The sequence below is a fragment of the Kibdelosporangium persicum genome, from assembly GCF_013280595.1.
GTDB classification, from domain to species: domain Bacteria; phylum Actinomycetota; class Actinomycetes; order Mycobacteriales; family Pseudonocardiaceae; genus Kibdelosporangium; species Kibdelosporangium persicum.
In genome coordinates this window covers 1-56,642 of record NZ_JAAATY010000016.1, presented here as the reverse complement: position 1 = coordinate 56,642, position 56,642 = coordinate 1, and the positions used below count along the sequence as shown (strand labels likewise).

Here is a 56,642-nt window from a genome sequence, read left to right as displayed (position 1 = left end):
TCGACCTGGCAGGCGAACTGGAGCTGGAAGACCTCGACGCCGTGCTGGACCTGCCGGTCGTCTACGCCTCCGCGCGGGCGGGCCGTGCGTCGCTGACACAGCCAGCCGACGGTGGCCTGCCGGACAGCGAGAACCTTGACCCGTTGTTCGACGTGTTGCTGCGGCACATCCCGTCGCCGACCGGCGACCCCGAAGCGCCGTTGCAGGCGCTCGTCACCAACCTCGACGCGTCCAGCTTCCTCGGCCGGATCGCGCTGTGCCGCATCCACGCGGGCCGGTTGCGCAAGGGCCAGACCGTCGCGTGGTGCCGCGCGGACGGCTCGGTCGCCAACGTCCGGATCGCCGAGCTGCTGATCACCGAGGCCCTTGACCGGGTGCCCGGCGAGGAGGCCGCGGCCGGTGACCTCGTGGCCATCTCCGGCATCCCGGAGATCACCATCGGCGACACCCTCGCCGACGTGGACAACCCGGTGCCGCTGCCCCGGATCACCGTCGACGAGCCCGCCATCGCGATGACCATCGGTGTGAACACCTCGCCGCTGGCCGGCCGCAACGGCGGCACCAAGCTCACCGCCAGGGTGCTCAAGGCCCGGCTGGACGCCGAGCTCGTCGGCAACGTGAGCGTGAAGGTCCTGCCGACCGAGCGCCCGGACACCTGGGAGGTCCAGGGCCGTGGCGAGCTCGCGCTGGCGATCCTCGTCGAGACGATGCGCCGGGAGGGCTTCGAGCTGACCGTCGGCAAGCCGCAGGTGGTCACCCGCACGATCGACGGCAAACTGTGCGAGCCGTTCGAACGCCTGACGATCGACGCCCCCGAGGAGCACCTCGGCTCGATCACGCAGCTGCTCGCGTCACGCAAGGGCAAGATGGAGCACATGGGCGGGCACGGCACCGGCCGCATCCGCCTGGAGTACGTGGTCCCGGCCCGTGGCCTGATCGGTTTCCGCACCGAGTTCCTCACCGAGACGCGCGGCACCGGCATCGCCAACCACGTCTTCGAGGGCTACTTCCCGTGGGTGGGCGAACTGCGCACGCGGCACAGCGGTTCCCTGGTCGCCGACCGGACCGGCCCGATCACCGCGTACGCGATGATCCAGCTCGCCGACCGCGGCACGTTCTTCGTCGAGCCCGGCCAGGACGCCTACGAGGGCATGGTCGTGGGGGAGAACCCGCGCGCCGAGGACCTGGACGTCAACGTGGCGCGGGAGAAGAAGCTGACCAACATGCGGTCGTCCACCGGTGACGAGCTCGAGCGCCTCGCACGGCCCCGGAAGCTGGGCCTGGAGGAGGCGCTGGAGTTCTGTGCCAGCGACGAGTGCGTCGAGGTGGCGCCGAACGCGATCCGCGTCCGCAAGCTGATCCTGGACTCCACTCAGCGGGCCCGGGCTCGGTCCCGCGCCAAGACCCAGGGCTGACCCCACCGTCGTGTCCACCTTTCCGGCATCGTGAAAGCCACGTTCCGACACCGCGAAACCACGTTCCGGAAGGGTGAAGACCACCGGCCCGGAGCGTGACGGGAATCTCGGGGTGCCGGAAAGGTCAACTCGGGGTGCCGGAAAGGTCGACACGGGGTGCCGGAATGGTGGACACGGGCTCGGGAATCCTGTGAATTGCTCCGGTTCCGGCCACGGGACGCCGCCCGGACTGGAAAACTCGGGTGCGTGGGTTCTTGGACAATGGCATCCTCCGCGCCAAGGGGGTGTCGAGCCGTGCGAATGGCTGCCGCGGTTGTCGCCGCGCTGGTGATGCTCACTGCCTGCTCGAACACGCCTCCGCCGCCTGTGGTGGGCACGGTTCCGCCGGTTCCGTCGGCGTCCGCGGCCAAACCCGGTGAGATCGTCGTCGGGGTCGACAGCATCGCGGGCGGTTACAACCCGCATGTGCTGGCGGATCAGTCCACAATCACCACTGCGCTCTCCACGATGCTGCTGCCGAGCGTGTTCCGGACCGCGCCGGACGGCAGCCCGCAGCTCGATCGCACGCTCATGGTGTCCGCCGACGTCACCAGGACCGAGCCCTACACCGTCACCTACCGCCTCAGGGGTGACGCTGCCTGGTCGGACGGTGCTCCGATCGCCGCGGAGGACTTCCTCTACCTGCGCGAGCAGATGCGGGACGAACCCGGCGGCGTCGACTCGGCCGGTTACCGCCTCATCACCGACATCAAGTCCGAGGAGAGCGGCAAGGTCGTCCAGGTCACCTTCGCCGCCCCTTACCCCGGCTGGCGGTCCCTCTTCACCAGCCTGCTGCCCGCGCACCTGCTCAAGGACGCCCCCGGCGGCTGGGACCAGGTTCTGGAGAGCACCTTCCCGGCCACGGCCGGGCCGTTCTCCATCAAGCAGCTCGACGCCCCTCGCGGCGAGATCGTGCTCGAACGCAACGAGCGGTACTGGGAGCGGCCCGCGGTCGCCGACCGGGTGATCCTGCGGCGTGCCGACCCCGCCGGGCTGAGCGACGCCCTGCGGACCGGGCACGACCAGCTGGTCGTCGCCCGGACCGACGCCGGCGGCGTGGCCATGCTCCAGGCTCTGGGCGACAAGGTCACGGTCAAGGCCGCGCCGCGCCCGGCCGTCGTCAGCCTGTTCCTCAGGCCGGCCGGGACCGACCTGGCCGATGACCGGGTCCGCACCGCGCTGGTCAACCTGCTCGACCGGGACGAGGTGATCAGGGTCGGCACGGGCGGCGGGCCGAGCGTGCGGGCCGACGCGCTGGTGCTCGCGCCGTCCCAGGCGGGATACGGCCCAACTGGCCCGCTGGCGCACGATCCGGCCGCGGCGCAGTCCCTGCTCACCCAGGCCGGTTACTCGCTCGTATCGGGCGTCTGGACGCGCGAAGGGCGCCCTCTGGTGGTCACGCTGGGCGCGCCGGCCGACAAGGAGCCGTACGTCCTCGTCGCCAAGGAGGTGCAGCGGCAGCTCGTCGCCGCGGGCGTCCAGGTCAAACTCGTCACCCCGGCCGGTGACCAGCTGATGCGGTCGAGCGGGACGGAGGCGGGCCCGAACATCCTGATCGCGCCGCGCCCGGTCGGCGACAGCCCGGCCGCCGTGATGGCCTCCGTGTACGGCTGCCCGGTCCGGTCGACCGACGCGACCCAGGCGCCGCCGGGCAACCTGGCCGGGTTCTGCGACCAGAGCCTCCAGCCGACGATCGACGCCGCCCTGAACGGGTCCATGGCGCTGGCCGAGGCCATCGGCATCGTGGAGCCACGGCTGTGGCGCCAAGCGGTGGCCGTCCCGTTGTTCCAGTCGGCCGATTCGGTCGCCGCCCGTGCGGAGCTGTCGACCGGTGACCTGACCGCTCCGCTGAACGCGCCGTTCGCGTCCGCGGTCAGCTGGCAACGCAAGCAGAACTAGCTCTGCGTGCTTGCCCGGGGACGGAATAGTACCGGCCGGTAACGGATGGGTTGCCGAGTGCTATCGACGTGTCACCCTTTGGTCACGATCGGAGCGGCATGGGTGACCGGCGACCATTTGGGTTCCTAGCGTTCCACGGCAGTGCGCGGCCCACGGCAGTTGGGCGCGTCTAAGAGTCATGGGTGCTCTTCAAGCGACAGATCGGCTTGTGGAGATGACCCTGTGCTAGGAGGGCACGTGTCAATGAGGAGATCAAAGGCAGTCTCCGCGATTGCGCTGTTCGCCGCGGCGAGCATGGTGCTCGGCGCATGCAGCGCCGGGACCGACAACTCGGGTGGCAGCGGGGCCAACCAGCAGAACGCGAAGCCGGGTGAGCTCGGCGGCGAGGACAAGATCTACAAGCGTCCCACGGTCCCGGACATGGGTGAAGTCACCACGGTGACCGAGGAGAACTTCCAGGACTACAACAACCTGCTCGGCGTCACCAACAGCGCGGCCAACCTCGCCGCGACCGTGGCCATCCAGCCGTCGCCGTACATCGGTGTCTTCGAGAACGGCCGGTTCGAGCAGCAGATCGACGGCGACCTGATGGAGTCCGTGAAGGTCACCTCGAAGAGCCCGCAGACGATCGAGTACAAGTTCCAGAAGGCTGCCGTCTGGGAGGATGGCGCCCCGATCAGCTGCAAGGACATCTACCTGCAGTTCCTGGTCCGTGGCAAGGAGACCGGCAAGAAGTTCGACTCGTCGACCGCCGGGTACGAGAACATCAAGGAAGTCAAGTGCTCCGATGATCTCAAGACCGCCACGGTGATCTTCGAGACGCCGTTCGCCGACTACCGCGGCCTGTTCTCCTACACGGGCAACCAGAGCCTGCTGCCGGCGCACATCTGGGAGAAGGCCGCCGGTGTCGCCGACATCACCAAGCTGACCCGCACCAGCCCCGAGCTGGTGACCGACGCGGCCGTGAAGGCGTACACCGAGAACTGGCTGGGCTACAAGAAGGAGACCGCCCTCTCCGGCGGCCCGTTCACCATCGAGAGCACGGACCTGCGTGACGTGCTCGTGCTGGTGCGCAACCCGAAGTACTGGGGCCCGAAGACCGGCCCGTCGAAGCTGACGATCCGGACCAACACCAACGCCCAGTCCGCGTCGCAGCAGCTGCAGAACAAGGAAGTCCAGTCGATCGACGTCCAGGCTGACGGCCCGACGGCCATCCAGCTCAAGGCCGTCCCGACGGTCAAGCTGCTCGCCCAGGGTGGCCAGACCTACGAGCACATCGACTTCAACATGTCGCGGCCGATCTTCAAGGACAACCCCGAGCTGCGTAAGGCCGTCGCGACCTGCATCGACCGCAACGCGATCATCGACAACCTGATCAAGGACATCGACCCGAACGCCAAGCCGCTCGGCAACTTCATGTTCATGCCCAACGAGGTCGGCTACGAGGACCACTACCAGGGCATCGGCGAGGGCAAGGTCGCGGACGCCAAGAAGCTGATGGAGGACGCCGGCTGGCAGCTCGGCTCCGACGGCATCTACGCCAAGGGCGGCACCCGTGCCGAGTTCACCCTGGGTTACAAGACCGTGGACCGCAGGCACAAGACCTGGCAGCTGGTCAGCCAGAAGTGCAAGGAAGCCGGCATCCAGATCAACAGCGGCCAGAAGGACAAGTTCAACGACGACGACCTGACCGCGAGCGCGTTCGACGCGGCGCTGTTCGCCTGGGTCGGCGGCCTGAGCAAGTCCAGCTCCACGGAGAACTACCTCTCCAAGGACAAGGGCGGCACCGCCAACTACAACCTGTACTCCAACGCCGAGGTCGACCGCCTGTTCAACGAGGCGAACACCAACCTCGACTTCGAGGCACGGGTCAAGCAGCTCAACGAGGCCGACAAGCTGATGGCCGCCGACATGCACTCGATCCCGCTGTTCCAGCTGCCGGACTTCGCCGCGACCGACGCCAGCATCGGCGTGATGGGAGCGGACGGCAAGGTCGGCGACATCTCCTACCTGAACTTCCAGGGTGGGCAGACGTGGAACGCCTGGGCCTGGGTCAAGAGGTAGACCGTCATCTGATTTGCTCCAACCGGGCGTGATGGGGGCCGGTGCCACGAGCACCGGCCCCCGCTCGCGTGGAGTTCATGGCTACCCTGGCCACCGCTGGGAGCCAGGCCCTAGGAGTAAGCGAAGTGTTCCGTTACATCGTGCGGCGGATCCTGATCACGATCCCGCTGCTGATCGTCGGCTCTTTTCTGGTGTTCGCCCTCGTGCAGGGCATGGGCGATCCACTCGGTGAGTGGAAGCTGCAGAAGCCGCGCGAACCAGACGAGATCGCGCTCGCCTACGAGCGGATCGGCTACAACGATCCGTTCCTGGAGCGCTACGTCAACTGGGTGGGTGGGTTCGTCCAGGGTGACTGGGGAACCACCATCATCCCCGGATCGGGCGTCAAGGACGTCCAGGACGAGGTCTTCCACGGCCTGTGGACCACCTTCCGCCTGGTGATCGGGGCGGAGATCCTGGCCCTGCTGATCGGCATGGCGGTGGGCGTGATCGGTGCCGTCCGCCAGTACTCGATCTTCGACTACACGGCGACCGGCGTGGCGTTCGCGCTGTTCTCGATGCCGGTGTTCTGCATCGGCCTGATCCTCAAGAGCGCCGCGATCCCGTTCAACAACTTCCTCGAGTCCATCGGCATGGACAGATGGATCACCACCGCCGGGCCACCACCCGGCGGCTTCAGCGGCAGCTTCGGCCACCAGATCACCCAGTACATCGGCACGTTCCTGCTGCCGACGCTGGCCCTGCTGGCGATCCAGTTCGCGCTCTACAGCCGGTTCCAGCGAGCCTCCATGCTGGACGTGCTCGGCCAGGACTACGTGCGCACCGCGCAGGCCAAGGGCCTGTCGTCCGGCCGGGTGATCTTCCGGCACGCGTTCCGCAACGGCCTGATCCCGGTGCTCACCGTCTTCGCGGTGAACTTCGGCAGCGTGATGGGCGGCGCCGTGATCACCGAGACGGTGTTCAACTGGTCGGGCATGGGCAGACTGCTGATCCGCAGCATCTATGAGAAAGAGGTCTTCATGGTGCTCGGCGTGGTCATGGTCACGGCGGTCATCGTGGTGATCGCCAACCTGATCGCGGACATCCTGTACGCCCGCTTGGACCCGAGGATCCGTCTTGGCTGACCACACCACCACTACGACAGCGGGCGGCGCGTCCGCGGCCGCGGCAGGCCTGGACATCGCCAAGCCGCGCAAGCAATGGCAGGTGGTCCTGCGCCGGTTCTTCCGGCACAAGGCCGCGATCGTCGGCATGATCGTCTTCGGGCTGCTCGTGCTGTTCGCCGTGCTGGGCCCGATGCTGTGGAAGTACGACGCGTCGGAGCTCAACCTCGGCCGCTACCAGCCGCCGAGCGCCGACCACCCGTTCGGCACCGGCCAGATCGGTGACGACCTGTTCGCGAAGGTGCTCAGCGGCACCGGGTTCTCGATGCAGATCGCGCTGGTCGCCGCGGTGATCAACACGGCCGTCGGGGTCGTGCTCGGCGCTCTCGCCGGGTACTACCGCAGCTGGGTGGACAGCGCGGTCTCCCGGCTGACCGACCTCGTCCTGGTCATCCCGACCTTCCTGGTCGCCGCGGTGCTGTCGCGCAGCACGTTCTCCACCGCGGAACTCGAGCAGGGCGGCGGGTCGAGCAACTGGCTCCAGGTGGCCATCATCCTCGGCCTGACCAACTGGATGATCACCGCGCGGACCGTGCGCGGCATGGTGCTCTCGTTGCGGGAAAAGGAGTTCGTCGAGGCCGCGCGGGCGCTCGGCGGCGGTCCCGGCCGGGTCATCTTCAAGCACATCCTGCCCAACACGATGGACGTGGTGATCGTCAACGCCACGATCAGCATGGCGCAGGCGGTGCTGCTGGAGTCGGCGCTGTCGTTCGTCGGACTGGGCGTGAAGTACCCGGACACCTCGCTCGGCCTGCTGATCAGCGAGAACCAGAACGAGTTGCTCGTGCACCCGTGGCTGTTCTACTTCCCGTTCATCTTCATCGTGCTGATCTCGCTGTCGGTGAACTTCATCGGTGACGGCCTTCGGGACGCGTTCGACCCACGGCAGAAGAGGGTGCGGGCATGAGTGAATTCTCGGACTTCGGCGACACGGCGCTGAAAGGCGCCCGCCCGCACGAGGAGCCGACCGGCAAGCTGCTGGAGGTCACCGACCTGTCGGTGGACTTCAACACCGAGGACGGCGCCGTGCACGCGGTGCGCAACGTGACGTTCTCGTTGGGGCAGCGCGAGGTTCTCGGCATCGTGGGCGAGTCCGGCTCCGGCAAGTCGGTGTCGTCCTTGGCGATCATGGGGCTGCTGCCCAAGACCGCCAAGGTGTCCGGCTCGATCAGGTTCCAGGGTGACGAGCTGGCCGGGCTGCCGTACAAGGAGATGCGCCGCTACCGGGGCAACCGGATCGCGATGATCTTCCAGGACCCGATGACGTCGCTCAACCCGGTGTTCACCGTCGGCTACCAACTGGCGGAGGCATACCGGGCGCACCACGAGGTGTCCAAGGCGGCCGCGTGGTCCAAGGCCGTGGAAACCCTTGCCCTGGTCGGCATTCCGCAGCCGGACCGGCGGGCCAAGCAGTATCCGCACGAGTTCTCCGGCGGTATGCGCCAGCGCGCGGTGATCGGCATGTCGATCATCAACGACCCCGAGCTGATCATCGCGGACGAGCCGACCACCGCGCTCGACGTGACCGTGCAGGCGCAGATCCTGGAGACGCTGCTCAACATCCGGGACGAGACCAACGCCGCGATCATCATGATCACCCACGACCTCGGTGTCGTGGCCGGCATGGTCGACCGCGTGCAGGTGATGTACGGCGGCACGATCGTGGAGACCGGAGGCGTGCACGACGTCTTCGAAACGCCGCGGATGCCGTACACCGTCGGCCTGCTCGGCTCGATCCCCAACCCGACCCTGCTGGGCAGGCGGCTGACCCCGATCAAGGGTGCGCCGCCGTCGCTGATGAACCTGCCGAGCGGGTGCGTGTTCTCGCCGCGGTGCCCACTCGTGATCGACGAGTGCCACGAAGGCGAGCCGCCGTTGATCCAGACCGGGAGCAACCACAGCGCACGCTGCATCCGGTGGGAGCACCTCGCCGGGATCGAGGACCCGCGCAAGCTCTTCGCCACCGAGGAGATCGGTGTCGTGGAGAATCCGGCCGCGCTCGTCGCGGAGGCACCGGATCTCGTGCAGGTCGAGGATCTGGCCGAGGTCGAGAAGCGGCTGGACGAGCAGCGGGCGGAGGAATCGTGACCACACAGGTGCAGCAGGAGAAGGCCAAGGCGGGCACCGCGCCCATGCTCGAGGTGACCGATCTGGTCAAGACCTTCCCGGTGCGTGGCGGCGGCATCATCCCGCGCACGATCGGGCAGGTGCACGCCGTGTCGGGCGTCAGCTTCACGCTGGCGGCCGGGGAAACCCTCGGCCTGGTCGGCGAATCCGGCTGTGGCAAGTCCACGACCGGCCGTGCCGTGCTGCAACTGCACCAGCCCACGTCGGGTTCGGTGAAGTTCGACGGCAAGGAGCTGACCACGCTCGGCCAGCGGGGAATGCGGGCGGTCCGCAAGGACATGCAGATCGTGTTCCAGGACCCGTACGCGTCGTTGAACCCGCGCTGGCAGATCAACGACATCGTGTCGGAACCGTTCAACATCCACGGTTTCCAGGGGTCCGCGGCCGACCGCCAGCAGCGGGTGGACGAGCTGCTCGAACTCGTCGGCCTCAACCCGGAGCACCGCAACCGGTACGGGCACGAGTTCTCCGGCGGTCAGCGGCAACGCATCGGCATCGCCCGTGCGCTGGCGCTCAACCCGCGCATGGTCGTGCTGGACGAGCCGGTGTCCGCATTGGACGTCTCGGTCCAGGCCGGTGTGGTGAACCTGCTGGAGGAACTCCAGGAGCGCTTCAACCTGGCGTACCTGTTCGTGGCGCACGACCTGTCCGTGGTGCGGCACATCTCCCACCGGGTGGCCGTGATGTACCTGGGCAAGATCGTGGAGATCGGGCCGAGGGAGGACATCTACACGCGTCCGACCCACCCGTACACGCAGGCGCTGCTGTCGGCCGTGCCGGTGCCCGACCCGCGCCAGGAGCGGGAACGGCAGCGGATCGTGCTCACCGGTGACGTGCCGAGCCCGGTCAACCCGCCGTCGGGCTGCCGGTTCCGGACCCGCTGCTGGAAGGCGCAGGACATCTGCGCGACCGAGGAGCCGCCGCTGGTGCCGCACGGTTCCGGTGGACTGTCCTCGGCGTGCCACTTCGCCGAGGAACGTCAGGTGCTGTGACCACGGCCGAGGCCTGATTCCCTAGGCTGAGGGCGTGATGTTGACTGCTCCACCGAGCTTGCTGCTGGTGCACGCCCATCCGGACGACGAGAGTCTCTGGACGGGCGGCACCATTGCCCGATACGCGGCCAACGGCGCCCATGTCACCCTCGTGACCTGCACGTTGGGCGAGGAGGGCGAGATCATCCCGGACGGTCTCGCCCTGCTCACCGCCGGCGAGGCCGACCAGCTCGGCGGCTACCGCAACGGCGAGCTGCGGGCGGCGTGCGCGGCGTTGGGTGTCGTGGATCACCGGTATCTCGGCGGGATAGGCCGGTGGCGCGACTCCGGGATGGTGGGCGTGCCGTCCAACGAGCACCCCCGGGCGTTCATCAACGGTGACTTCACCGAGCAGGCCACGCAGCTGCTGGAGATCCTGCGTGAGGTCAAACCGGACGTCGTCGTCACGTACGGACCGGACGGCGGCTACGGGCACCCGGACCACATCCGTGCCCACGAGATCACGACCGTCGCGTGTGCCCAGGCCGACGTGCGCCGGGTCTTCCACGTCGTGACGTCCCAGAACGCCACCGAGGCGGGCATCGCGGAGCTGGCCGCGGTGGCCGACCTGCCGCACCGCCTGCCGGAACCCGGTGAACTACCGGTCACCCCGGACGACGAGATCACCACGGTGATCCCGATCGCGGACCACCTCGACGCGAAACTCCGTGCGTTGCGGGCACACCAGACCCAGGTCACGGTCTGGCAGGACGACTCCGGCTCGTCGTGCTACGCGTTGTCGAACGACATCGCGCAGCCGATCGTCGACCACGAGTACTACATCCTGGCCAGCGGCCCGCCGGACGAGGCGGAGAACGACCTGTTCGGAGGCCTCGGATGAGCGTCCGGAACGGGTTCCGGCTGGCCGGCCTGCTGTTGGTCAGCGCGGCGCTCGCGGCCGTCGAACTGCTCTACCTGCCGTTGCGGTTCGACGGCGCCATCCTGCCGATGGCCGGCGGGCTGCCGTTCCCGATCTCGGCCGTCGTGGCGGCGGTGACGTTGCCGAGGCTGGTCAAGCGGGCGAGCCGGGTGTCGCCCCGGCTGCTTGTTGCCGGTTCACCGCTGTGGATCTGGCTGCTGTGCGTGCTGGCCTCGGCGTTTCCCGGCCCGGGCGGCGATGTCGTGCTGGTCGGCGACTGGCGGGCGTTGCTGCTGCTCGGCTGTGGCGCGTTGGCGGGCGCCGTCTCGCTCGGCGGGATGCTGGGCAGACAAACTCCTCCGCCCACGGGCAAACTGACGCACTGACGGCGTGTTCACGCCGTTTCCTGCCTTGTCGGACAAGCTGGTCACGCTGCTCGGTGGAAGGCTGAGGTATGCAGATCACCGTTCTCGGCAGCTGCGGCGCCTGGCCTGAGCCCGGCCGTGCCTGCAGTGGTTTCCTGGTGGAACACGACGGCTTCCGGCTGGTGCTGGACCTGGGCTTCGGCGTGGCTTCGCGGTTGTTCGAGGTGTGCCCGCCGGGGGCCGTGGACGCGGTCGTCGTGACGCACGAACACCCGGACCACTGCGTGGACCTGAACGCGTTGCTGCGCGCCAAGTTCTACGGTGCGCCCAACCGGATTCCGTTGTACTGCACGATGGGTGTCGTGCGGCGGATGAGCGTGATCGAGGCGAATCCGCCGTTGTCCGCGGTGTTCGACATCTTCGAGCTGCCCGGCGGCTACCAGGTCGGGCCGTTCGAGCTGACCGGGGTGCCGTTGCCGCACCACGTCCCGAACTCCGGCGTCCGACTGTCCACAGGTGACAGTGTGCTGGCGTACACAGGGGACACCGGGCCCGATCCCGCGCTGGCCGAGCTGGCGAAGGACGCGGACCTGTTCATCGCCGAGGCGACGTTGCTCGAACCGCAGGAGGGCCCGCGCACGCTGCTGACCGCGCGGGAGGCCGGGATGTGGGCCAAACGGGCCGGGGTGCGCAAGCTGCTGCTGACCCATTTCTGGCCGGGAAGCGACCGGACGGCGGCGGTTTCGTCGGCCTACGCCGAGTTTTCCGGAGATATAGCTGCGGCCACCGAGGGCATGGCCTTACGCTGCTGAGCCGTGGCAGAGGCGATCACCGACCAGCATGTGGCCGCGGTCCTGCGCGTGTTCGTGCGCAGGTGCGAGCCGATGCTGACCCGGCTGCGTGACGACGGTGAACCGGTTGAGGACGACCTCGACGGCGACGACCCCGAGGTGGACAGGTCCATTCTGGACAAGGTCAGGACCACGGTGGCCGGCAGGGTCGCGAGCATCAGGCGGCCCGGCATGAAGGGCTGGGGGCAGCTGCCGATCGACGAGCGGGTGGACTGGTGGATCAGCCGGGTCGGCCGGTTCACGTCCCTGCTCGCCTCGGTCACCGGGCTGGCCGGCGTGTGGGGCGACCGGTTGCCGTTGCAGGACATGCTCGGCTCGGCCAGTCAGGGCCTGCTGTTGTGCGCCATCGCCGCTGAGCGCGGGGTCGACGACATCGGCGTGAAGGTCCGCCTGCTGGGCGCGGTGCTGTTCGACCGGGACATCGACCCGGTGACCGCACGCGGCAAGGGTGACGCCGCGGCCGACGAGGAGCTGGTGGCCAAGCTGGCGCCTGAGGAGGAGGAACCGGTCGAAGAGCCGGTGAAGGGCAAGCGGTTCGGTGTCAAGGCGGGCTTCAAGTGGCTGTGGCGCCAGGCCCGGATCCTCTTCGCGATCACCGGCGAGCTGGAGAAACGTCCCCAGGGACGGCTCTACCACAAGGCACTCGGGATGCTGCCGGTCGTCGGCATGGCCGGGGACTACCTCGGCGAGCGCTCCGCGTTGAAACGTGCCGCCAAGCACGGCACGAGGTGGCTTGCTCAGCAGGGGATCCAGTAGCGGTAGCGGTGGTGTTCGGCGCAGCCGAAGCCCTCGTACAGCCGGATCGCCGCCGTGTTGTGCTCGGCGACCTGCAGTGCCTGGCGTTTCGCGCCCTTGGCGTCCGCCCACGCGTACAGCGTTTTCAACAGGCCGACGGCAAGGCCCTGGCGGCGATGTGACGGGCGCACGGCCAACCGTGCGACGTGCAGGAGGTCGCCGACGACCGCGCCGCGCACGGCAGCGACGACCTGACCGTCACGTTCGAGCACGCCGTAACCGACTCCGGAGATGGACGACAGGACGTGCCGCTGGGCTGACGAAGGCTCCTGGGAGCCCGCGGTGAGCTCCCACCAACCAGGCGACGGCGCGTCGTCGACACGCGCGCCCTCGTGCGCTCCAGGGGACAAAGGTCCGATCATCACCAAGGACTCCGCCCCGCCCGGGTGGTCGAGGTTGACGACCCAGCCCTGTCCGGCGATCTCGGCGTCCACCCGCGAGCCCAGCACCACGTGCGCGGTCGGCCGGATGCCGTTGCGTTCGGCGAACCCGGCGGCCCGGCGCAACGCCAGCGGCAGGTCGATGCCAGGGTCGCCGCAGGTCAGCGTGCTGTTCGCGCGTCCGGTGAACCCGCCTGCGGCCCGCATCCGCCAGTCGCCGAGGCGCTCGTCGACCACCGCGGGCCAGGCCTGGGCGCACTCGTGTTCGAGTCGGGTGACGGTGTCCATGACCCGATTCTGGGGTGATCGGCCCGGCCGACTTGCTGAGATCCTGGTCACCCTCTGACACCGGCTACTCGTCCGCCGGGTGGACGGGGGATACTGGCCCTATCGCGTACTTCCCGAACGCGCGTGACCACGGTTTTCAGAAGGAGCAGAGCACCGTGACCTATGTCATCGCCGAGCCCTGCGTCGACTTGCTCGACAAGGCGTGCATCGAGGAGTGCCCGGTCGACTGTATTTACGAAGGCGACCGGATGCTCTACATCCACCCTGACGAGTGCGTCGACTGCGGTGCCTGCGAGCCGGTCTGCCCGGTGGAGGCCATCTACTACGAGGACGACGTCCCCGACCAGTGGAAGGACTACACCAAGGCCAACGTCGACTTCTTCGACGAGCTCGGTTCGCCCGGCGGGGCGTCCAAGGTCGGCAAGGTCTCGGCCGACCCGCAGTGGATCAAGGACCTGGCGCCGCGCGAGCCGGAGCATTGATCAAGGGTTTGCCGGACTTCCCGTGGGACTCGCTGGCCGGTCCCGCGGCCCAGGCCCGTGCGCACCCGGACGGGGTGGTCGACCTCTCGGTGGGCACCCCCGTCGACCCGGTGCCCGACAAGATCAGGGCGGCGCTGGCGTCAGTGTCCGACCGTGCCGGTTATCCCACCACACACGGCACGCCTGAGCTGCGGCAAGCGGCGGTCGAGGCGCTCGGCCGCCGGTACGGCGTCGGCGGTGTCGCCGCGGACGGCGTGCTGCCGACGATCGGGTCGAAGGAACTGGTCGCCTGGCTGCCGACGCTGCTCGGGGTCGCCCCGGGATCGGTGATCGTCATCCCCCCGCTGGCGTACCCGACCTACGAGGTCGGGGCACTGCTGGCCGGGGCGTCCGTCGTGCGCACGGACGGCCTGACGGCCCTCGGGCCGCGGAAACCGGCGATCATCTGGCTCAACTCGCCGTCCAACCCGACCGGCCGCGTCCTGCCCGTGGAACACCTCCGCAAGGTCGTCACGTGGGCCCGTGAACGCGGCGCGATCGTGGTGTCCGACGAGTGCTACATGTCCCTGGGCTGGGACGTCACGCCGGTGTCGGTGCTGCACCACTCGGTCAACGAAGGCAGCCTGGACAACGTCCTCGCGGTGCACTCGCTGTCGAAGTCGTCCAGCCTGGCCGGTTATCGCGCGGGGTTCGTGACCGGTGATCCGGTGCTGGTGGCCTCGCTGCTGGAGGTCCGCAAGCACGCCGGGATGATGGTGCCGCGGCCCGTGCAGGAGGCCATGACGGCGGCGCTGTCCGACGACTCGCACGTGGAGGCGCAGAAGGAGCGCTACCGGGCACGCCGCTCGGTGCTCCGGGAGGCCTTGACGGCCGCGGGCTTCACGATCGACCACTCCGAGGCCGGCCTGTACCTGTGGGCCACCCGGGGCGAGGACGCCTGGCAGACGGTGTCGTGGCTCGCGGAGCGCGGGATTCTGGTCGCCCCGGGGACCTTCTACGGGCCGACAGGGGCCAAGCACGTCCGGATCGCGTTGACGGCGACCGACGAGCGCGTCGCGGCGGCTGCTTCCCGGCTGACCGGCTGACCTGTGTTGCAGGTCAGGGCCCGGCTTCGCAGGAAGCCGGGCCCTGACCGTCAGGACGGCCGGTTGTCCGTTTCGACCTTCGCGTACAGGATGTCGCGCGCCTGTTCCGCGGCGCGGGCGATGCTCTCGCCGACGAAGTCCATGAAGCGGGCGATGTTCTCCAGGCGGACGGCGGCCGGGGTGCCCGGGCCGAGGATGCCGACGCCTTCCCGTGCGGTCTCGGCCAGCAGCGCGTTGGATCGGGCGCTGGCGACCATCGACTGGTACCAGACGTCGTTGTCGGCGAAGTAGCGTTCGCGGCGGCGTTCGTCGCGTTCCCGGCGGACGAGCCCCTGGTTCTCCAGGCCCGCGATCGCCTTCGAGATCGCCGCCGGGCTGACGTGGAGGCGCTGGACGAGTTCGGCCGCCGTGAGACTGCCCGCGTCGGTGGTGAAGAGGCAGGTCAGCACCCGGGCCATCATCTTCGGCAGGCCCGACTGCATGAGCAGTGTCGTGAACGTCTCCTCGTATTCGAGGACGGCCTCGGCGTCGCGTCCGTGCGCCTGCGGCGCCGTTTGCGGCCCTCGGGGCGTGGCCTGCCTGCGCCGGTGCGTGCGGCGTTCGGTGGCCCGGTGGGCCAGGTCGGCGCGGTAGGCGGTGGGGCCGCCGTTGCGCATCACCTCACGCGTGATCGTCGACGTGGGACGGTCGAGACCTCGGGCGATCTCCGCGTAGGCGAGGCCGTCGGCCAGGCCCAGCGCGATCTGCCGGCGTTCCTGCTGGGTGAGCCTGCCTCCGGGCATCACGTCTCCTTCGTGCTCGATGGGTCCACCGTAGTGCGCGGTGTCCGTCTATTGCAACGGGTCGAGTCCGCTTGCGTTGCGTTGAAATCAGAGCCATTGCAATGATTATGTGTTCTTGACGTGCATAAATACTGATCATAAGCAACAAACTAGTTGCCCAAACTGTGAACGCAACGTAGCGTTTCCGGTGTCAGAAACAAGCGGCTCAGTCAGGAGAACACGATGCGGAAGTTCGACACCCCGGCCCCGATCGCCACCGTTCTGGACATCCCCGCCGGGCAGGTCCGGTTCATCGCCGCCGACCGGACGGACACCACGGTCGAGGTCCTGCCCGCGGACGCCTCGAAGGGCCGCGACGTGAAGGTGGCGGAGCAGACCAAGGTCGACTACGCCGACGGCGTCCTGCGGATCGAGGCCTCGGCGAAGAACCAGATCCTCGGCCCGTCCGGGGCCATCGAGGTCACCGTCCAGCTGCCGGCCGGTTCCCGCGTCGAGGCGAAGGCGGCCAGCGCCGAACTCCGCGGCGTCGGACGGCTGGGCGACGTCACCTTCGAGGGCTCGCACGGCGCGATCAAGCTCGACGAGGCAGCAAGCGTGCGCCTCGCGACCCATGCAGGCGACGTCTCAGTCGGCCGCCTCAACGGCCCCGCCGAGATCAGCACCGGCAAGGGCGACATCCGGATCGACGAGGCCGTACGCGGCACGGTCGTGGTGACCACGCAGGCCGGTGACGTGTCGGTCGGCGCCGCCGCGGGGGTTTCCGCCGCACTGGACGCAGGCACGACCCTCGGCCGGGTGCACAACTCGCTCAAGAACACCGGGGCCGCCGACCTGACCATCCACGCGACCACCGCCCACGGCGACATCACTGCCCGCAGCCTCTGACCGACCACGACATCTGGGGAGACGAAAACAATGAGCAGCACCGAGAACTACCAGGCCGCGGAACAACTCCTGCGCCGTCCGGCCCGCCCCGGCGAACTCGTCACCGGCGACAAGGTCAGGCCACAGTGGATCGACGGCGGCGCCCGCTTCTGGTACGCGGTGAACGACGGCGAGCGGAACCGGTTCGTGCTGGTCGACCCGGCGGCGGGCACCCGCCAGCCCGACTTCGACCCCACCGCGCTCGCGGACGCGCCCCTGGGCAGTCCGCTGGAGGTGCTCTCGCCTGACCAGAAGGTCGCGGTGTCCCGGCGAGGACACGACCTGTGGGCCCGTTCGCTTTCCGACGGTCGTGAGTGGGCGTTGACCACCGACGGAGAACCCGGTTACGGGTACGGCTACGGCCCGGACTGCACGAGCAACGCCACGTTGCTGCGCAAGATCGGTCTGCCGCACCTGCCGCCTGCGGTCGCGTGGTCACCTGACTCCACGAAGGTGCTGGCGCACCGGACCGATGAGCGCGAGGTCCGTCAGACCCATCTGGTGCAGGCCAGGCCCGCCGACGGCAGCGCTCCGGCGCTACACACCCAGCGGTACGCGTACCCCGGCGACGAACACATGCCGCTGGCCGAGCTGGTCGTCCTGGACGTGACCACAGGCACGGTGGTCCGCGCGCAGACCGAGCCGCTGCTCATGCCGCAGCTGTCGCCAATCATGATCAAGTGGGCGTGGTGGGCTCCGGACGGCTCGGCGGTCTACTACCTCGCCCGGCCCCGCGACCTGCGCACGCTGACTCTGTACCGACTCGACCCGGCGACGGGCGAGGTCACCACTGTGCTCAGCGAGACCGGGAGCACCCGCGTCGAGCCCAACCAGTGGATGTACGAGCCCCCGATCGTGCGGGTGCTCAGCGACGAGGTGCTGTGGTACTCGCAGCGGGACGGCTGGGGCCACCTGTACCGGTACGACCTGCGCACCGGCGAGCTACTCGGGCAGGTCACGTCCGGGCAGTGGGCGGTGCGGCAGATCCTGCACGTCGACGAGGCCGAGCGGGTGGTGTACTTCACCGCCTCCGGGCTGGTCGCCGCCGATCCCTACCGGCGCACGGTGTGCCGGGTCAGTCTGGACGGCACCGGGTTCGCCAAGGTCACCGACGACGACCTGGACCACGTCGTCACCTTGCCGGACTCCATGGCGTACTTCGTCGACTCGGCGTCCACTGTGGACACGTCGCCGGTGGCGACGGTCCGCGACTGGTCCGGGCGAGTGCTGGTCGACCTCGAACGCGCTGACATCAGCAAGCTCGTCGCCACCGGCTGGACCGCGCCGGAACGGTTCTGCGTCAAGGCCGCTGACGGCGTGACGGACATCTACGGCGTGCTGTACCGGCCGCGCGGCTTCGACCCCGCCGGGCGCTACCCGGTCGTGGACAACGTCTACCCCGGCCCGCAGGTCAACCGGGTCGAGCCGGGCTTCGACCCCGGCGGCATGGGGATGGACGCGGAACCCCTGGCGGCGTTGGGTTTTGTGGTGGTGGCACTGGACGGCCGGGGCACCCCGGGCCGCAGCAAGGCCTTCCATGACGCCTCATACGGCCATCTGGCCGACGCGGGCTGCCTGGCCGACCACGTCGCGGCGCTGCGGCAGCTGGCCGAGACCCGGCCGTGGATGGACCTGGACCGTGTGGGCGTGTTCGGCCACTCCGGCGGCGGATTCGCGGCGGCGCGGGCGATGCTGGACTTCCCCGAGACGTACAAGGCCGGAGTGGCTCTCTCGGGCTCACACGACGCCCGCTGCTTCAACCTGGGCTTCGTGGAGAGCTACGACGGTGCGGACAACCCTGGGGCCTGGGCCCGTTCCTCCAATGTGGACATCGCGGATCGGTTGACCGGCAAGTTGTTGCTCGTCCACGGCGAGCTGGACGACCAGGTCCACCCACAGCACTCGCTGCGGCTCGCCGACCGGCTCCTGGCCGCCGACAAGGACTTCGAGCTGTTCATCGTGCCCGGAGCGGAGCACACGCTCATCGACTGCATCGCTCAGGTCCGCAAGCGCTGCTGGGACTTCCTGGTGCGCGAGCTGATGGGCACGCAGCCGCCCGCATACCGCCCTGCCCCCATCCCGATCGGCCCCGAGTTGCTCGCCGAGATGTTCGCCTGACTCGAAACTCAGTCCGCCCGGCACATCCCCGCCGGGCGGACTTCGGCTAGCCGGCGGGCCACGGGTCGGCGACCGCGTGCAGCAGCCGGCCGATCGCCGACAGATCGCCGACGACGGCCACGCTGCCGTCGGCGCACGCGGTGGCGAGTGCGGCCGGATCAGTCAGCAGTGCGCTGAGCGTCTTGGGGTCCGCACGGAGCGAAACGTCCGCCGTCGCAGGTTCGCCGGGCCGCACGTCCACCTCCCCGGCCGCCATCCGGACCGTCCACACTCGACCGTCGAGCTCGAGACGGCAGGTCGTGGGCGGTGCCGCGGGGTCGGGACGAGCGGCCCGGCGCAGGAAGATCAGCACCGACGTGGCGCTGAGCGCGGTCGGCGGCGGGGGTTGCGGGGCGTCGATTCCCCAGTCGCCCAGCGCCACCAGGACCGGCTCCAACGCCCGGCCCCGTTCGGTCAGTTCGTAGACCCGCGGGCCGTTCGCCGGTGCCTCGGCACGACGGACCACCCCGTTCTGTTCGAGTTCCCGGAGCCGGTCCGCCAGCAGGTTCGAGCTGACGTGTGGCAGGGCGTGCCGTAGCTCGGAAAAACGTTGAGGCGTCAGCAACAGCTCGCGGACCACCAACAGTGCCCAGCGCTCGCCGACGACGTCGAGCGCCCGGGCGATCCCGCAGGAGTCCCGATAGCTACGGCTGGTTGGCATGACCACCCCTTCCCAGTCTGATAGGAAAATACCACAGCAGTTAGTTGTTTTTTAAAACCTCATGTGGCTATGGTTTGCAACCAACAGCTACCTGGAGGGCACACATGAGTGGATTGCTGCTGGCGGACAAGAACGCCGTGATCTACGGCGGCGGAGGTGCGATCGGCGGCGCTGTCGCACGGGTCTTCGCCCGTGAAGGCGCGCGGGTCTTCATCGCCGGACGGACCCAGGCGAAACTCGACGCCGTGGAGCGGGAGATCGCCGCCACAGGCGGGAAGGTCGAGACCGCGGTCGTCGACGTTTTCGATCAGCAGGCGGTCGACCAGCACGCCGCCGAGGTCGCGGCGACGGCAGGCAGCATCGACATCGCCCTCAACGCGGTGAGTGTCATGCACGACCAGGGGACTTCGCTGGCGGACCTCACGCTGGAGGAGTTCATCCGGCCGATCGACGGCTTCCTGCGGACGCTGTTCATCACCAGCAAGGCCGTGGCCCGGCACATGGGCCGGGAGCGGCCTGGCGTCATCCTGACCCTGTCCGAGCCGGGCGCGAAACTGGCTGTCGGCGGCATCCTGGGGCACGCCGTGAGCGCGGCAGGCAAGGAGGCCTTCTCGCGCGTGCTGGCAGCGGAGCTGGCCCCCGGCAACATCCGGGTCGTCGGCATCCGTCCGCACGCCGTCGTCGACGCACCGGCTGCGGGTTCCTACACCAAGGACCTCTTCGAGCAGACCGCGGCCGCGGGCGGGCAGTCGGTCCAGGAGTTCCTCGAAGGCGGGCTGGCGCAGGGGACACTGCTGAAACGGCTGCCCACGCTCGCCGAGATCGCGGAGACGGCCGCGTTCCTGGCTTCGGACCGGGCCGGAGTCGTCACCGGGACGATCGCCAACCTGTCCGGCGGAGCCCTGGTCGACTGAGTTCCGTGCCTAGGTGGCCTTGCGGTGGAACTCGGGGGCGAAGGCCGCGACCGCGTCCCATTTCTCGCGCCACTGTGACCGGTAGGCGAGACGGCGGGCGTGTTCACGTTCGACCAGGCGGCCGGCGACGAAGGTGACCTCGGGGTCCTCGTGGTCGGCGAGCAGGCGGCGGATCGTCTCCTCCGCCACGGCCGCGTCCTGGTGTTCACCGAGGACTTCCTGGAACGCCTTGGTCGCCTTGATCAGGTTCTTCACCGGCTCCCGGCCCGCGGCGCCGACCAGTTCGGCGGCGTAGCGTAACCGCTTGCCCTTGATCCGCAGGGCGTGCAGGTCGTCGTCCGGCGGGTCCTCGCCGAGGGCCTCGACTGCCTTGAAGAGCTTGCGGTACGGCTTGTAGATCACGCTGACCACGGCCGGAGTGCTGCCGTCCGTCCCGACGGGAGCCTCCGCCGAGGGCGCCGAAGCGGTGGCGGCGGCTAACGCGGTCAGCAGGTCGGAGTAACGCTGGGTGCGCATCGCCGCCAGCATGCGGCGGCGGGCCGCCCGGCGTTGCTTGATCAGGCCGCCGAGCAGGCGTTCGACGGCCGCCCGCTCGGTGTCCTCGAAGCCCGCGGCCTCCGTGCGCAGCCGGTCGAGCTGGACGTCCAGGTCACGGACCGGACCGAGGACGTTGCCGAGCCACTTGAGCTCCAGTTGCAGCGGTGACGCCGCGTCCCCCAGTCCGGCGCCGTCCGCGTTGACCGCCGCGCGGAGGCGCCGGATGGTGACGCGCATCTGGTGCAGGTCTTCCGGGTCCACGCCGGATTTGGTGCCCGCCTCGTGCGCGAGCAGCGCACGCAGCTGACTGTCCAGGCGCACACGGACGTGCACGGCTGGCGGGTCCTTGCGGCGGGCGGTGATCGGCTCAGGCGTCAGCCCGAGATCCACCGGCGTGAGGGAAGTGGTCATCTGATGAATCTTAGGTGAACGAAGGGCGTCTTTCGGTGGTCAATCGTTGGCGTGCAGCGCCGCGTTGAGGGCGACGCCCGACCCGCTGCGCTCGACGACCTCGACCGTTCCGGTGCTGGAGTTGCGGCGGAACAGCAGGTTGCCGGCGCCCGAGAGATCACGGGCCTTGACCAGCCGGCCGTCGGGCAGCGTGACCTTCGTGCCCGCGGTCACGTACAGGCCCGCCTCGACGACACAGTCGTCACCCAGCGAGATGCCGATGCCGGCGTTCGCGCCGAGCAGGCAACGCTCGCCGATGGTGATCGTCTCCTTGCCGCCGCCGGACAGCGTGCCCATGATCGACGCGCCGCCGCCGACGTCCGAGCCGTCGCCGACGACGACACCCTGCGAGATCCGGCCCTCGATCATCGACGAGCCGAGCGTGCCCGCGTTGAAGTTGACGAAGCCCTCGTGCATCACGGTCGTGCCGCTCGCCAGGTGCGCGCCCAGCCGCACGCGGTCCGCGTCGGCGATCCGGACCCCGCTCGGCACGACGTAGTCGACCATGCGCGGGAACTTGTCGATGCCGTGCACCGTCACCGCACCACGAGCCCGCAGCGCCAGTCGCGTCTCGGCGAAGTTCTCCACCGGGCACGGTCCGTGGTTGGTCCACACGACATTGGCCAGCAGCCCGAAAACGCCGTCGAGGTTCAGGCTGTTCGGCGTCGCGAGCCGGGCGGACAGCAGGTGCAGCCGCAAGTAGACGTCGTACGCGTCGACAGGCTGCTCGGCCAGCGCGGTGATGCCGGTCCGCACGGCGATGACCTCGACACCGCGGGCGTCGTCCGGCCCGAGCATCGCCGAGATCCCCTCGCCGAGTTCCCCGGCTGCCTCCATTTCGGACAACCGCTGGGTGCCGGGCGCGGGCGCGTCCCCCAGTTTCGGCTTGGGGAACCAGCAGTCCAGCACGGTGCCATCAGTGGTGACTGTCGCAAGGCCGACGCCGTAGGCGCCGCTCGACTCGGGGTTCACGCTCACGTGCCAAAGGTAACCAACGCCGGCTCAGTTCTCGACGAACGGGTTGCGGATCGTCAGCGAGCCGAAGGTCTGACCGTCCTGAAGGTCCTCCGACAGCAACGTCGTCGCGCCACATCGGAGGGCGGCTTCGACGACCAGCGCATCCCACCAGGAGAGCTGATACCGCTCGCACAGCACGCTCGCCGAGACGAGTAACTGGGCGTCTGTGGTCGTGGCGCACCACTCGCCGTAGACCGAGACGATCTCTCGAGCGCGATCATGCGGCAGGTCGAGCTTGCGAATGGCAACCGAATAGAACTCCTGCAGGACTTGTGTGCTCAGTGCACCTGTGTCGGTGTCCCACAGTTCGGTCAATGCGGCCTTCGCGATCTTGTTCTTGACCGGGTCCCGTCCATCGTGGGCGTAGACGAGGACGTTGGTGTCGATGAAGACCAGTTCGGGGATTGCGCCTGTCACTCGGTGGTTCCCTCGGCTTCTTTGCGCTGTGCCCAGCGGTCGTTGATCTCCTCGCGGGTCCACGTCAACTTCTCACCTTCGCCGGGGCGTCGGCGGCTGCTGATCTCGTCCATCATGGCGAGGGCGCGTTGTTTGGCTGCTTCGTAGCGGGCTGCTTCCTCAGCCATCTTGATGACCTGCTGCGAGAGCAAGGCGCTGACCGAGGTTCCGCGTTTCGCGGCCAGCACCTTCGCCCGGTCGATGACTTCCTCGTCTAACTGCACGGTGATGTTTCGCTTCATAACGCCAGGTTATCACGTGGGTTTCACGTGGTCCACGTGAAACCCACGTGCCGTACCGTGCCGGTGTGCGCGTTGAACTGGACCTTGCCGCCGACCCGGTGGATCTGACCGCTGTCCTCGTCGACATCCCGAGCGTCTCGGAGAACGAGGCCGAACTGGCGGACGCGGTGGAGCGAGCGCTGCGGAAGCTCGACCACCTCGAAATCACGCGTTCGGGCAACACGGTCCTGGCGCGCACGAACCTCGGCCGCGCCCAGCGAGTGGTGTTCGCGGGACACATCGACACCGTGCCGATCAACGACAACCTGCCGTCCCGCCGGGAAGGCGAGATCCTGCACGGGTGCGGCACGGTGGACATGAAGGGCGGCGACGCGGTCATGCTGCACCTCGCCGCCACGCTCACGGATCCCAGGCACGACCTCACCTTCGTGTTCTACGACTGCGAGGAGATCGACGCCGCCCGCAACGGCCTCGGCCGCGTCGAGCGTGAGCTCACGGAGTGGCTGAAGGGCGACGTGGCGGTGGTCTGTGAGCCCTCGAACGGCGTGATCGAAGCCGGTTGCCAAGGCACGATGCGGATTCAGGTCCGTACAACGGGCCAGCGTGCGCACACGGCCCGAGCGTGGATGGGGGTCAACGCGATCCACGCACTCGGGGAAGCGCTCAGGAGGCTCGAGGCGTACGAGCCGAGGACCGTGGAGATCGACGGGTGCACGTACCGCGAAGGCCTGCAGGCCGTGAAGATCGAAGGCGGGGTCTCGGGCAACGTCGTGCCGGACGAGGCCGTGCTCACGGTCAACCACCGGTTCGCGCCCGACCGCGGCGCGCACGAGGCCGAGCAGCACCTGCGTGAGGTGTTCGACGGGTTCGACGTGAAAGTGGTGGACCTGGCGGCGGGCGCGCTGCCTGGCCTGCAGGCGCCCGCCGCCAGGGAACTGGTCGAGGCCGCCGGGGGACGGCCGGTCGCCAAACTGGGCTGGACGGACGTCGCCCGGTTCGCCGCGCTCGGCATGCCGGCGGTCAACTTCGGTCCCGGCGACCCGACACTGGCGCACACCCGCCAGGAGCATGTGCACGTCCAGCAGATCCGGGACTGTGCCGCGGTGCTGACCCGGTGGCTCACCCGGTGATCCTTCCCGGGCCGGGCGGGCTGATCACCGTTTTTCCGGTGGTCATGTGGACGAGCCGCGCAAGTCACCGGTTGGGCGGGTGAGCGCAACTAGACTTGCGCCGGTGACGACGAACGAGGATCGCCCCAGGGAGAAGCAGCGGGGCCCAGTGACCTTGCGCCGTGGGCGCAGCGAGGAACCGACCACCACAGACCAGCGTTTGCTCGATTCGCGTGGCCCGTCGGCGTGGGTGCACACCGACCCGTGGCGTGTCATGCGGATCCAGGCGGAGTTCGTGGAGGGCTTCGGCGCGCTCGCCGAGGTACCCCGCGCGGTGACCGTGTTCGGATCCGCCCGCACCCCTCGTGACCACCCCGAATACGAGCTGGGCCGGAAGATCGGCGCCGCGCTCGCCGAGGCCGGTTTCGCGGCCCTCACCGGTGGCGGGCCGGGCACGATGGAAGCGGTGAACCGGGGTGCGTCCGAAGCGGGCGGCCTGTCGATCGGGCTGGGCATCGAGCTGCCGTTCGAGCAGGGCCTCAACCCGTGGGTCGACCTCGGCGTGAACTTCCGCTACTTCTTCGTCCGCAAGACGATGTTCATCAAGTACGCGCAGGCCTTCATCTGCCTGCCGGGCGGCTTCGGCACCCTCGACGAGCTGTTCGAGGCGTTGACGCTGGTGCAGACGAAGAAGGTCACCAAGTTCCCGATCGTGCTGTTCGGCAGCGAGTACTGGGGCGGACTGCACGCCTGGCTGCAGGACGTGGTGTTCAAGACCGGCAAGGTCGGCGAGCGTGACCTGGCGCTGATCCACGTGACCGACGACGTCGACGACGCGATCAGGGTCGTCGAGGACGCCTACCGCGCATGGGAGGAAGTCCACTAGTGCGTGTCTGCGTTTTCTGCGGCTCGCAGCCGGGCCGCAGGCCCTTGTACGCCTCCGCTGCCGCCGACCTGGGACGACTGCTGGCCAAACGCGGCATCACCCTGGTCTACGGCGGCGCGTCCGTCGGCACGATGGGCGTGATCGCCGACGCGGCGCTCGAGGCGGGCGGCGAGGTGATCGGCGTGATCCCGGTGAGCATGATGGATCGCGAACTCGCGCATGAGGGCCTGACCGAGCTGCATGTGGTCGGCAGCATGCACGAGCGCAAGGCGCTGATGGCCGAGCTGTCGGACGGGTTCCTGGCGATGCCCGGCGGGGCGGGGACGCTGGACGAGCTCTTCGAGATCTGGACGTGGGCCCAGATCGGTATCCACAGCAAACCCATTGGGATCGTGGATATCGACGGGTTCTATCAGCCGCTGGTGCGGATGGTCGAGCACATGGTGGCCGAGGGTTTCATCCGGTCCGGATATCGCGAGTTCATCACGGTCGACCCGGACCCGGTCAAGATCCTGGACACGTTCGCGAACAGCGCCACTTGACCACCCACCCCACTTGACCACCCACGCCACCCCGTGTCCACCATTCCAGCACCCCGTGTCGCACGTTGCGGCATGTCGTGTCCGCCTTTCCGGCACCATGAAATTTTCTCGGGCATGGCGTGTGGCGGCGGCTGACTTCCGCCGGGGATTTCACTGTGCCGGAAGGTGCGTTTCGCGGTGCTGGAACGTGTGTTTCGGGGTGCTGGAAGGTGTGTTTCGGGGTGCTGGAACGTGTGTTTCGGGGTGCTGGAACGTGTGTTTCGGGGTGCTGGAATGGTGGACACGGCGAGGGCCCGGCGGAGCCGGGCCCTGGCGTTCCGGTCACATGTCGCGGTCGTCAGCCTGCGAGTTCCCGCAAGGTGCTGAGTGATGGTGCGAAGGCATAAACGGTCCCCTCTGTGCGCACGAACTGTGCGAAGTGCAGTTTCCTGCCGCTGGGCAGGGTGTCCAGTTTCAGGGTGACGTCGCTGTCCACGCCGATCACCGGGTCGGTTCCGGTTTCGGCCTGGAGGAAGTCCCTGTTGTTGATCCAGGCCTGCTGCAGGAACTCGAACTGGAAGGCGAGATCCGACATGTAGGCGATGAAGACCAGCCCGCGGTCCGCGTCCGGGCCGTGGCCCTGGCCCGCGGCCGGGTCGAAAGGCTGGCCGTACGGGATTCCGCGGCGGATGATCCGGCGGACGTCGGCCGGTGCGAAGTCGCCGCCGATCCCGTCGCGCGGGTTGGTCTTCCGGATGTGGGCGAAGTGCGGTGTGGTGTGGCCTTCGCCGTCCTCCACGTAGCTGATCAGGTTGTCGTCCGGCGCGCCCGGTTTGGTCGGTGGTTCGGCGTTCGGGTTGTGCGCCACCGACGCGCCCGAACGCCACCTGCCGACCGCCCGGGCGGCCAGCCATTCAGTGCCGGTGCCGGGCGGCAGTTCGACCCCCTCCTTGTCGAGCTGCCTGCGCGCGGCACCGGCCTGCGCCCACCACGCCGGCACGTCCTGTGCGAGCCGGCGGACCACCTGGAACGACCCGTTGCGGGTCCATTCCGGCAGCTGGGGCGCGTCCCCGGTCAGTTTCGGGTGCCCGAGCACGAACTCGCCGGCCGGCAGGATCCGGGTGCCCGGCTTGCCGTCGACGTGGATCGGGTCTCGTGGGTCGGGCCGGTCGAAGTCACGGACGCCGGGCTGGCTGATGCCGTCCTTGAACCCGAAGTGCTCGTGTCCCCTGCGTTCGCCCGGCAGGGTCGCGCCGACCTGCTCGAACGTGACGGTCAGGCCCGCGCGGGCGGCGGCCACCCGCAGTTCCGAGGCGCGGACTTCGAGTTTCGCCTGGTCGTCGGACGCGATCGTGAGCACGGCGTGCACCGGTTGGTCGGCGCGACCGAACAGCCATTCCTCAGGTGCGCTGTCGCCCTGGTCTCCGTTGATCTCCGCACGGGCGAACGCGCCCTGTACGAACGCCTGTACGCCGTCAGGTTCCTGGTCGGGTAACGGCTCGGTGCCCATCAGGAATTTCAGGCCCGGGTACGTCAGGCTGACGTTCATCCACGTCGCGCTCAGCCCGGCCGGGTCCGTGCCCGCGAGGGTGTGCCTCGCCGTGCTGTATTCGGCGTTGAACGCGGCGACCTGGCGGGTCGTCGAGATCTGCGGGATGAGCCGGCGCAGCCATTTTCGGACGGGTTCCGGATCGTCCGGGAAGCGCAACATCAGGACGGTTTCGTGATCTTTCCGGAAACCGGCGAGAATGTCGCCCTGGATATCGTCCGAATAGCGGAGCGGCAGTTTTCGGGCAGCCGCGTCCGCACCGTGGTCACTCATGAATCCCCCTGGATTCCCCCGGTGGCGGTGGACGGCTCCCCATTCGCCGTCCCCTACTTCCAGTGAGCCCGAGCCGGGCAGCGGCTTCAAGTCAGTTCACTCGAACGGCCGAATAACAGGCCAATTGGCTCTCAATTGACGTACACAGGGGCGCGAGTGGGACGTGTGATTCGTCCGATCTTGTGATCACCATTCACAAGATTGGCTCAGTGGGCTGTGGTATAGGCAGGTCAGGCCGCGTCCGGCAGCTTGTGGTAAACGTCCACGTATTCCTGGCCGGACAGTTCCATGATCGAATACATGATCTCGTCGGTCACCGCGCGGCGAATGGCCGGTGAGGCCGCCATGCCGTCATACCGGGAGAAGTCCAGCGGTTTGCCGATCCGGATCGTCACCCGGCTCGGCCGGGGGAACCGCTGACCCGGCGGCTGGATCCGTTCGGTGCCGATCACGGCCATCGGCACGACGGGCGCGTTGCAGGACAGCGCGAGCTGCCCGACACCGGTGTGGCCACGGTGCAGCCGCAGGTCGCGCGAGCGTGTGCCCTCCGGGTAGATCCCGAACACGTTGCCGTTCGCCAGCACATTGCCGGCCACCTCCAGCGCCGCCACCCCGGCACGCGCCTGACCACGCTGCACGGGCACCTGGCCGATGGCACGCATGAAGGCCGCCCGGACCCGCTTGTACGGCGAACGGCCGAGGAAGTACTCCTCCTTGGCCAGGAAGTTCACCTGCCTGGGCACGACCAGCGGGATCAGGATGCTGTCGAACACCGAGAGGTGGTTGCTCGCCAGGATGACCGCGCCCTTGGCCGGGATGTTCTCCAGGCCTTCGACCTTCGGGCGGAACAGCACCTTCGCGATGAAGGCACAGACAGCACGCAGCGCGCGGTAGAACAAGGAGGGCCTCCTGCGGTGGGGGATACGTCCACTGTAAGAGGCGGAGTGTCAAAACGGTGGTTTCGAGGGCTTGGTCGCGCTGGTTATTTACGCCACGCAACACGCCCGACATCGCCCTGAGCCACGACGGCGGCCGAGGCCGGTCACGCGCCGTGAGGCGGCCTGCCCACCCCGCATGGCACGATCAGACAGTGCGACCCCTCAAGTTCGGCACCCGTGAGGTGGCCCAGGACCGCGCGTTGGTGATGGCCATCGTCAACCGCACCAGGGATTCCTTCTACGACCGCGGTGCCACGTTCAGCGACGATGCCGCGATGGCGGCGGTCGCGGCAGCGGTGGCGGACGGCGCGGACATCGTGGACATCGGCGGTGTGCGGGCGGGGGCACACGGCGAGATCGTGGACACCGCGGAGGAACTGCGCCGGATCGTCCCGTTCGTCGCGGCTGTGCGTGAGAAGTTCCCCGACGTGGTGATCAGCATCGACACCTGGCGGCACGAGGTCGCCCAGGCCGCCTGCGAGGCCGGTGCCGACCTGCTCAACGACACGTGGGCGGGCGCCGATCCGCGGCTGGCCGAGGTCGCGGCCGAGTACCGGGTCGGGATCGTGTGTTCGCACACCGGGGGAGTGCCGCCGCGCACGGACCCGCACCGGGTGCGGTACCTCGACGTGGTCGCGGAGGTCGCCGACGAACTCGTGCGGCGCGCGAACCGGATGGTCGAGCTCGGTGTGCCCGTGGAAGGCGTGCTGATCGACCCGACGCACGACTTCGGCAAGAACACGTGGCACGGCCTGGAGTTGTTGCGGCGCCTGGACGAACTGGTCGCCACCGGCTGGCCGGTGCTGATGGCGCTGTCCAACAAGGACTTCGTCGGGGAGACGCTCGGCGTCGAACTGTCCGACCGGGTGGACGGGACCCTGGCCGCCACCTCGGTCGCGGCATGGACCGGCGCCCGCGTCTTTCGTGCCCACCAGGTGCGGCAGACCAGGAAGGTGCTCGAAATGGTCGCCAGCATCGCGGGCACCCGGCCGCCTGCCCGAGTCCTGCGGGCGCTCGCGTGAACCCAGCCGCACGGGCGTGGTTCGAGTCGAGGACCTGGCAGGAGCCACAGTGGACAGTGGACGAGCTGTCCGGGCGCGACCGCACGGTCAGTGTGGTGTTGCCCGCGTTGAACGAGGAAGCGACCGTCGGCGACGTCGTGCGGACGGTCCGGCCGTTGCTCGGTGTCCTGGTGGACGAGATCGTGGTGATGGATTCCGGGTCCACCGACCGGACCGCGGAGGTGGCCACCGCGGCGGGAGCGAGGGTGGTGCGGCGGGAGGACGTCGTGCCGGAGGTCGAACCGTTGCCTGGCAAGGGCGAGGTGTTGTGGCGCTCGCTGGCCGCGACCTCCGGTGACCTGATCGTCTTCCTGGACGCCGACCTGGTGGACCCCGATCCGGCGTTCGTCCCCGCGCTGCTCGGACCGCTGCTGACCGAGGACGTCCACCTGGTCAAGGGCTTCTACCGGCGGCCGCTCAGGCTGGAGACCGAGGACTACGGCACCGGCGGCGGCCGGGTGACCGAACTGCTGGCCCGGCCGTTGCTGAACGCCCTCAGGCCGGAGCTTTCCGGGCTGGTCCAGCCTCTTGGCGGGGAATACGCGGCGACGCGGGAGCTGCTGGAGTCGGTGTCGTTCGCGGCGGGGTACGCGGTGGAGATCGGTATGCTGCTGGACGCGCATTCCGCGTTCGGCCTGGACGCGATCGCGCAGGTCAACCTGGGTGTCCGTAAGCACAGGAACCGGAACCTGCTGCAGCTCGGCGTGATGGCCAGTCAGATCCTCGGCGCGATGCTGCGGCGCTGCTCCGTCGACAGCGCGACTGAGCTGACGCAGTTCGTGCAGGTCGCGGGAAAGTGGCTGCCCGACACCAAGGCGATCGAGGTGGCGGACCGCCCGCCGATGCGGTCAGTCCGCGCGTAGCACCATCTCGACTTCCATGATCGACTCGTCTCGTGGCAGCGGGCCGCGCCTGCCTGTCCGGACGAACCCGAGCTTGGCGTAGAAGCGTTCAGCCGCCGGGTTCTTCTCGCCGACCCACAGCGTGACGGTCTTCCCCTGCGCCCACTCCAGGACCGCGCCGACGGTCTCGGCGGCCAGGCCTGTGCCTCGGGCACGCGGGTCCGTCCAGATCCTGATCAGTTCGACCTCGTCGCCCTCAAGGGGGAATGCCGAGGCGATCGCCTGCACCTCGCCGTTCCGGCTGCCCAGGAAGACCACCGAGGTGGTCAGCCTCCGGCGCCAGTCCGCTTCGGTGCTGTCGACCTCGTCCCGCAACGTCGACCCGAACGCGTCCGGCGCGTCCGCCAACGCGGCCAGCCGGATGTCACGGAACGCCGCCCAGTCGTCCGGCGACGCCTGCCGGACCTCGTTCATCCGGCCAGCACGGCCGAGTAGTCCACAATAGACTCACGGACCTGGTCGAGCGTGACGTGCAGCTTCTCCAGCATGCCCATATCGAAGCCTGACGCACGCCATTTGTCGAACGAGATACCGAACCCCAGCCGTTCCCACAGCTCGGCGTTGCGTTTCTCGTGGGCGCCGAACGGTTCGAGCAGCACGGCCGGGGTCGCCGACCACAACGAGTCCAGCAGGGTGCCGCCGCCGGGCTTGCTCACGGTCGCGACCACGGAACGTGTCAACGAGAACGAGCCGTGATGTCCCTGGCCGCGGGTGAACGTCGCCGTGCCGTCGACGATCTGGCCGAACGGCGGGTAGCCGTCGTCCAGCCACGGGTGCCACTCCGGGTCGATCATGAAGTGCCGGATGCCGGGATCGGACGACACATCACGCTGTTCGTAGGCGACGACGTCCAGGCAAAAACCATGAGCCCGCAACTCGGACGCGCGTTCCCGGTACGTGCCCATGCCCCAGCCGCCGCCGTGCACGAGAAGCCGTCTGTCGCGTGATTCCCACGGGATCGGCGCCTCGCGTGTCACCGGGATGCTGAACGGCAGTGTGCCGCGATCGGCGTTGGCGAGCCAGATCTCCCGTGGCGCCAACGTGGTACGAACCTTCTGGAACGAAGGTGAGACAACGGAATCCACGTGGCACACGTCGACGTCGACGGCGCCGTACTGTTCCAGGATCGGCAACCAGAACCCGGAGAACACCACGAACCGGCGCACATCCCGGGCACGCCACGACTCCAGCATCGCCGCCTGGGCGTCCGGCGGGACGGCGACCGAGGCGTCCCTGGCCACCCGCTGCCCGGCCAGCGCCACCCGGAAGTCGCGGTGGAACGCCCACTTCATCTTCGTCGTGGTCGCCAGGGTCTCCGCGGGCAGCATGCGTTCCAGCACCGACACGGTGACCTCGGCCCCGCGTTCGCGCAGCCGGTCGGCCAGCACCAGACCGGGTACGTGCACGCCAAGGGCCACACCGGAAGTCAGGATCTCGATCACAGCCGCGCCGCCGCGTCGGTCAGGCCACGGGTGATCAGCCGGTGCATGGTCTCGTCGGAGTTCCCCCGCGGCACGGACTCGACGAGCATGATCAGGTACAGGTACACCTTGGCGAACGCCAGCCGGAACGCCACCGATTCGGTGAACCGCAGCGGCCCGTACCCGGCGAGGAACGCCTTGTCCTGCCGGATGTCCCCGAACAGCGCCAGCGACACGAACTCGGCGACCGGGTCGCCCCAGAACGCGCGCTCGCCGTCGATCAGGCCGGTGATCCGGTCCTCGTCGATCAGGATGTTGCCGTCCCAGAGGTCGAAGTGCACCAGCACCGGCTGCGTGACGTCGTCGAAGTACTCGGAGTCCAGCGCGGCCACGATCCTGGCGGCCGGAACGGGCAGTTCGACCGAGTACCGCGCGGCATCGTCGAGCACGGCCATGACCATCGCGCGGAACGCGTCCCGCCAGGACGACTGGAGCCCCATCTGCGGATAGCCGAAGCCGGTGCCGGTGATCCGGTGCAGCCCGGCGACGATCCCGCCGAGCTGCCCGCGCAGCTTCGCCTTCTTGTCGTCGGCAGGCTTGCGCGGATACCACGGGTTGCCGGGGATCTCGGTCATCAACAGGAAGTCCTGCTCCGCGTGGATCAGTTCGGGCACGGGCAACCCAGCAGCCTCGCGGTAGAACATCGCCTCGGTGCCCATCAGGCCACGCTCGTAGGTCAACGAAGGCGAAGCCGGATCGGGCGCGACCTTGAGGATGTACCCAGCGTCGGCCGTACGGATGCGGTACGCCGTGTTGTACGTGCCTTCGGCCAACTGCTCTCGGATCCGGACCTGCTCAGGATCGACGCCACACGTCTTCAGCACGTTGTCCAGCTCGTCGGACGACAACACCCGCTTGGTCACGAAACCTCCGAAACTAGGGAAACCCGCCAGGGCAACGCGTCGCACACGGCCAGCACCCGTTTCTTGGACCAGCCGACACCGTCCCCGCTCAGGTGGGCGAAGAGTTCGCCGGAATCCGTGCGCCGGGCCCGGATGCCCAAGTCGCCCGCCTGCCCGGTGTCCTTGGGTCCGGCGGCGTCGACCACGGCGCCGGTCGCTTCGCCGAACCGCAGCGCCTGCGGGCGGGCGTCGGGGACGTACTCGATGAACGGGCTCGGCGGGCCCAGTGCGTCGACCAGGATGTGTTGCTGGGCACCGAGGACCACGTCACGGACCGCGGCGACGTACTCACCGGTCAGCGATTCGGGCGGTCGTGGCAATGGGATGTAGGCGGGAACTGTGCACGGTCCCGGCAGCCTGCGCCATTCCGTGCGGTTCCGGCGGCTGAACAGCGTGTTGACCATGACGCTCTCACCAGGTCCGAGATACGGCAGCATCGCGGACGTGAACCCGGCGAGCAGTGAGACGAACATGGTTCCGCGGTGCCTGCGGGAGAACCGCTCCACTTCGGTCGCTTCGCCGGCGTCGAGAATCCGCTGCCGGAAGGCGAAGTCCCCGGCCGGTGTGGTGGAGGGTGCGGCGAACGGGCCGGTGAACCGTCCCCACCACGCCTCCGCTGCCTGCCGGCCGTCGGCCACCAGACGTGCCTGGTCCTCGGCGTACTGCCAGAACTGGGCCGGGGGAGCGGGCAACGGGCCCCGGTACAACGCGGCAAGCTCGTCGAGCAACACCCACAACGTCACCGGGTCGGCCATCATGTGATGGATGTGCAGGCACAGCATGTGCTGGTCGGCGGCGACACGCTTGAGCCGCACCCGTAGCGGGCTCAGCCGCGACGATTCGACGGGGACGTGCAGCAACTCGGTGTCGTCGAAGGTTTCCAGGTCAACCGAGACGTGCGGACGGATGACCTGCATGCCGTCCTCGACCCGGGTGCGTAGCAGGTCGTGCCGTGCGACCAGGTCCCGCACCGCCTGCTCAAGCCGCCGGACGTCCAGCGGGCCGCGGATGTCCACGACGGCGTTCATGGTGAACCACGGCCCGAGCGCGAAACCGGGCCGTGCGGCGTCCAAGGTGTACGCGAACCGTTGCCAGATCGCGGTCGGTTTGATCATCGGACCAGAGCTCCCCGAGCGGCCGCGTGGATCGCGGCCATCAACGCGATTCGCTGCCCGGGCTCGTCGTCGGCGGTGAACAACCGGTCCAGTTGCGCGTCGTAGTAGGAAACCGGTCCGAAGGCACGGACTTCCGTCTTCGAGCCCTTGATCACCAGGTTCAACGGCAACGGCGCCACGATCGGCCGGAGCAGGTTACGCAGCCGCACGGACGCGTGGTCGAAGAAGAACTCCACCTCGGCGACGTGTCTGGCACCGACGAAACACTCCAAAGTGGCCTCCTTGCCGTCGTCCCACCGCAACGTGGCCAGGAACGACGTGTCAGTGCCGTGTGGACCGTCGAATGAGGACTCGCCGTCGCCCGCGGCACCGGCCAGGCCGACGGTCGACTGCACGGCCTGAAGCCAGTAGCTCGCCGAGTCGAAGAAGATCCCGCCGCCCAGTTCCGGACGGGTGCGGTAGCTGCCTTCGGCCGGCGTCAGGAACTGGATCCGGGTGTTGATCCGGCGCAGCGGACCGAACTCGCCGGTGCCGATCATCTGCCGGACCGCCGCCTGCCACGGGTGACCGGCCGTCGGGATCGCCTCGGCGACCTGCACGCCGTTGGCCCGTGCGGTGCTGCTGATCTCCGCGTACTGCTCGGCCGTCAGGCACAGTGGCTTCTCGACGATGACGTGCTTTCCCCGTGCTGCGGCACGGACGGCCCACTCGTGGTGGGCGGAGTTGTGGAGCGACACGTACACCACTGTGACATCCGGATCACCCAACAACGATTCGTAGTCGTCGTGTACGCGAGGGATGCCGTTCCTGGCAGCGAATTCACGGGCACGAACGACATCGCTTGCCGCCACCGCGCGGACATGGACGTCGTCCCGGCGGCTCGCGGGCGCGAGTATCGCGCGCTCGGCGATCTTCGTCGCCCCGATCAGGCCGATGTCAAGCCGCATGGGCGACTCCTCTGACCGACATCCCGGCAGCCGCGACGGCGTCCAGCAAGTGCTGCCGTAAGGCATCAGGATGCTGCGAAATCAAGGCGAAGTAGACTCGCCCGCCTGGTGCCGTCAAGGTGCTGCCGTTGAGGACAAGCACACCTTCACGTTCCCCGCCGGTGTAACGCGTCAGCGCCCCGCACAGGTCCGCGATGCCGCCACCAGCCGGGACGTTCAGCTCCAGCTGCGTGAAATGCGCGGCCAGGCCGTGTGTGGCGGCGCGTTCGTTCAGCACCAGCGAGAGCAACCCCAAGGAATGTCGGGCGTTGATCTCCAGCAGCGGCACGAGCGTGCCGTCCCGCAGCATCATGGAATCGACACCGGCCGGGCCGTGGTATCCCGCCTGGGCCAACGCCTCCGCGACCGAGGCGACGACGTCGTGGTAACCCCTGTCCGCCAGGAACTCGACGAAGTCCGATGTGGCCGGTGACGAACCCATGTGCCGCAAGCCCCGATTGGTCATCACCTGGATGCCGCGGTGGTGCCACGTGCCGTCCGGCGAGATCCGGACGTGCGCGGAGAAATCCCGCCGCACGTCGTACTTCTCCTGGACCACCAACTCGATCCGCTTGCCCTGCCTGGTCAGGGTCCGCTCGATCGCCCGCAGCACGCCCGGCGATTCCACGACCAGGGCGGCCCGACCGGAAACCCCGTACGGGTCCTTGACGACGGCCGATCTGTGACGCGAGACGACCTCGGACAGCTCGGCGACAGACCGGACAACCGTCCCCGTGCCGGGCAGATCGAGGTCGGCAGCCAGTGCGTTCGACCAGGTCTTCGAGTTCACCTGGGCCACGACAGCGGTGTCAGGCAACGAATCCGACAGGTGTGCGGTCGCCGGGAGAACCGCATACGGCTCGACGTCGTAGCCAGTGACCAAGTCCCGGGAGACGTTCCGTTCGAAAGGCTCGTGCGGACCGTCGACGGCGACGTGCTCGAACGTGATCCCGGCGGCCGCCAGTCCGTCCCGGACCGCGCCTGCCATGGGCCTCCGGGTGATCAGCCGGTCGTCCGGCGAGCAGAACCCCGCGAGGAGTTCGTCCATCGTGGCGACGGCGTCGTCGGAACCGGCACGGCTGATGGCGGGAAGCGTGGCGAGATCGGCGGGACGCCACCATTTCTCCGCGTCGAACGTGCCCAGCCTGGCTGAACTCATCCGGCCGCCACACGGTTCATCGAGCCGATGAACGCGGCGAACTGGCCGACCGACCGCAGGTGGTCGAGTTCCAGCGTCTCGTAGTCCAGTTCGATGTCGAACGCGTCCTCGATGCCCAGCAGGAACGAGATCGTCTGCAACGAGTCGAGCCCGTACTCCTCGACCAGGTCCGCGTCCGAGCGGATCTCGGCGGGCGTGATGCCGGACGCCAGCACGCCCGCGAGCACGGTCTTGATGGTGGACTCGGTGTCGGACATGGCTTTCACACTCCGTTCAGGTAGAGCAGGATGCACTTCGAGCAGACCGGCATCATGCCGTTGGCCGAGAGGATCCTGCGGATCTCGCGGAAGTCGGGGCCCTGCCACAGGTCCGCGACCGGGGTGTCGTACAGGTTGCCGACGACGAACTCCGGGAAGAACTTGCACGAGCTCACGGCGCCGTCCGCGTGCACCTCCATCCGGTTGGACACCGCGAGGCACTTGTTGCGGTGCTGTGCCGGCCGGGACGTGCCGCGGATGAAGTCCTCGACCTCGTCGGCCTCCAGCTGAGGCTGGTAGCGCACGCGGACCCGCCACGGCCTGCTCGCCAGTCGTGCCATGGACTCCCGCAGCACCGGGATCTGCTCCTCCGGCAGCTGATAGGTGTACGAGTGCCAGGTCGGTTGCTTGGTCTTGGTGTCGGGGTGCAGCCAGGCGAACGACTCCTCGTAGACCTTGTCCATCGCCTGCGCGACTTCCGGGCTGATGAACCACGGGAACTGGAAGTAGACCGTGTTGACGCCGAGTTCCTCGGCCCATTCCATGAACTCGTACATCTTGGACACGGTCACGTGCGAGACCATGCACGACAACGAGACCTCGCCGTCGAACTCGCCCTTGGCCTTCAGGTCCAGCATCAGCCGGATGTTCTCCATGGTGCGCCGGAACGTGCCCTTGCCGCGCAGGGCCTCGTGGTCCTCGCCGAGCCCGTCCAGGCTGACCAGCAGGTTGAGGTTCTCGCCGATCCGCAGCAGGTCGTCCAGCTTGCGCTTGAACAGCAGGCCGTTCGTGCACATGTTGACCGTGCGCGGATATTTTTCGAGCAACCGGGCGACTTCGTCGAACCTGGTGTGCATCAACGGTTCGCCGCCCCAGAGGAAGGTCTTCGACCGTACCGGTGCCGTCGTGCGCAGGATCTGCTCGACGATCTCGACGTCCAGTTCGGTGCGTTGCCGCTCGATGCTGAAGTCGCGGAAGAAGCCCTGCTCGTTCCACTGGTAGCAGTGCGTGCACCGGAGATTGCACTTGTACGTCAGTTGCAGGCTGACTTCCTGTGGCAGTGGCGCGGCGTACCCGGGGTCCGCCAACAGGTTCCTGCGGGCCCGTGACCGGATCGCCACGGTGTGCTTGATGTCAGCGAACTCCTTGGCGTTCAACGTCCGTGTGGTGGTCGGGTGCATTCGATCCTCCTCCTTGCGTTGTGGCCAGTTCAGGTACGTCGCGCACCAGCAGGACACTCGCCGCGGTGCAGACACCGCCCACGGCGAGCACCACCACCAGACCTGTCGCGGTGCCGAACCAGGACCCCAGTGCTCCCGCGGCGAAACCGGCGACGAGCGAGCCGAGCGGGATCGTCGACGACGCCAGCGTCCGGGCGGTCGCGTGCACGCCTGACTGTTCGCCCGGTGGTGTCAGCGACTGCCGGATGCTGGTCGTCAGCACGTTCCAGACCGGCAGCCAGAAGGCCGAGCAGACGCGGATGGCCACCAGGAACACCACTGGTGCGGCGAACAACGTGACCGGCACGGCAAGCCACAGCAGACCTTCGAACGCGCTGGCCAGCAGTGCCGCCCGGACGCCGATCCGGCCGGCGATCCGTTGGGTCAGCAAGGCACCGAGCAACGCGCCGACCGCGCCCGCCGCGAGCAGCAGACCGCCGCCCAAACTCGACAGACCCAGCGCCCGGTACGCGAAAAGCAGCAGAACCGCGTCGACGATGCCGGTCCCGAAGCCACGCACCGCCGTACCGCAGACCACCTGCCGCAACGGCGGCCGGCTCCAGACAAAGGCCAGGCCCACGCGGATTCTGGCCGCGATCGACGGAGGTGATTCCAGCCGTGGCGGCAGGTCCTCGACGACTCCGACCCGGGTCCGGCCGAAGGCGGAGAACAGGAACGGCAACGCGTTCACGGCGATCGCGGTGATCCCGCCGAGCAGGTTCATCACCGCGCCGGCCAGCGCCGGACCGATCAGCTTGGAGAGGCTGTCCGAGCCCTGCAACCGGGAGTTGGCCGCGAACAGTTGTCCTGGCGCGACCAGAGTGGGCAGATAGGACTGACTGGCGATGTCCACGAAGACGGTCGCGACTCCGGCCAGTGCGACGACCACGACCATCTGCGTGACGCTCAGCCAACCGGCCAGTGCGGCCAGCGGGATGCTGAGGAACGCCACGAACCGCACCAGTTCGCCGGTGATCATCACGTGCCTGCGTCTGCGCCCGGCCAACAGCGCGCCGGCGACCATGCCGAACGCCGGATACGCCAGCCAACCGGCCGCCGAGACGAGTCCCACCTGGGCGCTGGACGCGTTCAGCACGAGGATCGCGGCACTCGGCACGGCGAAGCCGGTCAGCCGGTCGCCGACGAAGCTCATCGTCTGACTGCCCCAGAACCACCGGAACCCGGCAGGCAGGACGGTTGCCGTTGGCGTCGTGCGCATCGTCCCCCTCGGCCGTGTGAGCCCATGGCGAGGCCACAGTGCACGGAACTGTCGGTGATTCCCCGGATGCGGTGCGTTCCCGTCACCACTCAACTGACGGATGTTCATTCAAGCAAGGAAACAAGTGTGACTGTGATCCACGTCACTTGTATTGTCGCTGGTCAGAGGCATGGCTGGCGAGAAAACGCCACCGCGCGGAGCATTCTTTCGGCGGCCGGCGAGTCGTGGTAGGTGTTCGGTTCGTGGCGGGCACGTTCAGGCGGCGGTCGGCCGGAGCGGAACTCCGGCGCTGTGGTCATAACCCGTCAATGCGAAATAACCGGCGCCGGCCGGAGAATCCGGGGGAAATCCATGCCTGCCCCGGTATTCACCGGTTCGTTCGGCGGCGCCGGACCGCGTTTGGCCACCCGGCGATCAGTGCCGAATCGGTGATGGCCGGACCGGGAAGAACAACGGTGGACGCGATGTGCGAAGCGGGCGCGATGCCCGTGTCGATCTGGCCGACCGCCACGAGGCGGCGAACCGCGACCGTCCCAAGGGCGTCAGGTCAATGGGTTGGCAGGCTACGTATCGATCAGGGATCTCCCTGAAACTGCGACAAAATGCTGGGCGGTGTGACTTCGAACCCGTAGACTCGCTACGTATGAAGCCGGATGTGCTGCGGGGACACCTCGACGCGTTGCTGCTCGCCACACTCGACGGCAGGCGGCTGCACGGTTACGCCATCATCGAAGCACTTCAGCTGCGTAGTGGCGGCGCGCTGGACCTTCCGACCGGCACGGTCTACCCGGCGCTGCGTCGTCTGGAGCGAGCCGGATACGTCACCAGTGAGTGGAGCACTGTGTCCGGCCGTCAGCGCCGTACCTACCATCTGACGAAGGCCGGGCAACGCGCGCTCGTTCAGGAACGGAACGCATGGCGTGAGTTCACGGCGGCGATCGAGGGCGTACTCGGGGAGGGACCATGGCCCGCGCAAGCGTGATCGACGACTATGTCGCTGATCTGGATGCGCGGCTGCCCGGCGGCCGGAAAGTCAAGACCGACCTGCTGACCGAGGCGCGCGACAGCCTTGAGGACGCGGCCGAGTGCTACCGGCGGGCAGGCTTCGCCGAGCACGACGCGCAACGCAAGGCGGTCGAGGACTTCGGGCCCGTCGCCGTGATCGCCCGGGACTACCAGGGCGAACTCGCGGTGGCGTACGGCGCCCGTACGCTCCGCTCGATCCTCTTCGTGCTCCCCGCGACGCACATGCTGTGGGAAGGTGCGCGGCTGATCTGGTTAGGCGGGTGGGAAAACGCTCCCGGCGGCAACCCGCCGCCGCAGTGGTACATGCCGTTCGCGCAGATCAGCGACAGCATGACGTGGGCCGTGTCGATCGCGACCGCGCTCGCGTTGCTCATCGCGCGGCTGTGGTCCCGCCGCACCGCTGACAACCGGTTGATCGCCCGGTGCGCCGCCGGTGTCGCGATGGTCGCGGCCAGCGCCGCGCTGTCGGCCAACGTCGCGCTGGGCGTCGCGTCGATGTTCGTCAACCCGGCGTTGATGTTCCATACACCGGTTCTGCTGCTCGCGAGCGTGTTCGCGGTGCTCGTGCTCGCCCGCCTGACGGTGATGGCGCGAAAGGCCGTCCGGTTCGCGGTCTAGTGGCAAGATTGCGTGGTGACCACCGCGCTGTTCTACCTCGTCGTCATGGTCTTCGTGGCGGCTGTGGTGTTCCTGCTCGCCTCGGTGCTGTTCGGCCGCGGTGAGGAACTGCCGCCGCTGCCGCCCGGCGCGTCGCCGACGCGGCTGCCCGCCGAGGACATCACCGCGGAGGACGTGAGCAGAGTCCGGTTCCAGATGGTCCTGCGGGGTTACAAGATGTCCGAGGTGGACTGGGTGTTGCAGCGCCTTGGCAAGGAGGTCGGCGACCTGCGGTCCCGGGTCGCCGAACTGGAGGAGCAGGTCGCGGGCAAGGCGGCCGCCCAGTGACCGGCCTGGTGCGCTGCGCGTGGGGCGACTCGACACCGGATTACGTGGCGTACCACGACGAGGAGTGGGGCACGCCGTTACGCGGCGAAGCCGCCATGTACGAACGGCTGTGCCTGGAGTCCTTTCAGTCCGGGTTGTCCTGGATCACGATTCTGCGCAAACGGGAGAACTTCCGCGCCGCGTTCGCCGGGTTCGACCCGAAGCTGGTCGCCGAATTCGGCAAGGACGACGTGGCCAGGCTGATGGGGGACGCGGGCATCGTACGCAACCGCGCCAAGATCGACGCCGCGGTCCGCAACGCGGGCGCGGTGCTGTCGCTCGACGTCCCGCTCGACGAGCTGTTGTGGTCGTTCCGGCCCGCCCGGCACAAGCGGCCCCGCACGATGGCCGACGTGCCCGCGGTCACCGACGAGTCGAAGGCCATGGCCAAGGAGCTCAAACGCCGTGGGTTCGTGTTCCTCGGACCGACCACGTGCTACGCGCTGATGCAGGCCACCGGGATCGTCGACGACCATATCGCCACCTGTTGGCGGGCCCGATGAAAATGCCGGGCCATTTCCCGTCACGCACGGCACGATTGCGTGACCATCTCGTTACCAAAACGGGGGAAATTGGCCCGGCGTGTCGCACCACGGCGTGTCGCCGGTCGAAGTCGTTGTTGTCGCATGCGGACCGCCCACCTGGAAACTGTCACGGCAGGTCGGTGAGTGGTGACCAAACGACACGCAAAAGATCGGTTCGATTTCGTCGCGGTGAGTGGATAGGAGAGAATGGCGTTAGCCGAGGCTGGTGGACCCGGCCTGCGGTGGGCAGGCTATGACGGAGGGAGCACGCTATGGCGGCCATGAAGCCCCGGACCGGTGACGGTCCCCTCGAGGTGACTAAGGAGGGTCGGGGCATCGTGATGCGCGTCCCACTGGAGGGTGGTGGACGCCTGGTGGTGGAGATGACACCGGACGAGGCCAGCGCCCTGGGCGACGCGTTGAAGGCCGCCGCGGGCTGACACCGAGTTTCCCAGGCGGGCCCCGGTATCCGCGAGGAGTGGAGCCGGGGCCGCGTCACGTCTTGAAGCGAGCCGCAGGAGGTCTTGAGTGCGCACGCCCGTGCCGCGGTTACCCAGTCCGATGCCCGAGATCGAGGTGGCGTCGTCCCCTCGCCGTGGTGTCCCGATCGTCGTGCTCGCGTACGGCGGTGACTCGCCCGTGCTGGGCCCGGGTGGTTCCGACCTGAGCGACGTGTGGGCGTCGACCGTCGGGCTGACCGGCAAGGCGGGCGAAGTGCACGTCGCGGCGGGCCACGGCGCCGGTATCCGCTGGGTCGCCGGAGTCGGCGACGGCACGGCGGCGGAGTGGCGCAAGGCCGGAGCGGCGTTGGTCCGTGCGGTCGAGGCGCGGGCCGAGGCCGACTCGGACGCGGGTCGCCGAGTCGTCCGGTCCCTGCAGCTCACACTGCCGCCGGACACCACGTCGGAGCAGATCTCCGCACTGGTGCTGGGGGTGTCGCTGGGCGGCTACCGGTACAAGGTGTCGTCGGTCGAGAAGCCGCGCTTGAAGTCCCTGCGCCTGGTCACGGACGCCGACCTGCAGCCGGTAGTGGACCGCGCGCTCGCGGTCGCCCTCGGCACGACGGCGACACGTGACATGGGCAACACTCCGTCGAACGTGAAGGACCCGGCCTGGCTGGCGTCGGCCGCTGTCCAGCTGGCCGCGCAGCTGCCCGGCCTCTCGGTGGAAGTCCGGGACGAGAAGTGGATCGCCGCCGAGGGTTTCGGCGGCCTGCTGGCGGTCGGCGGCGGCTCGGTGAGCCCGCCGCGGTTCGTCGAACTGTCGTGGCGCCCCGCCAAGCCAGTTGGACCGCACCTGGTCTACGTGGGCAAGGGCATCACGTTCGACACCGGCGGCATCTCGCTCAAACCGGCCGACGGCATGCACCTGATGCGAACCGACATGTGCGGTGGCGCCTCGGTGATCGCGGCCCTCGTGACGATCGCCCGCCTGGGACTGCCCGTTCGAGTCACCGGCCTGGTACCGCTGGCGGAGAACCACGTGTCAGGGTCGTCGTACCGGCCCGGCGACATCGTCCGGCACTACGACGGCCAGACGACAGAGGTGACCAACACGGACGCCGAAGGCCGGATGGTCCTCGCCGACGCGCTCGGTTACGCGGTCCGTCGCCTGAAGCCCGGCCTGATTGTCGACGTCGCCACGCTGACGGGAGCGATGAAGGTCAGCCTCGGCGTGCGTACCGGCGGCCTCTTCGCCTCGGACGACGCACTCGCGTCGCGAATCATCGAGGCGGGAACCCGCAGCGGCGAGTCCTGGTGGCGGATGCCGTTGCTGGCGGACCTGGAGGACGAGGTCGTCAGCGAGATCGCCGACTGGCGCCAGTGCCCGCCCGGCCCCGGCGGCATCACGGCAGCGCTGTTCCTGCGGAAGTTCACCGGCGGCCTTCCCTGGGCCCACCTGGACATCGCGGGCCCGGCCCGAGCCGAGAAGACCTACGACGAAGTCGTGCCCGGCGCGACCGGCTTCTCGACACGGACTCTGGTGGAACTGGCGGCCTCCTACGCCTCCTGAACCGAGGCGAAGTCGCGGAACGCCCGCACAGCCGGCGTCAGCTGGTCTTGTGCGGGCCACACCAGCGCGACAACCCTGCTTGCCTGAGGGCTGAGCGAGATCTCGACCAGCCCGGGCATCGGCAGCTCCGCCACCGGCAGGATCGCGACCCCGAGCCCTGACGCGACCAAGCCGCGCACGGTGTCGGATTCCTGTCCCTCAAAGGCCATCCGCGGCACGAACCCGGCCGCGGCGCACAGCTCGTCGGTCAGCTGACGCACACCGAACCCGTGCTCAAGCCCGACGAACTCCTCATCGGCCAGCTCGGCGACCCGGACCCGGGACCGCCCAGCCAGCCGGTGCGACTCGGGCAGCACGAGCTTGAGTTCCTGCCGTTGCACGGGCGCCCACGCCAGATCGGGCTCGTCCGGGGGCGGACCGAAGAACGCCAGGTCGACCTCGCCGGACCGCAGCCGGGTGATGATCTCCGCCCGCGACGCCTGGCTCAGTCCGAATCGGACACGAGGATGCCGGAACCGGAAGGCCCGCAGCAGTTCGGGCACCAGTGACCGGCCGAGCATGTGCAGGAAACCCAGCTCCACCCGGCCGTTGTCCGGGTCGATCTCTTCGACGACCCGGCGGGTCCCGGCCTCCAGCGCGCCCATCGCGGCCGTCGCCGCCGAGGCGAGCAGGTGCCCGGCCCGGGTGAGCCGGACACCGCGACCGTCCCGGACGACCACCGGAGCGCCGACTTCGGCGGCCAGCGCGGCCAGCCATCGGCTCACGGTCGGCTGAGGCACGCCGAGCGACTCCGCCGTCCTGGTCACGTTCCCCGTGGACGCGAGCAGGCGCAGCATCGCCAGCCGCGGCGCGATCGACGCGGCGAGAGAGTCATGCGCTGACGTATCGATGACCTCATGATGCCGTATTGGACGTATGGATCGGGGCTGCCTAACGTCACAACGCGTGGACAGGCTGACCATCGGTATCGCGGCGGGCGGGCTCGCGAGTTTCGCGTTGCTCTACGCCCCGCAGCCGGTGCTGCCGCACCTCGCGCACGAGTTCCAGGTCACGCCGGGGCAGGCCTCGCTGGTGATCGGGATCGCCACCGGCGCGTTGGCCGTCGCGGTGATCCCGCTTTCCCTACTGTCCGAAGTGGTCGGCCGGCGCCCGCTGATCCTGTCCTCGGTGATCGTCGCCGCCGTGATCGGCCTGTGCCTGCCGTACGTCGGTGACTTTCCCTTGCTTGTCGCGTTGCGAGCGGTGCAAGGCGTTGCCATCGCGGGCTTTCCGGCCGTCGCCATGGCGTACCTGGCCGAACAGGGCAGGTTGAAGGCCATCGGCATGCTGGTCGCGGGCAACTCGTTCGGCGGCATGGTGGGCCGGCTGATCGCCGGCCAGGTCGGCACGTACCGCGAGGGCACCGGACTCGTGGCCGTCTGCGCCGCGGCGGCCACCGTCGTGCTCATCTGGGCGTTGCCCAAGCGAACCGAAGCCGTGACAAGGACCACAGGCGGCCTGAAGGACGCGGTCACCCGGCCGCTGTTGTGGGCCCTCTACGCCGTCGCTTTCCTGGGCATGGGCTCGTTCGTGGCGCTGTACAACTCGGTCGGGTTCCGGCTCGCCTCGCCACCGCTGGAGCTCAGTCCGCAGGTCGCGTCGCTGGTCTTCGTCGCGTACGCGGTCGGCGGCTTCGCCTCGGCCACGACCGGCCGCCACCCGAACCGCCGGACGGTCCTCTTTGGAATGCTCGGCGTCACGGCCGTCGGCGTGATCCTCACGATTCCCACGCACATCGTGCCCATCGCCATCGGGTTCGTGCTGCTCACGGCGGGCTGGTTCGCGGCGCACGCGGCCGCGGGCGCGTGGGTGAACACCGTCGCGCCGAGCAAGGGCCCGGCGTCCGGGCTCTACACCGGCGCGTACTACGCCGGGGCGTGCATCGGCGGCACCGCCGGGACGATGGTCTACGCGGCGTTGGGCTGGAGCGCGCTGATCGCGGTCTCGCTGTCCTGGCTGTCGGTGGGCGCGCTGGGAGTATTGCTGACGTTCCGCCGGAACACCCGGTCCAGTGCGAAGAACTTGAGCAGGAAGACCGGCGCGCCACTGGCCAGGTAGGCGATCACCAGACCGAACGCGTGCCAGCCGCGGTCGTCGATCAGCGGGGCGAGCAGCCAGTCCACCGCCGTCGTGATCCCGATGGACAGCGCGCCGCCCGCGGCCGTCACCACGACGTAGGCGACGATCTCGGCCCGCCTGCCCGCACGGCCCCTGTTGCCCCACGCCCACTGCCGGATCAGCAGGAAGTGCGGGACCGCGCCGACCAGGAACGCGACCGTGCTCGCGGTCATGGCGTCGGCTTCCCACGCCCAGTACAGCGCGAGCAAAACCACCTGGCTGATGGCCGTCGCCAGCAGCGATGCCATCGTGTACCGGGTGAAAACGCGTGTCACGCCTACATATTTACCCGTATTCACTGAGGATCGCCTCAGTGAACGACGGACCTGTAGACATCGACAGTTTGCTGAGCGACCGTCGTCCACGCGAACTCCCGCTCCGCGCGCTGCCTGCCCGCCTCGCCCATCGCCGCCGCGCGTGCCGGGTCACCGACCAGCTCGTTGACCTTTTCCGCCAGGCCGGAGCGGAAATCTTCGACGTTGTGGTCGTCGTAGTGCACGAGCAGTCCGGTCTGCCCGTCGGCCACCACTTCCGGAATCCCGCCGACGTCCGAGGCGACCACGGCTGTGCCGCACGCCATAGCCTCCAGGTTCACGATGCCCAGCGGTTCGTACACCGACGGGCACACGAACGCGGTCGCGTGGCTGAGGATCTGGCGAACCTCGGCGGGCTGCAGCATCTGCTGGATCCAGAACACCCCGGGCCGGCTGCTCGCCAGCTCGGACACCGCCTGCTTGGTCTCCTCGGCGATCTCCGGCGTGTCGGGCGCGCCCGCGCACAGCACGAGCTGGGCGTCCGGGTTGATGCCGTGCCCGGCCGCGATCAGGTGCCCGACGCCCTTCTGCCGGGTGATCCGGCCGACGAACGCCACGATCGGCCGTTTCGGGTCGATGCCGTAGTGCTCAAGCGCGTCCGTCTCGCTCACCGGGTGGTACGCGCTCGTGTCGATGCCGTTGCGCACGACGTGCACACGGGCCGGATCCAAGGCCGGGTAGCAGTCGAGCACGTCGGCCCGCATGCCCTCGCTGACCGCGATGATCGCGTCCGCGGCCTCGTACGCCGTCCGTTCCACCCAGGAGGACAGCCGGTACCCGCCCTTGAGCTGCTCGGCCTTCCACGGCCGCCTCGGCTCCAACGAATGCGCGGTCACGACATGCGGCACCCCGTGCAGGATCTTGCCGAGATGACCTGCCATGTTCGCGTACCACGTGTGCGAGTGCAGCAGGTCCACGCCTTCCGTCGCGGCCGTCATCGCCAGATCGACCGACAACGTCCGCAGCGCCGCGTTGGCGTGCTCAAGACCGGGCGCGGGCCCGTGGGAGTACGCGTCCGCCCTCGGCCCGCCGAAGGCATGCACGTCCACCTCGATCAGCTCACGCAGCCGAGGGACGAGAAAACCGACATGGACGCCTGCCCCGCCGTAGACCTCAGGCGGGTATTCGCGTGTCAGCAGACCGATTCGCACAGTTGGTAACCGTAGTTGCCGATGGTGCGCCCGAGTGAACGTGACGCCAATCGTGGCGTTTTGATCTGGCCGTCATCGTGGTCGGGACACTAGGGTCCCAACCGTGACAGGCCAGCCGAAGGTACTCGGGATCGTGCTGGCGGGCGGCGAGGGCAAACGCCTCTGGCCCCTGACCGCGGACCGGGCCAAGCCAGCTGTTCCGTTCGCCGGCAACTACCGGTTAGTCGACTTCGTACTGTCCAACTTGGTCAACGCCGGCTATCACCGGCTGTGCGTGCTGACCCAGTACAAGTCGCACTCACTGGACCGGCACATCTCCACCACCTGGCGGTTGTCCAACATCCTCGGTCAGTACGTGACCCCGGTCCCGGCGCAGCAGCGCCTCGGGCCGAGGTGGTACACCGGCAGCGCGGACGCGATCTTCCAGTCGCTCAACCTGGTGTACGACGAACGCCCCGACCACATCGCGGTGTTCGGCGCGGACCACGTGTACCGGATGGATCCGTCGCAGATGGTCGCCCAGCACATCGACTCGGGCCTGGGCGTGACCGTGGCGGGCATCCGGGTCCCGCGCGAGGAGGCCAGTGCCTTCGGGTGCATCGACTCCGACGACAGCGGCAGGATCACCCGGTTCCTGGAGAAACCCAAGGACCCGCCGCACGTGCCCGGCGACCCGAACGTCACGTTCGCCTCGATGGGCAACTACGTGTTCCGCACCGAGGTGCTCCTCGAAGCGCTCCGGGCGGACGCGGCGAACCGCGACTCCGACCACGACATGGGCGGCGACATCATCCCCATGATGGTCGACGACGGGAACGCGGCCGTCTACGACTTCGACGACAACGTCGTGCCCGGTGCGACCGAACGCGACCGCGGCTACTGGCGTGACGTGGGAACGCTCGACGCCTACTACGACGCCCACATGGACCTGGTGTCCGTGCACCCGGTGTTCAACCTGTACAACCAGGCCTGGCCGATCCGGACCGCGACGCCGCCGCTGCCGCCCGCGAAGTTCGTCAACGCGGGCTCGGCGGTCGAGTCGATCGTGGGCCCGGGGACCATCGTGTCCGGCGCCTCGGTGCGGGAGTCCGTGGTGAGCGCGGACGTGGTCGTGGAGGACGGCGCCGTGGTCGAGGGCAGCGTGCTGCTGCCCGGCGTGCGGATCGGCAAGGGCGCCGTGGTGCGCAAGGCGATCCTGGACAAGAACGTGGTCGTCGCGGACGGCGCCCAGATCGGCGTGGACCTGGACGCCGACCGGGAGAAGTACACCGTCAGCGCGGGCGGCGTGATCGTCCTCGGCAAGGGCGCCCAGGTCCTGTCGTGAGTGTTTGTCCGGGTTCTAACCCGGATAAACACTCACGAGGCCTTGGCGGCGACGAGCAGGCCGTCGCCGACTGGGAGCAGCACGGGCACCAGGCGGTCGTCCTGTTTGACCAGCCGGGTGACCTCGCGCAGCGCCGTCGTGTCCGGTTCGCGGTCGTCCGGGTCGGCCACGCGGCCCTTCCACAGGACGTTGTCGAACGCGATCACGCCGCCCGGCCGCAGCAGGCGCACGCCTTGCTCGTAGTAGCTCGGGTACTCCGTCTTCGCCGCGTCCACGAAGATCAGGTCGTAGCCCGAGTCGGTCAGCCTCGGCAGCACGTCCAGCGCCCGGCCCATGATCAGCCTGGTCCGGCCGGGCGTGATGCCCTCGGCCGCGAAGGCCCGCCGGGCGGCCGCCTGGTGCTCGGGTTCGACGTCGATCGACGTCAGCACGCCGTCCGGGGCCATGCCCCGCAGCAGGTAGAGGCCGCTCAGCCCGGCCCCCGTGCCGACCTCCACCACGGCTTTCGCCCGCAGCGCGGTGGCGAGGAACCGCAGCGCGGCGCCGCCCGCCACGCCGATCGGCACACAGCCCAGCGCGCGCCCACGCGCCCTGGCGGCGCTCAGGATCTCGTCCTCGGCCAGGTAGTCCTCGACGTAGTCACGCAGCCCGGCCGGCCATTCGGGTGTCACGCCTGGCGAGATTAGCGTCGTCCGGGCCATTTCTGAGGGAACCCTCAGGCAACGCGCCGGAGGACGGATTCTCAGGTTCGTCTTAGCTGACTCTCACCCGGCCCCTAACGCGGTGCACTTAGCTGTCGACATCAAGGGGAGTCGCACAGCCGAAGTGGGGAACACCGTGAACGAGTCCGTCGTTGAGGAACGTAGTGGGCAGTTGAGTCCGCGGGAGGATACCCACCTGATGAGCGATTCCGACGTCGCGTTGGCGGCGCCAGTCGAGCTGGACGACCAACCGGTGTGGACACCTCCGACCTGGGACGAGGTCGTCCGGGAACACGCCGACCGGGTCTACCGGCTCGCCTACCGTCTCACCGGCAACTCGCACGACGCCGAGGACCTCACCCAGGAGACCTTCATCCGGGTGTTCCGCTCGTTGGCGTCGTACAAGCCGGGCACCTTCGAGGGCTGGCTGCACCGCATCACCACGAACCTGTTCCTCGACATGGCGCGCCGCCGCTCGCGGCTGCGCATGGAGGGACTGCCCGAGGACACCGACCGGCTCGCGGGCGACGACCCGTCGCCGGAGCAGGTCTACTCGGAGACCCACCTGGACCCCGACCTGCAGGCGGCGTTGGACGAGTTGCCGCCGGAGTTCCGGGCCGCCGTGGTCCTGTGCGACGTGGAAGGCCTGTCGTACGAGGAGATCGGTGCGACCCTCGGGGTCAAGCTGGGTACTGTTCGCAGCAGGATCCACCGTGGCCGTCAGGCCCTGCGCGCCTCGCTCGAGCGGCGCCGCGAAGTGACCCGGGAGGCTTCCGCATGACCGACCTGCGCGGGTGGAATCTGCCCGAGCAGCACCTGATGCCGGACGCGGTCGTGGCGTTCGTGGACGGCGAGCTGTCCGCGAGCGCCCGTGACCGGGTGGCCGCGCACATGCTGAGCTGCTCGAACTGCGCCGCGGAGATCGCGGCACAGCGGCAGGCACGCGCGGCCGTACGTGCTGCTGATGCCCCGTCCCTGCCGGCGGCCTTGCTGGCCAGCCTGCGGGCCATTCCGCAGAACACCGAGTTGCCGGAGATGCCCGACAACCTCGCGATGACCCAGGACGGCAAGCTCGTCGCCGTCCAGCGCCCGGACCGCGTCGGCACCAGCGCCCCGCTGGGCTCGAAGGTGGCGCTGGGCTCCCAGCCCCGCTTAGGCGAAGGCCCGAACGTCCTCGGCCGCGGCCGGCGCACAGCGCAAGGCGCGGGTGTCGTCGTCTCCGGCCTGGTACTCGGCGCTTTGGCGCTTGTCGCCCCGTCCGGCGCCCCCGCCGCGAACGGCGAGGCGACCGCCCCCGTCGTACGGACACCGCCCAGGGGACCCGTGCACGTCGCGCCCGTTCTCGTCCGCCCGGGCCCGATCATTCGCTGACTTTTCTCCAAGGACACGAAGCCCTCGTTGACCGAAACGGGGGCTTCGCGGCGTTCCGGGCCCTTCACCGCGCGCATGGCTCCGCGCTGGCCGATCAGCTTCGGACAGCACCGCCGCATCGTCGCCCTGTGGACAACCAGCCGGAGTGGATCTCTGTCCGCCGGGCGTTGCCGGTGTCCCGTCGTAGGCTGGACGTCGGGGGCCGCCAGGCCGTCCGCCCGCCGTGTTTACTGGGCTTTCACCACCTGACAGGCAGGCTGAGCGGTGATGAACCAGCACCCTGAGCACAACCCGGCCCCTGAGCCTGACCGGCTTGGTCCGCGCCCGTTGCGCAGGCCGGCGGTCGACCCCGCTCAGGCGGCCGTGTTCGGCCGTCCGCCCGGTGTGGACAGTGCCTTCGCCCACCGCAACGGCAACCACCCGGACCCGGTGCTGCGGTCAGCTCCTCCGCCCGCGGCCGCCTTGACCGAGGCGTTCAGCCGTCCGCCGGAGAACCCGGACGTCCTGCTCCAGCGGCCGCCTGGCGAGCAGAACGGTGACGAGCGCGACGACTCGCCGCTGTGGTCGGCCAAGGGTTCCGATCCGTGGCGCGATCCCGGCGCCGGGGCGATGATCGGCCCGCCCGCGCTGGACCAGCCGGAGCCGGAGGTCAAGGAGAAGCCCGTCAGGGACAGCGGGCAGCTGCTCAGCGTGCCCGAACTGCTGTTCGGGCGGCGCGTGAAGACGACCGCGCTGATCATCCTGGGGGTCGTGGTGCTGGTGATCGGCGCCGCGGGCGGCGCGGTGGGCTGGTGGATCGCCCGGACCGGCAACGACCTCACCAGCGACGTGACGCTCGCCGAGGTGCAGCCGAACGTGGAGCGGCCACCGGGCTCGATCGCCGACATCGCGAAGCGGGTGGCGCCTTCGGTCGTGTCGATCGAGCTGCGCGGTAGCACCTCCGGCACCATCGGGTCCGGCGCGGTGATCGACGGCCAGGGCTACATCGTCACCAACAACCACGTGATCGAGCCCGCCGCCAAGGACCAGTCGATGAAGCTGGCCGCGGTGTTCCAGGACGGCAGCCGCGCCGATGCCAAGATCGTCGGCCGGGACCCGAAGACCGACCTCGCGGTGATCAAGGTGCAGGTGAACAATCCGACCGTGCTGCAGTTCGGCAACTCCGACTCACTGCAGGTCGGTGACTCGGTGATCGCCGTCGGGTCGCCGCTCGGCCTGTCCAACACGTTCACCGAGGGCATCGTCAGCGCTCTGCACCGGCCGCGGCTGGTGCCCGGCAACGGCGGCGACCCGCCTGTGGCGTACGACGCGATCCAGACCGACGCCTCGATCAACAAGGGCAACTCCGGAGGCCCGCTCGTCGACGCGACCGGCGCACTGGTCGGCATCAACTCGTTCATCGTCAGCCCGACCGAGGAGGGCGGCTCGATCGGTCTCGGCTTCGCCATCCCGGCCAACGACGCCCGCAAGATCGCCCAGGCGCTGATCAGGGACGGGCAGGTCAAGCACGCGGAGCTCGGCGTCAACGCGGTGACCGACGTCAGCGCCGAGTCGTCCCAGGGCGCCCGTGCGGCCAACGTCGCGCAGGACAGCGCGGCCCAGAAGGCGGGCATCCAGGAAGGCGACGTGATCATCAAGGTCGGCGACCGGATCGTCCGCAACTCGGCCGAGCTGACCGTCGCGGTACGAGCGCATGAAATCGGGGCGAAGGTTCCGGTGGTGCTCGTGCGGGACGGCAGGGAGCTGACGATCGACGTGGTCCTGCAGTCCGACTGAGTCGGTAAGCTGAAGCTGACTCGGTGGAGGTTGCGGCATGTTCGACAGCATTGGCTGGCCGGAGATTCTCGTGCTGTTGTTGGCGGCGCTGTTCATCCTCGGCCCGGAACGCCTGCCGTCCGCGGCGGCGTGGATCGGCCGGAGCATCCGCAAGGTGCGCGAGTTCGCCACCGGCGCGCGCGACCAGCTCCGCAACGAGATGGGCCCGGAGTTCGACGAACTGCGCAAGCCGCTGGAGAACCTCCGCGAGCTGCGCAGCTTCGACCCGAAGCGGATGGTCTCGCAGCACCTGTTCAGCGACGACACCAGCGGCCCCAAGCCGAACGGCTACACGCCGCCGCCACCCGCGGCGTCATCTCCTCCGGCGGCGTCTCCTCCGGCGCCATCGACCCCGCCGCCGCTGAACCCGGGCGAGAAGCCGCCGTTCGACCCCGACGCCACCTGATCAGCCGGGCGGTCGTAGCTGGAACACCTGGTGCGGCCCGTTGTCGCACGGGTTCTGGATGAGCTGGACGCCTGGCTCCCCGCTGTTCTGGTAGACGCCCACGCACCACTTGGCGCCTGACACGGAACGCAGCCGGTAGCCCTCGACCGGGCTGGTGACGGCCTCGAACGTGAACTCCTGATCGGGCCGGCCGGCCTCACAAGGGGCGCCCGCCATCAGCACCTCGGTGTACTGGCCGCCGCCGTCGATCGTCACGCACCCAGGCCCGTGCTGGGGGTGATGGAGAACCAGCTGATAACGCCCTTCGGCAGCCGGTTCGATGCTGATCGGCGGTCCGGCGGACGCGCACTCGTGCTGACCGAGCACCTCACGGCCGGTGTCCTTGAACTTCTCCGGGCCCTCGCCCAGGCACATGCCGGTCGCCGCGACCCGGATCTGCTGGGCGCCCGTCGTGATCGTCTGGTCCGTACTGGCGCTTGTGGTGATCAGCACCGTCGTGGCGACCGCGATCAGCAACGCGATCGCCCCGACGAGCCAGGCGACCTTCCGCCTGTTGTCAGACGTCACGGCCGGAGCGCCACCGCTGGCCAGGTCCGCCCGTGCGTTGACCCATGCCTGGACGGTTTTGTCGTCACCGCCGCACGCCCGGATGAACGCGGCCACGAACTCGGTGCGTGGCAACGTGTCGCGTGCGAGCGCCGAGTTGGTCGTCGAGCTCGGTAACGCGTCACCGGCCTGGGCGGCCCGGCGTTCGAGCGCCCGGAAGCTCATGTCGGCTCGTGTCCGCACTTCTCGCAGTGCCGCGACGAACTCGGCATCGGTCGTGGCGGCTCGTGGATCCGGCCAGTCTTCCCCCGGCACCGGTTTCCCTCCGAAGTCCCTGTGTGAGATGCACAGGATAAGGGCGCCCGCCGGGTGTCCGAAACCGTCCTGGACTGATCCGGACAGCTCAAAGCCTTGTGACCGGACACGTCGGCCGATTGGTTCTCTCCTGGAACGCATCGGAACTGGAGGGAGAGCGATGCCACGGCGTCGAGTGCCACGGCGGGCCGGTGTACGGATTCACCGCCGTAAACCGAACATGCCAAAGGTATGGATCTGGACGGGCTTCGCCGGCGGAGTGGCGATGGGTGCCTTGGTGGCGAACCTGCTGTCGGGTGACGACGATCCGGCAGTCGCGTTGTCACCGGACGACGTCAGCCACCTGGTTGACGAGTATCTGGAGCAGCGGGGGATCGAAGCACCGCCGGTGATCGAGGAACAGCCGGTGTTCGGACCGGAGATCGTGGATCTTCCCGAACCGCCGGTGCAGGCGCCCGCCGCCCCGACGCCGCCACCCGCCCCGACGCCACCGGTGATCTGGGCACCGCCGCGCGAGAAGACCGAGGAGGTGGCGTTGGCGCCGGTTCCGGCGGACGTTCCCGAGCGGGCGGATGTGGACGTTGAGGTCGCGGCGGCCGGCGTGTCGGCTGACGTGAAGGCCTCACCGGCCGGCGTGGCGGTTGCGGCAGACCTCGGCGTGGCCGAGGTGAAGCTCGCAGTCGGTCCGGCCGAGGGGGCGGATGAGCCGTCGCCGCTGGCTCTGACGGCCGACGTCGAAGCAGCGCTCGGGATCGGTCCGGTGGCTGAGCGGCGGGGTCCGGCGCCTGTCGAGGCGCCGATGCTTCTGGCGGGGGTCGAGCCGGTGGCTGAACCGGCCGAGGTGGTGGCGGTGGAGCAGCCGGGCCCGGTGCTTACGGACGCGCCCATGGCTCTGACGGTGGCTGCTGACGCGCAGACAGCTGTGGCGATGGTTGAGCCAGCGCCTGAGCGTGTCGAGTCTCCGGTTGTCGAGCGGCCGGCGCCTGTTGGTGCGCGGAAGGCTCCGGTGGTTGGGGTTGAACCCGCGCCTGAGGTTGGTCCGGTTGTCGAGCGGCCGGCGCCTGTTGGTGCGCGGAAGGCTCCGGTGGTTGGGGTTGAACCCGCGCCTGAGGTTGGTCCGGTTGTCGAGCGGCCGGCGCCTGTTGGTGCGCGGAAGGCTCCGGTGGTTGAGGTCAAGCCCGCGCCTGAGGTCCGTCCGGCGCGTGCCCAGCGCGTCGAAGCCCCGGTCATCGAGCGGCCGGCCCCGGCACGGAAAGCGGTCGAGGCCGAGCCGGTCGGCAGGACCAAGCGGCCAGCCGAGACCAAACCCGAGCCGGTCATCACCTTCGAGGGCCGGGACTCGAAATCGATCGGCGAGCACGTGCTGGCCGAGGAAGGGCCGACCGGATTCATGGTCCTCCCAGCGAACGGAAGGGGCGGGCGATGAAGCCGGAAACCTTGGCGGAAGCGCGGTTGCGATTGCGTCGTGCGGGATTGCAGGTGCCTGCTGTCGCCCTGGCCACGGTGATGGCGTTCGGGGGCATCGCGGCAGCGTTGCCTGACTTCGCGTCGGCCGCGCAGCCGAGCCGTCCCGCCACGCCTGATCCCGACGACCAGTCGGCGATGAAGAAGCTGCGGGACTACTACCGGGACGGCCGGGCGCGGTACGGCGCCGCGTTCGACCGGGCGATCGAGCAGGCCGGGCTCAAGCACGTCTTCAGTTACGCGCAGAGCGTCGGCACTGACTGGGCAGGCAAGCCTTCGGCCTCCAACGTCGCCAAGTGGGCCACGACGAACTGGCCGTCGATCCGCAAGTCGGTCGACGGCCAGTTGACCAAACTCGTTCCGCACAAGTTCTTGGAAAGCCAGGTCAAGGACGCCAGGACAAGGGTCGACGCGTTCCAGAAGGACTTGGACGAACTGCGCCCGAAGCAAGGCTCGAAGGGCGGCCCCACCCCGAAGCGCGGTACCGCGGGCAAAGTCAGGCAGACCAGGGCGGACCTGGCCAGGGCGGAGACGGACCTCGCGAAAGCCCAGCAGGCCCTTGACCGCTACCAACAGTTGAAGAAGCAAGAGGCGCAGTACCAACAACGCGCGAAGGACGCTCGCACGGCCTACGAACGTGACCAACTGCGGCAGCGCGCGGCCCATTTCAAGGGCGAAGCCAAGAAAGTGCTCGACGCGTACAAGCGTGGCGGCGACGACAAGGGGCCGGACGAGCCTGGTCAGCAGGCGCGTCCACGGAAGGGCGGCTCAGGGGGTCCCGGTTCCACGGGGGCACAGGCGAAAACACCCACGACCAACGTTCCTCAGGGCAAGAAGTCCACGACCAACGTTCCTCAGGGCAAGCAAGGTTCCACGCGGGGCACAACCGGCCCTGGCCGGGCCGCCAGCATAGCCAAACAGGAAGCGATCGACCGGGCGCAGGCGAAACAGTTGGCGCCCAAGAAGACCGTGAGCCCAACCGGGAACGGCCGGCGCACCACGGCAAGCCGGGTCACCACGCCGAAACTGCCCACCAGGGCCGGTTGGGCGCGAGCAGGCACCCCCGGTCAGGGCGCGGCGCCGCCGTTCTCGATCGACGAGGAGCGCAAGAACCGCTACCTGCCGACCGCGTACGGGCTCGCGGAAACCCTGTACACGGCCGAAATCAGTGGCACGGACCAGGACAAGCGCTGGCTCGACGACACGATCAGGAATCTCCACCTGCCTGACCCGAAGAAGCGCGCCACGTTCCTGCGTGCCCTGCGGGACACGTACCGGCCCCAGTTGGTGCAGGACGGAAACGGCAACTACGTCTACGAGTTCCACCCGATCCGGCAGAAGTGGGAGAAGTACATCCACGACACCTACGGCCCGAAGAAGGACCCGGACCAGGCACGCGACGCCATGATCGCCGACAAGAAGGCGACGTCCCAGCGGGAGACGGCGGCGAAGAAGGCGGAAGAGGCGAAAAAGGCGCAACAGGCCAGGAACCGGGACGCGCAGATCGCCGACCGTAAGTTCACGGCCGAGCAGGAGACCGCGGCGGAGAAGAAGGCGCGGAAGCAGGCGAAGAACCGGGACGCGCAGATCGCTGACCGTAAGGAGACGGCGAAGCGGGAGACGGAGGCGGAGCAGAAGCGTCAGGCGAAGAACCGCGACGCGCAGATCGCCGACCGTAAGTTCACGGCCGAGCAGGAGACCGCGGCGGAGAAGAAGGCGCGGAAGCAGGCGAAGAACCGGGACGCGCAGATCGCTGACCGTAAGGAGACGGCGAAGCGGGAGACGGAGGCGGAGCAGAAGCGTCAGGCCAGGAACCGGGACGCGCAGATCGCCGACCGTAAGTTCACGGCCGAGCAGGAGACCGCGGCGGAGAAGAAGGCGCGGAAGCAGGCGAAGAACCGGGACGCGCAGATCGCTGACCGTAAGGAGACGGCGAAGCGGGAGACGGAGGCGGAGCAGAAGCGTCAGGC

General features: G+C 68.7%; 57 protein-coding genes and 1 pseudogene (1 of these 58 running past the window's edge). 35 read left to right on the top strand and 23 right to left on the bottom strand.

Features of this window, described 5'->3' with window-relative positions:
- The 11 genes from typA to GC106_RS26255 form a co-directional block, all read left to right on the top strand.
- A protein-coding gene (gene typA / locus GC106_RS26305; RefSeq protein WP_312872856.1) for a translational GTPase TypA crosses the window boundary here: on the top strand, positions 1-1,415 show its 3' portion. It extends 484 nt beyond the left edge of the window; the window shows 1,415 of its 1,899 coding nt (coding positions 485-1,899); its start codon lies beyond the left edge, outside the window; it ends in the stop codon at positions 1,413-1,415.
- A gap of 300 nt (positions 1,416-1,715) precedes the next feature.
- Complete coding sequence (locus GC106_RS26300) at positions 1,716-3,353, top strand: ABC transporter family substrate-binding protein (RefSeq protein ID WP_173136311.1); 1,638 nt, start codon at positions 1,716-1,718, stop codon at positions 3,351-3,353.
- 243 nt (positions 3,354-3,596) lie between these two features.
- Positions 3,597-5,417 carry an ABC transporter family substrate-binding protein gene (locus GC106_RS26295; protein WP_173136053.1) on the top strand — a complete coding sequence of 607 codons (1,821 nt, stop codon included), beginning with the start codon at positions 3,597-3,599 and terminating at the stop codon, positions 5,415-5,417.
- Positions 5,418-5,542: 125 nt separating this feature from the next.
- Positions 5,543-6,541 carry an ABC transporter permease gene (locus tag GC106_RS26290; protein ID WP_312872855.1) on the top strand — a complete coding sequence of 333 codons (999 nt, stop codon included), beginning with the start codon at positions 5,543-5,545 and terminating at the stop codon, positions 6,539-6,541.
- Positions 6,534-7,487, top strand: a complete 954-nt coding sequence (locus GC106_RS26285; protein WP_217280985.1) for an ABC transporter permease — start codon at positions 6,534-6,536, stop codon at positions 7,485-7,487. Before GC106_RS26290 ends, GC106_RS26285 begins: the two co-directional genes overlap by 8 nt.
- Complete coding sequence (locus tag GC106_RS26280) at positions 7,484-8,668, top strand: ABC transporter ATP-binding protein (protein ID WP_173136049.1); 1,185 nt, start codon at positions 7,484-7,486, stop codon at positions 8,666-8,668. The genes GC106_RS26285 and GC106_RS26280 overlap by 4 nt, the downstream gene beginning before the upstream one ends.
- Positions 8,669-8,712: 44 nt before the next feature.
- Positions 8,713-9,699 (top strand): ABC transporter ATP-binding protein, encoded by a 987-nt coding sequence (locus GC106_RS26275; RefSeq protein WP_173136309.1) that lies wholly within the window; start codon positions 8,713-8,715, stop codon positions 9,697-9,699.
- Positions 9,700-9,733: 34 nt separating this feature from the next.
- Complete coding sequence (gene mshB, locus GC106_RS26270; protein WP_173136047.1) at positions 9,734-10,579, top strand: N-acetyl-1-D-myo-inositol-2-amino-2-deoxy-alpha-D-glucopyranoside deacetylase; 846 nt, start codon at positions 9,734-9,736, stop codon at positions 10,577-10,579.
- Complete coding sequence (locus GC106_RS26265; protein ID WP_173136045.1) at positions 10,576-10,983, top strand: hypothetical protein; 408 nt, start codon at positions 10,576-10,578, stop codon at positions 10,981-10,983. The genes mshB and GC106_RS26265 overlap by 4 nt, the downstream gene beginning before the upstream one ends.
- 68 nt (positions 10,984-11,051) lie before the next feature.
- Positions 11,052-11,774, top strand: coding sequence for an MBL fold metallo-hydrolase (locus tag GC106_RS26260; protein ID WP_173136043.1), 723 nt, complete (start codon positions 11,052-11,054; stop codon positions 11,772-11,774).
- Between the two features lie 3 nt (positions 11,775-11,777).
- A complete protein-coding gene (locus GC106_RS26255; RefSeq protein WP_173136041.1) occupies positions 11,778-12,569 on the top strand; it encodes a hypothetical protein in 792 nt (263 codons plus the stop codon).
- Here the strand turns inward: GC106_RS26255 and GC106_RS26250 are convergent.
- Complete coding sequence (locus tag GC106_RS26250) at positions 12,551-13,276, bottom strand: GNAT family N-acetyltransferase (protein WP_173136039.1); 726 nt, start codon at positions 13,274-13,276, stop codon at positions 12,551-12,553. The genes GC106_RS26255 and GC106_RS26250 overlap by 19 nt on opposite strands.
- Before the next feature lie 155 nt (positions 13,277-13,431).
- On the opposite strand from GC106_RS26250, the gene fdxA reads away from it, so the two are divergent.
- Positions 13,432-13,758, top strand: a complete 327-nt coding sequence (fdxA, locus tag GC106_RS26245) for a ferredoxin (protein ID WP_173136037.1) — start codon at positions 13,432-13,434, stop codon at positions 13,756-13,758.
- Complete coding sequence (dapC, locus tag GC106_RS26240) at positions 13,755-14,843, top strand: succinyldiaminopimelate transaminase (protein ID WP_217280984.1); 1,089 nt, start codon at positions 13,755-13,757, stop codon at positions 14,841-14,843. Before fdxA ends, dapC begins: the two co-directional genes overlap by 4 nt.
- A 50-nt stretch (positions 14,844-14,893) precedes the next feature.
- On the opposite strand, the gene GC106_RS26235 is transcribed toward dapC, so the two are convergent.
- Complete coding sequence (locus tag GC106_RS26235; protein WP_173136035.1) at positions 14,894-15,625, bottom strand: MarR family transcriptional regulator; 732 nt, start codon at positions 15,623-15,625, stop codon at positions 14,894-14,896.
- Between the two features lie 222 nt (positions 15,626-15,847).
- Between GC106_RS26235 and GC106_RS26230 the strand changes: the two genes are divergently transcribed.
- Positions 15,848-16,510: a DUF4097 family beta strand repeat-containing protein gene (locus GC106_RS26230; RefSeq protein ID WP_173136033.1), complete on the top strand. Its 663-nt coding sequence runs from the start codon at positions 15,848-15,850 to the stop codon at positions 16,508-16,510.
- Between the two features lie 30 nt (positions 16,511-16,540).
- Entirely contained in the window at positions 16,541-18,667 is a 2,127-nt protein-coding gene (locus GC106_RS26225; RefSeq protein WP_173136031.1) for a S9 family peptidase, read from the top strand.
- A 46-nt stretch (positions 18,668-18,713) separates the two neighbouring features.
- Here GC106_RS26225 and GC106_RS26220 read toward each other — a convergent pair whose 3' ends face one another.
- Positions 18,714-19,367 (bottom strand): winged helix-turn-helix transcriptional regulator, encoded by a 654-nt coding sequence (locus GC106_RS26220; protein WP_173136029.1) that lies wholly within the window; start codon positions 19,365-19,367, stop codon positions 18,714-18,716.
- 104 nt (positions 19,368-19,471) lie between these two features.
- On the opposite strand from GC106_RS26220, the gene GC106_RS26215 reads away from it, so the two are divergent.
- On the top strand, positions 19,472-20,281 hold the full coding sequence (locus GC106_RS26215) for an SDR family NAD(P)-dependent oxidoreductase (protein ID WP_173136027.1): 810 nt from the start codon (positions 19,472-19,474) through the stop codon (positions 20,279-20,281).
- Positions 20,282-20,290: 9 nt separating this feature from the next.
- Here GC106_RS26215 and GC106_RS26210 read toward each other — a convergent pair whose 3' ends face one another.
- From GC106_RS26210 to GC106_RS26195, 4 genes are read right to left on the bottom strand one after another with little or no spacing between them, the layout of a single operon-like run.
- A complete protein-coding gene (locus tag GC106_RS26210) occupies positions 20,291-21,229 on the bottom strand; it encodes a CHAD domain-containing protein (protein ID WP_173136025.1) in 939 nt (312 codons plus the stop codon).
- 39 nt (positions 21,230-21,268) lie between these two features.
- Positions 21,269-22,246 carry a 2,3,4,5-tetrahydropyridine-2,6-dicarboxylate N-succinyltransferase gene (gene dapD, locus GC106_RS26205; RefSeq protein WP_173136023.1) on the bottom strand — a complete coding sequence of 326 codons (978 nt, stop codon included), beginning with the start codon at positions 22,244-22,246 and terminating at the stop codon, positions 21,269-21,271.
- Between the two features lie 24 nt (positions 22,247-22,270).
- Positions 22,271-22,702, bottom strand: coding sequence for a PIN domain-containing protein (locus GC106_RS26200; RefSeq protein WP_173136021.1), 432 nt, complete (start codon positions 22,700-22,702; stop codon positions 22,271-22,273).
- Positions 22,699-22,983, bottom strand: coding sequence for a DUF6364 family protein (locus tag GC106_RS26195; RefSeq protein ID WP_173136019.1), 285 nt, complete (start codon positions 22,981-22,983; stop codon positions 22,699-22,701). Before GC106_RS26195 ends, GC106_RS26200 begins: the two co-directional genes overlap by 4 nt.
- 65 nt (positions 22,984-23,048) lie before the next feature.
- On the opposite strand from GC106_RS26195, the gene dapE reads away from it, so the two are divergent.
- The 3 genes from dapE to GC106_RS26180 all read left to right on the top strand — a co-directional run bounded on the left by dapE (position 23,049) and on the right by GC106_RS26180 (position 25,520).
- Entirely contained in the window at positions 23,049-24,113 is a 1,065-nt protein-coding gene (gene dapE / locus GC106_RS26190) for a succinyl-diaminopimelate desuccinylase (protein ID WP_173136017.1), read from the top strand.
- Between the two features lie 103 nt (positions 24,114-24,216).
- The gene (locus tag GC106_RS26185; protein WP_312872852.1) at positions 24,217-24,978 is read left to right on the top strand and encodes an LOG family protein; all 762 of its coding nucleotides are present in this window, start codon (positions 24,217-24,219) and stop codon (positions 24,976-24,978) included.
- Complete coding sequence (locus GC106_RS26180) at positions 24,960-25,520, top strand: LOG family protein (RefSeq protein WP_173136013.1); 561 nt, start codon at positions 24,960-24,962, stop codon at positions 25,518-25,520. The genes GC106_RS26185 and GC106_RS26180 overlap by 19 nt, the downstream gene beginning before the upstream one ends.
- A 337-nt stretch (positions 25,521-25,857) precedes the next feature.
- Here GC106_RS26180 and GC106_RS26175 read toward each other — a convergent pair whose 3' ends face one another.
- The gene (locus GC106_RS26175) at positions 25,858-27,321 is read right to left on the bottom strand and encodes a Dyp-type peroxidase (protein ID WP_173136011.1); all 1,464 of its coding nucleotides are present in this window, start codon (positions 27,319-27,321) and stop codon (positions 25,858-25,860) included.
- Positions 27,322-27,551: 230 nt separating this feature from the next.
- On the bottom strand, positions 27,552-28,220 hold the full coding sequence (locus GC106_RS26170; protein ID WP_173136009.1) for a lysophospholipid acyltransferase family protein: 669 nt from the start codon (positions 28,218-28,220) through the stop codon (positions 27,552-27,554).
- A 245-nt stretch (positions 28,221-28,465) separates the two neighbouring features.
- Between GC106_RS26170 and folP the strand changes: the two genes are divergently transcribed.
- Together folP and GC106_RS26160 are read left to right on the top strand one after the other, a co-directional pair.
- Positions 28,466-29,281 (top strand): dihydropteroate synthase, encoded by an 816-nt coding sequence (gene folP, locus GC106_RS26165; RefSeq protein ID WP_173136305.1) that lies wholly within the window; start codon positions 28,466-28,468, stop codon positions 29,279-29,281.
- Entirely contained in the window at positions 29,278-30,183 is a 906-nt protein-coding gene (locus GC106_RS26160) for a glucosyl-3-phosphoglycerate synthase (RefSeq protein ID WP_173135953.1), read from the top strand. The genes folP and GC106_RS26160 overlap by 4 nt, the downstream gene beginning before the upstream one ends.
- On the opposite strand, the gene GC106_RS26155 is transcribed toward GC106_RS26160, so the two are convergent.
- The 9 genes from GC106_RS26155 to GC106_RS26115 are packed head-to-tail and all read right to left on the bottom strand — an operon-like array spanning position 30,169 to position 38,561.
- Positions 30,169-30,636 carry a GNAT family N-acetyltransferase gene (locus GC106_RS26155; protein WP_173136007.1) on the bottom strand — a complete coding sequence of 156 codons (468 nt, stop codon included), beginning with the start codon at positions 30,634-30,636 and terminating at the stop codon, positions 30,169-30,171. The genes GC106_RS26160 and GC106_RS26155 overlap by 15 nt on opposite strands.
- Positions 30,633-31,664, bottom strand: a complete 1,032-nt coding sequence (locus GC106_RS26150; RefSeq protein ID WP_173136005.1) for a glycosyltransferase family protein — start codon at positions 31,662-31,664, stop codon at positions 30,633-30,635. The genes GC106_RS26155 and GC106_RS26150 overlap by 4 nt, the downstream gene beginning before the upstream one ends.
- Complete coding sequence (locus GC106_RS26145) at positions 31,661-32,566, bottom strand: phosphotransferase family protein (protein ID WP_173136003.1); 906 nt, start codon at positions 32,564-32,566, stop codon at positions 31,661-31,663. Before GC106_RS26145 ends, GC106_RS26150 begins: the two co-directional genes overlap by 4 nt.
- Entirely contained in the window at positions 32,563-33,720 is a 1,158-nt protein-coding gene (locus tag GC106_RS26140; protein ID WP_173136002.1) for a condensation domain-containing protein, read from the bottom strand. Before GC106_RS26140 ends, GC106_RS26145 begins: the two co-directional genes overlap by 4 nt.
- Positions 33,717-34,667 (bottom strand): Gfo/Idh/MocA family protein, encoded by a 951-nt coding sequence (locus tag GC106_RS26135; protein WP_173136000.1) that lies wholly within the window; start codon positions 34,665-34,667, stop codon positions 33,717-33,719. Before GC106_RS26135 ends, GC106_RS26140 begins: the two co-directional genes overlap by 4 nt.
- Positions 34,657-35,865, bottom strand: coding sequence for a hypothetical protein (locus tag GC106_RS26130; protein WP_173135998.1), 1,209 nt, complete (start codon positions 35,863-35,865; stop codon positions 34,657-34,659). The genes GC106_RS26135 and GC106_RS26130 overlap by 11 nt, the downstream gene beginning before the upstream one ends.
- Positions 35,862-36,122 (bottom strand): acyl carrier protein, encoded by a 261-nt coding sequence (locus GC106_RS26125; RefSeq protein ID WP_173135996.1) that lies wholly within the window; start codon positions 36,120-36,122, stop codon positions 35,862-35,864. Before GC106_RS26125 ends, GC106_RS26130 begins: the two co-directional genes overlap by 4 nt.
- Before the next feature lie 5 nt (positions 36,123-36,127).
- Positions 36,128-37,303, bottom strand: coding sequence for a radical SAM protein (locus GC106_RS26120; protein ID WP_173135994.1), 1,176 nt, complete (start codon positions 37,301-37,303; stop codon positions 36,128-36,130).
- Positions 37,257-38,561: an MFS transporter gene (locus GC106_RS26115; RefSeq protein ID WP_173135992.1), complete on the bottom strand. Its 1,305-nt coding sequence runs from the start codon at positions 38,559-38,561 to the stop codon at positions 37,257-37,259. Before GC106_RS26115 ends, GC106_RS26120 begins: the two co-directional genes overlap by 47 nt.
- Before the next feature lie 643 nt (positions 38,562-39,204).
- On the opposite strand from GC106_RS26115, the gene GC106_RS26110 reads away from it, so the two are divergent.
- The 6 genes from GC106_RS26110 (at position 39,205) to GC106_RS26085 (ending at position 43,108) form a co-directional block, all read left to right on the top strand.
- Positions 39,205-39,543 (top strand): PadR family transcriptional regulator, encoded by a 339-nt coding sequence (locus GC106_RS26110; RefSeq protein ID WP_173135991.1) that lies wholly within the window; start codon positions 39,205-39,207, stop codon positions 39,541-39,543.
- Positions 39,525-40,205 carry a permease prefix domain 1-containing protein gene (locus GC106_RS26105; protein ID WP_173135989.1) on the top strand — a complete coding sequence of 227 codons (681 nt, stop codon included), beginning with the start codon at positions 39,525-39,527 and terminating at the stop codon, positions 40,203-40,205. Before GC106_RS26110 ends, GC106_RS26105 begins: the two co-directional genes overlap by 19 nt.
- 15 nt (positions 40,206-40,220) lie before the next feature.
- A complete protein-coding gene (locus GC106_RS26100) occupies positions 40,221-40,532 on the top strand; it encodes a DivIVA domain-containing protein (RefSeq protein WP_173135987.1) in 312 nt (103 codons plus the stop codon).
- Positions 40,529-41,074: a DNA-3-methyladenine glycosylase I gene (locus GC106_RS26095; protein WP_173135985.1), complete on the top strand. Its 546-nt coding sequence runs from the start codon at positions 40,529-40,531 to the stop codon at positions 41,072-41,074. The genes GC106_RS26100 and GC106_RS26095 overlap by 4 nt, the downstream gene beginning before the upstream one ends.
- 293 nt (positions 41,075-41,367) lie before the next feature.
- The gene (locus tag GC106_RS26090) at positions 41,368-41,535 is read left to right on the top strand and encodes a DUF3117 domain-containing protein (RefSeq protein WP_076991360.1); all 168 of its coding nucleotides are present in this window, start codon (positions 41,368-41,370) and stop codon (positions 41,533-41,535) included.
- 88 nt (positions 41,536-41,623) lie between these two features.
- Entirely contained in the window at positions 41,624-43,108 is a 1,485-nt protein-coding gene (locus GC106_RS26085) for a leucyl aminopeptidase family protein (protein WP_173135983.1), read from the top strand.
- On the opposite strand, the gene GC106_RS26080 is transcribed toward GC106_RS26085, so the two are convergent.
- Complete coding sequence (locus tag GC106_RS26080) at positions 43,096-43,944, bottom strand: LysR family transcriptional regulator (RefSeq protein WP_246366754.1); 849 nt, start codon at positions 43,942-43,944, stop codon at positions 43,096-43,098. The genes GC106_RS26085 and GC106_RS26080 overlap by 13 nt on opposite strands.
- Positions 43,945-44,053: 109 nt before the next feature.
- Between GC106_RS26080 and GC106_RS26075 the strand changes: the two genes are divergently transcribed.
- Positions 44,054-45,205, top strand: a complete 1,152-nt coding sequence (locus GC106_RS26075; protein WP_312872850.1) for an MFS transporter — start codon at positions 44,054-44,056, stop codon at positions 45,203-45,205.
- Between the two features lie 23 nt (positions 45,206-45,228).
- Here GC106_RS26075 and GC106_RS48090 read toward each other — a convergent pair.
- Both GC106_RS48090 and glgA read right to left on the bottom strand, forming a co-directional pair.
- Positions 45,229-45,513: pseudogene (locus GC106_RS48090) on the bottom strand (GtrA family protein); the annotation flags it as partial.
- Positions 45,514-45,575: 62 nt separating this feature from the next.
- On the bottom strand, positions 45,576-46,730 hold the full coding sequence (gene glgA / locus GC106_RS26070) for a glycogen synthase (RefSeq protein ID WP_173135977.1): 1,155 nt from the start codon (positions 46,728-46,730) through the stop codon (positions 45,576-45,578).
- A 103-nt stretch (positions 46,731-46,833) separates the two neighbouring features.
- On the opposite strand from glgA, the gene glgC reads away from it, so the two are divergent.
- Entirely contained in the window at positions 46,834-48,054 is a 1,221-nt protein-coding gene (gene glgC / locus GC106_RS26065; RefSeq protein ID WP_173135975.1) for a glucose-1-phosphate adenylyltransferase, read from the top strand.
- A 32-nt stretch (positions 48,055-48,086) separates the two neighbouring features.
- Here glgC and GC106_RS26060 read toward each other — a convergent pair whose 3' ends face one another.
- The gene (locus GC106_RS26060) at positions 48,087-48,725 is read right to left on the bottom strand and encodes an O-methyltransferase (RefSeq protein ID WP_312872849.1); all 639 of its coding nucleotides are present in this window, start codon (positions 48,723-48,725) and stop codon (positions 48,087-48,089) included.
- Between the two features lie 226 nt (positions 48,726-48,951).
- Here GC106_RS26060 and sigE point away from each other — a divergent pair, with 226 nt between their 5' ends.
- The 4 genes from sigE to tatB all read left to right on the top strand — a co-directional run bounded on the left by sigE (position 48,952) and on the right by tatB (position 52,347).
- On the top strand, positions 48,952-49,536 hold the full coding sequence (gene sigE / locus GC106_RS26055; protein WP_281368626.1) for an RNA polymerase sigma factor SigE: 585 nt from the start codon (positions 48,952-48,954) through the stop codon (positions 49,534-49,536).
- Positions 49,533-50,126: a zf-HC2 domain-containing protein gene (locus GC106_RS26050; protein WP_173135969.1), complete on the top strand. Its 594-nt coding sequence runs from the start codon at positions 49,533-49,535 to the stop codon at positions 50,124-50,126. Before sigE ends, GC106_RS26050 begins: the two co-directional genes overlap by 4 nt.
- Before the next feature lie 267 nt (positions 50,127-50,393).
- Entirely contained in the window at positions 50,394-51,902 is a 1,509-nt protein-coding gene (locus tag GC106_RS26045; protein WP_173135967.1) for a S1C family serine protease, read from the top strand.
- Positions 51,903-51,939: 37 nt separating this feature from the next.
- Positions 51,940-52,347 (top strand): Sec-independent protein translocase protein TatB, encoded by a 408-nt coding sequence (tatB, locus tag GC106_RS26040; RefSeq protein ID WP_173135965.1) that lies wholly within the window; start codon positions 51,940-51,942, stop codon positions 52,345-52,347.
- On the opposite strand, the gene GC106_RS26035 is transcribed toward tatB, so the two are convergent.
- Positions 52,348-53,208 carry an RICIN domain-containing protein gene (locus tag GC106_RS26035; RefSeq protein ID WP_173135963.1) on the bottom strand — a complete coding sequence of 287 codons (861 nt, stop codon included), beginning with the start codon at positions 53,206-53,208 and terminating at the stop codon, positions 52,348-52,350.
- A 277-nt stretch (positions 53,209-53,485) separates the two neighbouring features.
- Between GC106_RS26035 and GC106_RS26030 the strand changes: the two genes are divergently transcribed.
- Together GC106_RS26030 and GC106_RS26025 are read left to right on the top strand one after the other, a co-directional pair.
- Positions 53,486-54,634 (top strand): hypothetical protein, encoded by a 1,149-nt coding sequence (locus GC106_RS26030; protein WP_173135961.1) that lies wholly within the window; start codon positions 53,486-53,488, stop codon positions 54,632-54,634.
- Positions 54,631-56,642 (top strand): hypothetical protein (locus GC106_RS26025; protein WP_217280983.1); only part of this gene is annotated, 2,012 nt, incomplete at its 3' end. The genes GC106_RS26030 and GC106_RS26025, both read left to right, overlap by 4 nt.

Excerpts from the sequence above, each read along its gene's own strand:
- GC106_RS26225 (WP_173136031.1), top strand. The coding sequence starts at position 16,541 with ATGAGCAGCACCGAGAACTACCAGGCCGCGGAACAACTCCTGCGCCGT.
- GC106_RS26250 (WP_173136039.1), bottom strand. The coding sequence starts at position 13,276 with ATGGACACCGTCACCCGACTCGAACACGAGTGCGCCCAGGCCTGGCCC.
- GC106_RS26115 (WP_173135992.1), bottom strand. The coding sequence starts at position 38,561 with ATGCGCACGACGCCAACGGCAACCGTCCTGCCTGCCGGGTTCCGGTGG.
- GC106_RS26090 (WP_076991360.1), top strand. The coding sequence starts at position 41,368 with ATGGCGGCCATGAAGCCCCGGACCGGTGACGGTCCCCTCGAGGTGACT.
- GC106_RS26175 (WP_173136011.1), bottom strand. The coding sequence starts at position 27,321 with ATGAGTGACCACGGTGCGGACGCGGCTGCCCGAAAACTGCCGCTCCGC.
- tatB (WP_173135965.1), top strand. The coding sequence starts at position 51,940 with ATGTTCGACAGCATTGGCTGGCCGGAGATTCTCGTGCTGTTGTTGGCG.
- GC106_RS26280 (WP_173136049.1), top strand. The coding sequence starts at position 7,484 with ATGAGTGAATTCTCGGACTTCGGCGACACGGCGCTGAAAGGCGCCCGC.
- GC106_RS26140 (WP_173136002.1), bottom strand. The coding sequence starts at position 33,720 with ATGATCAAACCGACCGCGATCTGGCAACGGTTCGCGTACACCTTGGAC.
- GC106_RS26155 (WP_173136007.1), bottom strand. The coding sequence starts at position 30,636 with ATGAACGAGGTCCGGCAGGCGTCGCCGGACGACTGGGCGGCGTTCCGT.
- folP (WP_173136305.1), top strand. The coding sequence starts at position 28,466 with ATGGCCATCGTCAACCGCACCAGGGATTCCTTCTACGACCGCGGTGCC.
- GC106_RS26230 (WP_173136033.1), top strand. The coding sequence starts at position 15,848 with ATGCGGAAGTTCGACACCCCGGCCCCGATCGCCACCGTTCTGGACATC.
- GC106_RS26235 (WP_173136035.1), bottom strand. The coding sequence starts at position 15,625 with ATGCCCGGAGGCAGGCTCACCCAGCAGGAACGCCGGCAGATCGCGCTG.
- GC106_RS26080 (WP_246366754.1), bottom strand. The coding sequence starts at position 43,944 with ATGCTGCGCCTGCTCGCGTCCACGGGGAACGTGACCAGGACGGCGGAG.
- GC106_RS26120 (WP_173135994.1), bottom strand. The coding sequence starts at position 37,303 with ATGCACCCGACCACCACACGGACGTTGAACGCCAAGGAGTTCGCTGAC.
- GC106_RS26215 (WP_173136027.1), top strand. The coding sequence starts at position 19,472 with ATGAGTGGATTGCTGCTGGCGGACAAGAACGCCGTGATCTACGGCGGC.
- GC106_RS26275 (WP_173136309.1), top strand. The coding sequence starts at position 8,713 with ATGCTCGAGGTGACCGATCTGGTCAAGACCTTCCCGGTGCGTGGCGGC.
- GC106_RS26265 (WP_173136045.1), top strand. The coding sequence starts at position 10,576 with ATGAGCGTCCGGAACGGGTTCCGGCTGGCCGGCCTGCTGTTGGTCAGC.
- GC106_RS26295 (WP_173136053.1), top strand. The coding sequence starts at position 3,597 with ATGAGGAGATCAAAGGCAGTCTCCGCGATTGCGCTGTTCGCCGCGGCG.
- GC106_RS26180 (WP_173136013.1), top strand. The coding sequence starts at position 24,960 with ATGGGAGGAAGTCCACTAGTGCGTGTCTGCGTTTTCTGCGGCTCGCAG.
- GC106_RS26125 (WP_173135996.1), bottom strand. The coding sequence starts at position 36,122 with ATGTCCGACACCGAGTCCACCATCAAGACCGTGCTCGCGGGCGTGCTG.
- GC106_RS26050 (WP_173135969.1), top strand. The coding sequence starts at position 49,533 with ATGACCGACCTGCGCGGGTGGAATCTGCCCGAGCAGCACCTGATGCCG.
- GC106_RS26220 (WP_173136029.1), bottom strand. The coding sequence starts at position 19,367 with ATGCCAACCAGCCGTAGCTATCGGGACTCCTGCGGGATCGCCCGGGCG.
- GC106_RS26135 (WP_173136000.1), bottom strand. The coding sequence starts at position 34,667 with ATGCGGCTTGACATCGGCCTGATCGGGGCGACGAAGATCGCCGAGCGC.
- GC106_RS26110 (WP_173135991.1), top strand. The coding sequence starts at position 39,205 with ATGAAGCCGGATGTGCTGCGGGGACACCTCGACGCGTTGCTGCTCGCC.
- GC106_RS26130 (WP_173135998.1), bottom strand. The coding sequence starts at position 35,865 with ATGAGTTCAGCCAGGCTGGGCACGTTCGACGCGGAGAAATGGTGGCGT.
- GC106_RS26195 (WP_173136019.1), bottom strand. The coding sequence starts at position 22,983 with ATGAAGCGAAACATCACCGTGCAGTTAGACGAGGAAGTCATCGACCGG.
- GC106_RS26260 (WP_173136043.1), top strand. The coding sequence starts at position 11,052 with ATGCAGATCACCGTTCTCGGCAGCTGCGGCGCCTGGCCTGAGCCCGGC.
- GC106_RS26105 (WP_173135989.1), top strand. The coding sequence starts at position 39,525 with ATGGCCCGCGCAAGCGTGATCGACGACTATGTCGCTGATCTGGATGCG.
- GC106_RS26045 (WP_173135967.1), top strand. The coding sequence starts at position 50,394 with ATGAACCAGCACCCTGAGCACAACCCGGCCCCTGAGCCTGACCGGCTT.
- GC106_RS26210 (WP_173136025.1), bottom strand. The coding sequence starts at position 21,229 with ATGACCACTTCCCTCACGCCGGTGGATCTCGGGCTGACGCCTGAGCCG.
- GC106_RS26300 (WP_173136311.1), top strand. The coding sequence starts at position 1,716 with ATGGCTGCCGCGGTTGTCGCCGCGCTGGTGATGCTCACTGCCTGCTCG.